This is a genomic window from Rhodococcus sp. USK10 (assembly GCF_019378875.1).
Taxonomy (GTDB): domain Bacteria; phylum Actinomycetota; class Actinomycetes; order Mycobacteriales; family Mycobacteriaceae; genus Rhodococcus_F; species Rhodococcus_F pseudokoreensis.
This window is the reverse complement of record NZ_CP076048.1, coordinates 456,022-512,057: the sequence shown is the minus strand read 5'-3', so window position 1 is coordinate 512,057 and position 56,036 is coordinate 456,022. Positions and strand designations below refer to the sequence as shown.

Annotated in this window: 58 protein-coding genes and 2 pseudogenes (2 of these 60 only partly in view); 37 read left to right on the top strand and 23 right to left on the bottom strand. The window is 67.2% G+C overall.

The annotated features are described in order from the left end of the window. The 6 genes and pseudogenes from I1A62_RS09300 to I1A62_RS09275 all read right to left on the bottom strand — a co-directional run. Nucleotides 1-481, bottom strand: the beginning of a protein-coding gene (locus I1A62_RS09300) for an NADH-ubiquinone oxidoreductase-F iron-sulfur binding region domain-containing protein (protein WP_219458564.1). Its footprint begins 806 nt before the window's first position; only the first 481 of its 1,287 coding nucleotides appear in the window; the start codon lies at nt 479-481; the stop codon falls past the left edge of the window. Further along, on the bottom strand, nt 478-1,050 hold the full coding sequence (locus tag I1A62_RS09295; RefSeq protein WP_124395387.1) for a ferric reductase-like transmembrane domain-containing protein: 573 nt from the start codon (nt 1,048-1,050) through the stop codon (nt 478-480). The genes I1A62_RS09300 and I1A62_RS09295 overlap by 4 nt, the downstream gene beginning before the upstream one ends. Beyond that, on the bottom strand, nt 1,050-1,766 hold the full coding sequence (locus I1A62_RS09290; RefSeq protein ID WP_219461136.1) for an FAD:protein FMN transferase: 717 nt from the start codon (nt 1,764-1,766) through the stop codon (nt 1,050-1,052). The genes I1A62_RS09295 and I1A62_RS09290 overlap by 1 nt, the downstream gene beginning before the upstream one ends. Before the next feature lie 12 nt (nt 1,767-1,778). Further along, nucleotides 1,779-2,963: pseudogene (locus I1A62_RS09285) on the bottom strand (ISAzo13 family transposase); the annotation flags it as partial. 68 nt (nt 2,964-3,031) lie between these two features. After that, a complete protein-coding gene (locus I1A62_RS09280) occupies nt 3,032-3,325 on the bottom strand; it encodes a hypothetical protein (protein WP_219458562.1) in 294 nt (97 codons plus the stop codon). After that, nucleotides 3,325-3,657 carry a hypothetical protein gene (locus I1A62_RS09275; RefSeq protein WP_124395385.1) on the bottom strand — a complete coding sequence of 111 codons (333 nt, stop codon included), beginning with the start codon at nt 3,655-3,657 and terminating at the stop codon, nt 3,325-3,327. Before I1A62_RS09275 ends, I1A62_RS09280 begins: the two co-directional genes overlap by 1 nt. 120 nt (nt 3,658-3,777) lie before the next feature. Here I1A62_RS09275 and I1A62_RS09270 point away from each other — a divergent pair, with 120 nt between their 5' ends. From I1A62_RS09270 to I1A62_RS09250, 5 genes and pseudogenes are all read left to right on the top strand, one after another. Beyond that, nucleotides 3,778-4,458, top strand: a complete 681-nt coding sequence (locus I1A62_RS09270; RefSeq protein ID WP_124395384.1) for a response regulator transcription factor — start codon at nt 3,778-3,780, stop codon at nt 4,456-4,458. Then, a complete protein-coding gene (locus I1A62_RS09265) occupies nt 4,455-5,690 on the top strand; it encodes a cell wall metabolism sensor histidine kinase WalK (protein ID WP_225858433.1) in 1,236 nt (411 codons plus the stop codon). The genes I1A62_RS09270 and I1A62_RS09265 overlap by 4 nt, the downstream gene beginning before the upstream one ends. 107 nt (nt 5,691-5,797) lie before the next feature. Beyond that, nucleotides 5,798-6,319, top strand: coding sequence for a DUF2231 domain-containing protein (locus tag I1A62_RS09260; protein ID WP_124395383.1), 522 nt, complete (start codon nt 5,798-5,800; stop codon nt 6,317-6,319). Nucleotides 6,320-6,928: 609 nt separating this feature from the next. Further along, nucleotides 6,929-7,153 (top strand): DUF3263 domain-containing protein, encoded by a 225-nt coding sequence (locus tag I1A62_RS09255; protein ID WP_124395382.1) that lies wholly within the window; start codon nt 6,929-6,931, stop codon nt 7,151-7,153. A 54-nt stretch (nt 7,154-7,207) separates the two neighbouring features. After that, nucleotides 7,208-8,559: pseudogene (locus tag I1A62_RS09250) on the top strand (phosphoribosyltransferase family protein). 119 nt (nt 8,560-8,678) lie between these two features. Here the strand turns inward: I1A62_RS09250 and I1A62_RS09245 are convergent. From I1A62_RS09245 to I1A62_RS09235, 3 genes are all read right to left on the bottom strand, one after another. Further along, entirely contained in the window at nt 8,679-10,283 is a 1,605-nt protein-coding gene (locus I1A62_RS09245) for an MBL fold metallo-hydrolase RNA specificity domain-containing protein (RefSeq protein WP_124395381.1), read from the bottom strand. A gap of 79 nt (nt 10,284-10,362) precedes the next feature. Beyond that, nucleotides 10,363-10,881: a flavodoxin domain-containing protein gene (locus I1A62_RS09240; RefSeq protein WP_219458561.1), complete on the bottom strand. Its 519-nt coding sequence runs from the start codon at nt 10,879-10,881 to the stop codon at nt 10,363-10,365. Nucleotides 10,882-11,051: 170 nt separating this feature from the next. Then, the gene (locus I1A62_RS09235; RefSeq protein ID WP_219458560.1) at nt 11,052-11,261 is read right to left on the bottom strand and encodes a hypothetical protein; all 210 of its coding nucleotides are present in this window, start codon (nt 11,259-11,261) and stop codon (nt 11,052-11,054) included. A 223-nt stretch (nt 11,262-11,484) separates the two neighbouring features. On the opposite strand from I1A62_RS09235, the gene I1A62_RS09230 reads away from it, so the two are divergent. After that, a complete protein-coding gene (locus I1A62_RS09230; RefSeq protein WP_219458559.1) occupies nt 11,485-11,760 on the top strand; it encodes a DUF1918 domain-containing protein in 276 nt (91 codons plus the stop codon). Between the two features lie 28 nt (nt 11,761-11,788). Next, nucleotides 11,789-12,685 (top strand): universal stress protein, encoded by an 897-nt coding sequence (locus I1A62_RS09225; protein ID WP_219458558.1) that lies wholly within the window; start codon nt 11,789-11,791, stop codon nt 12,683-12,685. A 70-nt stretch (nt 12,686-12,755) separates the two neighbouring features. Here I1A62_RS09225 and I1A62_RS09220 read toward each other — a convergent pair whose 3' ends face one another. Beyond that, nucleotides 12,756-13,907, bottom strand: coding sequence for a serine hydrolase (locus I1A62_RS09220; RefSeq protein ID WP_257890938.1), 1,152 nt, complete (start codon nt 13,905-13,907; stop codon nt 12,756-12,758). Between the two features lie 193 nt (nt 13,908-14,100). Continuing rightward, nucleotides 14,101-14,997, bottom strand: a complete 897-nt coding sequence (locus tag I1A62_RS09215) for a universal stress protein (RefSeq protein ID WP_124395376.1) — start codon at nt 14,995-14,997, stop codon at nt 14,101-14,103. A 236-nt stretch (nt 14,998-15,233) separates the two neighbouring features. On the opposite strand from I1A62_RS09215, the gene I1A62_RS09210 reads away from it, so the two are divergent. Next, complete coding sequence (locus I1A62_RS09210; protein ID WP_219461134.1) at nt 15,234-15,494, top strand: SHOCT domain-containing protein; 261 nt, start codon at nt 15,234-15,236, stop codon at nt 15,492-15,494. A 169-nt stretch (nt 15,495-15,663) separates the two neighbouring features. Here I1A62_RS09210 and I1A62_RS09205 read toward each other — a convergent pair whose 3' ends face one another. Next, complete coding sequence (locus I1A62_RS09205) at nt 15,664-15,921, bottom strand: hypothetical protein (protein WP_124395375.1); 258 nt, start codon at nt 15,919-15,921, stop codon at nt 15,664-15,666. Between the two features lie 193 nt (nt 15,922-16,114). Between I1A62_RS09205 and I1A62_RS09200 the strand changes: the two genes are divergently transcribed. Next, the gene (locus tag I1A62_RS09200; RefSeq protein ID WP_374710834.1) at nt 16,115-17,536 is read left to right on the top strand and encodes a wax ester/triacylglycerol synthase domain-containing protein; all 1,422 of its coding nucleotides are present in this window, start codon (nt 16,115-16,117) and stop codon (nt 17,534-17,536) included. On the opposite strand, the gene I1A62_RS09195 is transcribed toward I1A62_RS09200, so the two are convergent. Then, nucleotides 17,518-18,081 (bottom strand): CBS domain-containing protein, encoded by a 564-nt coding sequence (locus I1A62_RS09195; RefSeq protein WP_124395374.1) that lies wholly within the window; start codon nt 18,079-18,081, stop codon nt 17,518-17,520. The two genes, I1A62_RS09200 and I1A62_RS09195, sit on opposite strands and share 19 nt — an antisense overlap. Before the next feature lie 197 nt (nt 18,082-18,278). On the opposite strand from I1A62_RS09195, the gene I1A62_RS09190 reads away from it, so the two are divergent. Both I1A62_RS09190 and I1A62_RS09185 read left to right on the top strand, forming a co-directional pair. Further along, nucleotides 18,279-19,382 carry a 3-oxoacyl-ACP synthase III family protein gene (locus I1A62_RS09190; RefSeq protein WP_124395373.1) on the top strand — a complete coding sequence of 368 codons (1,104 nt, stop codon included), beginning with the start codon at nt 18,279-18,281 and terminating at the stop codon, nt 19,380-19,382. Beyond that, entirely contained in the window at nt 19,366-20,268 is a 903-nt protein-coding gene (locus I1A62_RS09185) for a 3-oxoacyl-ACP synthase (protein ID WP_219458556.1), read from the top strand. The genes I1A62_RS09190 and I1A62_RS09185 overlap by 17 nt, the downstream gene beginning before the upstream one ends. A gap of 41 nt (nt 20,269-20,309) precedes the next feature. On the opposite strand, the gene I1A62_RS09180 is transcribed toward I1A62_RS09185, so the two are convergent. Continuing rightward, nucleotides 20,310-20,996, bottom strand: coding sequence for a hypothetical protein (locus I1A62_RS09180; RefSeq protein ID WP_219458555.1), 687 nt, complete (start codon nt 20,994-20,996; stop codon nt 20,310-20,312). 139 nt (nt 20,997-21,135) lie between these two features. Here I1A62_RS09180 and ppsA point away from each other — a divergent pair, with 139 nt between their 5' ends. Further along, entirely contained in the window at nt 21,136-23,472 is a 2,337-nt protein-coding gene (gene ppsA / locus I1A62_RS09175; RefSeq protein ID WP_219458554.1) for a phosphoenolpyruvate synthase, read from the top strand. Between the two features lie 194 nt (nt 23,473-23,666). On the opposite strand, the gene I1A62_RS09170 is transcribed toward ppsA, so the two are convergent. Genes I1A62_RS09170 through I1A62_RS09160 form a run of 3 tightly spaced genes read right to left on the bottom strand, consistent with a single transcriptional unit; the run spans nt 23,667 to nt 26,718 of the window. Then, entirely contained in the window at nt 23,667-24,620 is a 954-nt protein-coding gene (locus tag I1A62_RS09170) for a 1-phosphofructokinase family hexose kinase (RefSeq protein WP_219458553.1), read from the bottom strand. Next, the gene (locus I1A62_RS09165; RefSeq protein WP_225858431.1) at nt 24,617-26,152 is read right to left on the bottom strand and encodes an AAA family ATPase; all 1,536 of its coding nucleotides are present in this window, start codon (nt 26,150-26,152) and stop codon (nt 24,617-24,619) included. The genes I1A62_RS09170 and I1A62_RS09165 overlap by 4 nt, the downstream gene beginning before the upstream one ends. 38 nt (nt 26,153-26,190) lie before the next feature. Beyond that, nucleotides 26,191-26,718, bottom strand: a complete 528-nt coding sequence (locus tag I1A62_RS09160; RefSeq protein ID WP_219458552.1) for a GNAT family N-acetyltransferase — start codon at nt 26,716-26,718, stop codon at nt 26,191-26,193. Between the two features lie 170 nt (nt 26,719-26,888). Here I1A62_RS09160 and I1A62_RS09155 point away from each other — a divergent pair, with 170 nt between their 5' ends. From I1A62_RS09155 to I1A62_RS09125, 7 genes are all read left to right on the top strand, one after another. Further along, nucleotides 26,889-27,152, top strand: coding sequence for a three-helix bundle dimerization domain-containing protein (locus I1A62_RS09155; protein ID WP_124395366.1), 264 nt, complete (start codon nt 26,889-26,891; stop codon nt 27,150-27,152). A gap of 282 nt (nt 27,153-27,434) precedes the next feature. Then, entirely contained in the window at nt 27,435-27,722 is a 288-nt protein-coding gene (locus I1A62_RS09150; RefSeq protein ID WP_124395365.1) for a DUF1876 domain-containing protein, read from the top strand. Nucleotides 27,723-27,758: 36 nt separating this feature from the next. After that, the gene (acsA, locus tag I1A62_RS09145; protein WP_219458551.1) at nt 27,759-29,543 is read left to right on the top strand and encodes an acetate--CoA ligase; all 1,785 of its coding nucleotides are present in this window, start codon (nt 27,759-27,761) and stop codon (nt 29,541-29,543) included. Continuing rightward, entirely contained in the window at nt 29,540-30,538 is a 999-nt protein-coding gene (pdhA, locus tag I1A62_RS09140) for a pyruvate dehydrogenase (acetyl-transferring) E1 component subunit alpha (RefSeq protein ID WP_219458550.1), read from the top strand. The genes acsA and pdhA overlap by 4 nt, the downstream gene beginning before the upstream one ends. Next, entirely contained in the window at nt 30,538-31,512 is a 975-nt protein-coding gene (locus I1A62_RS09135; RefSeq protein WP_124395362.1) for an alpha-ketoacid dehydrogenase subunit beta, read from the top strand. The genes pdhA and I1A62_RS09135 overlap by 1 nt, the downstream gene beginning before the upstream one ends. Before the next feature lie 10 nt (nt 31,513-31,522). Next, complete coding sequence (locus I1A62_RS09130) at nt 31,523-32,707, top strand: dihydrolipoamide acetyltransferase family protein (protein WP_219458549.1); 1,185 nt, start codon at nt 31,523-31,525, stop codon at nt 32,705-32,707. Nucleotides 32,708-32,717: 10 nt separating this feature from the next. Continuing rightward, nucleotides 32,718-32,969 (top strand): acyl carrier protein, encoded by a 252-nt coding sequence (locus I1A62_RS09125; RefSeq protein ID WP_124395360.1) that lies wholly within the window; start codon nt 32,718-32,720, stop codon nt 32,967-32,969. A gap of 4 nt (nt 32,970-32,973) precedes the next feature. Here I1A62_RS09125 and I1A62_RS09120 read toward each other — a convergent pair whose 3' ends face one another. Continuing rightward, nucleotides 32,974-33,285, bottom strand: a complete 312-nt coding sequence (locus I1A62_RS09120) for a dsRBD fold-containing protein (RefSeq protein ID WP_219458548.1) — start codon at nt 33,283-33,285, stop codon at nt 32,974-32,976. A gap of 136 nt (nt 33,286-33,421) precedes the next feature. Here I1A62_RS09120 and I1A62_RS09115 point away from each other — a divergent pair, with 136 nt between their 5' ends. From I1A62_RS09115 to I1A62_RS09085, 7 genes are all read left to right on the top strand, one after another. Then, a complete protein-coding gene (locus tag I1A62_RS09115; RefSeq protein ID WP_219461131.1) occupies nt 33,422-35,767 on the top strand; it encodes a heavy metal translocating P-type ATPase in 2,346 nt (781 codons plus the stop codon). Between the two features lie 130 nt (nt 35,768-35,897). Beyond that, nucleotides 35,898-37,043, top strand: coding sequence for a 4Fe-4S dicluster domain-containing protein (locus tag I1A62_RS09110; RefSeq protein ID WP_124395358.1), 1,146 nt, complete (start codon nt 35,898-35,900; stop codon nt 37,041-37,043). Beyond that, entirely contained in the window at nt 37,040-37,501 is a 462-nt protein-coding gene (locus I1A62_RS09105; RefSeq protein ID WP_225858430.1) for a cyclic nucleotide-binding domain-containing protein, read from the top strand. Before I1A62_RS09110 ends, I1A62_RS09105 begins: the two co-directional genes overlap by 4 nt. A gap of 19 nt (nt 37,502-37,520) precedes the next feature. Beyond that, nucleotides 37,521-38,339 carry an FAD/NAD(P)-binding protein gene (locus I1A62_RS09100; protein ID WP_219461129.1) on the top strand — a complete coding sequence of 273 codons (819 nt, stop codon included), beginning with the start codon at nt 37,521-37,523 and terminating at the stop codon, nt 38,337-38,339. Then, nucleotides 38,339-39,118, top strand: coding sequence for an oxidoreductase (locus tag I1A62_RS09095; protein ID WP_124395356.1), 780 nt, complete (start codon nt 38,339-38,341; stop codon nt 39,116-39,118). Before I1A62_RS09100 ends, I1A62_RS09095 begins: the two co-directional genes overlap by 1 nt. Further along, the gene (locus I1A62_RS09090; protein ID WP_219458547.1) at nt 39,115-40,407 is read left to right on the top strand and encodes a Ni/Fe hydrogenase subunit alpha; all 1,293 of its coding nucleotides are present in this window, start codon (nt 39,115-39,117) and stop codon (nt 40,405-40,407) included. The genes I1A62_RS09095 and I1A62_RS09090 overlap by 4 nt, the downstream gene beginning before the upstream one ends. Next, nucleotides 40,404-40,928, top strand: a complete 525-nt coding sequence (locus I1A62_RS09085; RefSeq protein WP_124395354.1) for a hydrogenase maturation protease — start codon at nt 40,404-40,406, stop codon at nt 40,926-40,928. Before I1A62_RS09090 ends, I1A62_RS09085 begins: the two co-directional genes overlap by 4 nt. Here I1A62_RS09085 and I1A62_RS09080 read toward each other — a convergent pair. Further along, a complete protein-coding gene (locus I1A62_RS09080; RefSeq protein WP_219458546.1) occupies nt 40,852-41,727 on the bottom strand; it encodes a universal stress protein in 876 nt (291 codons plus the stop codon). The genes I1A62_RS09085 and I1A62_RS09080 overlap by 77 nt on opposite strands. Here I1A62_RS09080 and I1A62_RS09075 point away from each other — a divergent pair. Next, on the top strand, nt 41,726-41,863 hold the full coding sequence (locus tag I1A62_RS09075; RefSeq protein ID WP_192582080.1) for a hypothetical protein: 138 nt from the start codon (nt 41,726-41,728) through the stop codon (nt 41,861-41,863). The genes I1A62_RS09080 and I1A62_RS09075 overlap by 2 nt on opposite strands. Here the strand turns inward: I1A62_RS09075 and I1A62_RS09070 are convergent. From I1A62_RS09070 to I1A62_RS09060, 3 genes are all read right to left on the bottom strand, one after another. Next, complete coding sequence (locus I1A62_RS09070) at nt 41,839-43,569, bottom strand: GAF domain-containing protein (RefSeq protein WP_219458545.1); 1,731 nt, start codon at nt 43,567-43,569, stop codon at nt 41,839-41,841. The two genes, I1A62_RS09075 and I1A62_RS09070, sit on opposite strands and share 25 nt — an antisense overlap. A gap of 55 nt (nt 43,570-43,624) precedes the next feature. Beyond that, nucleotides 43,625-44,266, bottom strand: coding sequence for a response regulator transcription factor (locus tag I1A62_RS09065; protein ID WP_124395352.1), 642 nt, complete (start codon nt 44,264-44,266; stop codon nt 43,625-43,627). A 98-nt stretch (nt 44,267-44,364) separates the two neighbouring features. After that, nucleotides 44,365-45,405 carry a nitroreductase family protein gene (locus I1A62_RS09060; RefSeq protein WP_124395351.1) on the bottom strand — a complete coding sequence of 347 codons (1,041 nt, stop codon included), beginning with the start codon at nt 45,403-45,405 and terminating at the stop codon, nt 44,365-44,367. 148 nt (nt 45,406-45,553) lie between these two features. On the opposite strand from I1A62_RS09060, the gene I1A62_RS09055 reads away from it, so the two are divergent. The 5 genes from I1A62_RS09055 (at nt 45,554) to I1A62_RS09035 (ending at nt 49,401) form a co-directional block, all read left to right on the top strand. Then, on the top strand, nt 45,554-46,465 hold the full coding sequence (locus tag I1A62_RS09055; protein WP_124395350.1) for an ABC transporter ATP-binding protein: 912 nt from the start codon (nt 45,554-45,556) through the stop codon (nt 46,463-46,465). Between the two features lies 1 nt (nt 46,466). Further along, complete coding sequence (locus I1A62_RS09050; protein ID WP_257890751.1) at nt 46,467-47,255, top strand: ABC transporter permease; 789 nt, start codon at nt 46,467-46,469, stop codon at nt 47,253-47,255. A 3-nt stretch (nt 47,256-47,258) separates the two neighbouring features. Beyond that, on the top strand, nt 47,259-48,197 hold the full coding sequence (locus I1A62_RS09045) for a universal stress protein (RefSeq protein WP_219458543.1): 939 nt from the start codon (nt 47,259-47,261) through the stop codon (nt 48,195-48,197). Continuing rightward, nucleotides 48,194-49,063, top strand: a complete 870-nt coding sequence (locus I1A62_RS09040; protein WP_124395347.1) for a universal stress protein — start codon at nt 48,194-48,196, stop codon at nt 49,061-49,063. The genes I1A62_RS09045 and I1A62_RS09040 overlap by 4 nt, the downstream gene beginning before the upstream one ends. A 92-nt stretch (nt 49,064-49,155) precedes the next feature. Next, nucleotides 49,156-49,401, top strand: coding sequence for a PLD nuclease N-terminal domain-containing protein (locus I1A62_RS09035; protein ID WP_124395346.1), 246 nt, complete (start codon nt 49,156-49,158; stop codon nt 49,399-49,401). A gap of 83 nt (nt 49,402-49,484) precedes the next feature. Here the strand turns inward: I1A62_RS09035 and I1A62_RS09030 are convergent, their stop codons facing one another. Next, nucleotides 49,485-50,369 (bottom strand): universal stress protein, encoded by an 885-nt coding sequence (locus tag I1A62_RS09030; protein WP_124395345.1) that lies wholly within the window; start codon nt 50,367-50,369, stop codon nt 49,485-49,487. 372 nt (nt 50,370-50,741) lie between these two features. Here I1A62_RS09030 and I1A62_RS09025 point away from each other — a divergent pair, with 372 nt between their 5' ends. The 5 genes from I1A62_RS09025 to I1A62_RS09005 all read left to right on the top strand — a co-directional run. Next, complete coding sequence (locus I1A62_RS09025; RefSeq protein WP_257890750.1) at nt 50,742-51,785, top strand: DUF4010 domain-containing protein; 1,044 nt, start codon at nt 50,742-50,744, stop codon at nt 51,783-51,785. A gap of 432 nt (nt 51,786-52,217) precedes the next feature. Next, nucleotides 52,218-52,760: a hypothetical protein gene (locus I1A62_RS09020; protein ID WP_219458542.1), complete on the top strand. Its 543-nt coding sequence runs from the start codon at nt 52,218-52,220 to the stop codon at nt 52,758-52,760. 61 nt (nt 52,761-52,821) lie between these two features. Then, on the top strand, nt 52,822-54,228 hold the full coding sequence (locus tag I1A62_RS09015; RefSeq protein WP_219458541.1) for a wax ester/triacylglycerol synthase family O-acyltransferase: 1,407 nt from the start codon (nt 52,822-52,824) through the stop codon (nt 54,226-54,228). Nucleotides 54,229-54,335: 107 nt separating this feature from the next. Then, complete coding sequence (locus I1A62_RS09010) at nt 54,336-55,328, top strand: nitroreductase family protein (RefSeq protein ID WP_257890749.1); 993 nt, start codon at nt 54,336-54,338, stop codon at nt 55,326-55,328. Between the two features lie 104 nt (nt 55,329-55,432). Continuing rightward, nucleotides 55,433-56,036: the 5' portion of an inorganic phosphate transporter gene (locus I1A62_RS09005; RefSeq protein ID WP_124395342.1), read on the top strand. It continues 401 nt past the right edge of the window; only the first 604 of its 1,005 coding nucleotides appear in the window; its start codon is at nt 55,433-55,435; its stop codon lies off the right edge, out of view.

Sequence of the window (56,036 nt, the reverse complement as noted above, 5' to 3'; positions counted from 1 at the left end):
CGGTGAGCTTCACCGGCAGCCGGTCCCAGCCGGCGGCACGCCGCTCGGCGACGGCTCGGCGCACCGCCGGCATGACGTCGGCCGACGTGTAGAGGTGGGCCTCGCGGGCTCCGACGGCTGCGGCGGCCAACGCGGGACCGTCGAGCACGAGGTGCGGTGCGTGCTCGAGCAGCACAGTGTCCTTGCTGCTGGCAGGTTCACCCTCGGCGCCGTTGGCGATCACCACGGGCCGGCGGCCCGTTACGGCACCCATCTTGCTGCCGGTCGGGAACCCGGCCCCACCGCGGCCGCGCAGGCCGGCCTCGACGAGTTGCCCGATCAGCTCGTGCGGCCGATCGGGGCGGGGCGGTGGCCCGAACCGTGCCGCGTGACAGGGCAGATCGGGGCCGTCGGCGGCCAGCAGCCTCCGGTCACCGGACGGGGCCGGCTCGCCGAGGTGGCCGGTGCTCGAACTTTCGTGAAGGTCAGTCGAGGTGGTCATCGGGTCGTCCTGGCCCGTACCTGGTCGTATTCCACGAAATCCCTGCGCACACGCCAGGCCACGCTGCCGGCGACGGCGCACGTACACAGGGCGGCGACGGCGAGTAGCCACGGCCGCCCGGAGTCGGTGCCATTCCCGAGGCCGTGGATCAACGCGATCGGCCACAGCCCGTAGGCGGCCCAGTGCACGAGCCGGAAGGGCCGGGGTCCGAGCCGGTGGCGCAGCACGCTGGTCACGACCACCGCGGCCAGCAGGTCGACTGCGAGGGTGCCCAACCCCAACCAGAACGGTCGATAGACGCCGAGGAACGGCACCACGAAGTCAACCAGCCGCAACTGGGCGTGCGGATCGGCGAGCAGGGTCAGCAGGTGAATGCCGACGAGTGCGGTACCGAGCAGAGCGGCGGTGCGATGTAGTTCGGAGACCCCGAACCGCGGCCACGGACCGAGCGGGCGCCCGGAACGGGTCACGATGCCGGTGGCCACCGCGACCGTGAGCAACACCAGCGCGGTGATCCCCGCGCCGCGGCCGAGCGCCCACAGCGCCTGATCCAACTCGGCGGGGGTCATCAGGCGGCCCTGCACGGCTCGTCGGGCCAGCCGCCGATCGTGCGCACCCATCCGCCGCTGTCGACCAACCGGGCGGGAAGGCCCAGCTTCTCAAGCCAACCGGCGGCCGCGTGGCCGCGGACGAGCGATGCCGTCGTGAGCGTGTTCGCGGCCAAGCACGAGCTGGCGGCGACGCTGACCGTGCGCCAGATCGGGTCTGCCGGGCGGCCGGACCGTGGATCGAGCACGTGATGGACCTGCCTGCCCGCGTGGATCCACCGCCGTTGCAGGGTGCTCGAGGTCGCCAACGCCGCACCGGCGGGAAGGGACACCCGGCAGGCAGGTTCGCCGGCGCCGTCCTGGACCAGCAACTGCCACCCGTCGGCGGGTGCCGGCCCCGCGGTGGCGATGTCCCCGCCGAGGCTGACCAGTACCCCGCAGCCCAGATCCTTCGCCACCAGCCATGCGCACTGGTCGGCGGCGGCAGCTTTGGCGGTGGCACCGAGATCGAGCTGCACACCATCCGGGACGGTGACCGTCCGGTCCTGCACCGTCACCATCGACCACTCGGCCGGCCGGACGAGCACCGCCCCGACCGGGGTATTCGCGTCGTCGATCAACGTGAGGTCACAGTCGTAGCCGAGACCCACGAGCGCGGCGCCGACCGTGGGATCCACGTCCCCGTCCGTGCGGTCGGCTGCGGTCAATGCTGCCCTTAGGGCTTGTGATGAATTAATCTAGCTCGGTTCGGGCGTGTCGTCGGGTGCGGGGTGGAGTGTGTAGTTCCACTCGCCGTGGAACTCGTGGCGCGTCAGGATACCGTGGGTTTCAAGGGCTTTCATCTCCTTGTCGGGGATCTTGACGCCCTTCGGATACTCGGCCTGGTCGAGTTCGGCGCGGACGGTCAGTCCGGTGCTGGTGGTGGTCGCGGCGATGGTCTCGACGATCACCTCGTGACTGGTCAACGGCCGCCCGCGCCAGTTCATTGAGATATGGGAGAACAACCGGTGTTCGATTTTGTTCCACTTGCTGGTGCCCGGCGGCAGGTGGCACACGGTGATCCTCAGGCCGGTGGCGGCGGCGAACTTGGCGAGTTCGGTCTTCCACAGCCGGGTGCGGTACCCATTGGAACCACCACCGTCAGCACTGATCATGAGACGGGAAGCATTGGGGTACATGGGTTTTCCTACTTCATTCCACCAGGTTGCGATGGTGTTGACCGCGAACGCGGCGGTGTCGTGGTCGGTGCCCACCGACACCCATCCGGTGTTCGCGCCGACGTCGTACACCCCGTACGGGTTCGCCTTGCCCAGAACGGGGTCGACGAAGTCGTGGACCTTGACCTGCTCCGGTTCGCCGGACGGCCGCCACTCCCGGCCAGCGTTCTTGTAGGCTCCCACGAGCTCCTTCTTTTTGGTGTCGACACTGATGACCGGATCGCCGGCATCGAGGTGGTCTGCGGCCTGGTCGTTGAGGTACTGGAACTGGGCGTCGCGGTCGGCGTGTTGGTTGCCCTCGATGGTCTTGGCGCCTGCCTGCAGACTGTATCCACCCTCCCTGAGCAGCCGCCGGGTCACCATATCGCTGACCTGATGGCCCCTGTCCCGTAGAGCCGCGGTCAGGGCGCGAATCGATTTCGAGGTCCACCGCAACGGCGACATCGGATCACCCCTGGTCACCGGGTCGATCAGCGACTCGAACGACTCCACCAGACCCTCGTCATGGGCCTCGGCGCGCTTACGACCGCCCCCCGGTCGCCGGGACCGCCCCGAACCCGGAGCCGTCCCGTTCCCGGCTTCCTTGCGACCCCGACGCACCGTGTCGGCCGCGACCCTGGTCGCCGCGGCCACGATCGCGACCCCGCCAGGCCCCAACTCGGCGGCCTCTGCGCCCAGCCACAACCGCCGCTGAAACTCCGTCAAATGCGGGCGCATCACGGCATACCGCCGCGCCACCGAGTCCGCCACATCCGTCATAGCGCAACGGTAACGCCCGAAACCAGCTAAAGCGACATTATTTTGTCACATGCCCTTAGCAGATCGGCGAGCAGCACGCTGACCTCGGTCGGCTGGCCGCGGCGCCGCGCGAGCAGGGTGAGCTCGGAATCGGCACGGAAGCGGCTGCAGGCGAGTTCGACCGCCGCGAGATGGTCGGCGACCAGCACCCGCGCCTGTGCCAGCCGCCCGGCATCGGTGACCACCAGCCGTGCCTGGGTCCCCCACAGCGGCCACACAGCCGCGGCCACCCTCTCGTCGTCGCACTCGTAACTTCGCTCCAACTCAACGATTCCGTTCATCAGGACCCGCTCGAGGTTGCGTGGTGGTGACCGGACCCGGTCGACAGTCGTGGCGCGGTGCCGAATACCCCACTCTCCGAGCCCCCGGAACCGGGCCCGGAACCGGGGTCGGCGGAGCCAGGAGTCAAGGACGAGGCGTCGGGATGATCGGAGCCGCCGGTACCGGGCGCGATGATCGTCGACCCGGTCGGCGCGGTAATGGCGGCTGCCGTTGAGGTATGGGTGTCGGCGAAGGCCATCGCTGCTCCGCCGATCGTGCCCGCCACGCTCAACGCCACCAGCGCCTTCGTGGCGACGCGGACGTTGCGGCGACCTTGCTGCGGTGATGCCATAGCCGACCCCTTCGACCGTCCCGATCCGTCGTAGCCACATGTCGTCAGGTGGACCCTCGGTGTCCATGGTGCCGAATGTTTCTGGGAGAATTCTCAGAACCACGGTGGCAGGCTCGGTCCATGACGGATATCCACCCGACGGCAGAGGTGCTGCTCGTAGAGGACGATCATCAGCTCGCGGCGATGCTGACGGCACTCCTGGCCGAGGAGGGCTACCGGGTCGAGGTGGCACGTGACGGGCAGATCGGACTGCATCTCGGTCTGACTCGACGCTTCGATGCACTGATCATCGATCGAGGGCTGCCGGTGCTCGAGGGCCTGGACTTGCTGCGGGCATTGCGGTCGAAAGGGGTCGGCACCCCGACGCTGGTGCTGACCGCTCGGGGAGCAGTATCCGACCGGGTGGCCGGTCTCGACGCGGGAGCCGAGGATTATCTGGTCAAACCGTTCGAGATCCCGGAACTCCTCGCCCGGATCAGGGCGCTGCTGCGCCGGCACACCGACATCGCAAGCTCGCTCCCCGTCGGTGGTCGCCGGCTGTTTCTCGCGAGCCGGATCGTCGTCGACGCCGCAGGAGCCGGCGAGGAGGTGGAGCTGTCCGATCGTGAATGCGCGCTGCTCGCGCTGTTGGCCGCCGCCCCGGACCAGGTGTTCACCCGGCCGCAGCTGCTCGAGCGGGTCTTCGACCGCGCCGACACCGTCGGTACCGTCGACACCTACGTGCACTACCTACGCCGCAAACTCGGCCGCGAGGTCATCCGCACGGTCCACGGCGTCGGCTACCGGCTGGGCGCACCGTGAGATTCCGGCGCGGCAGTAGCTCCGCGGCACTGGCCGCCGACCAAGTGCTACTGCGGCGCACCGGCCGCGTCGCCGCGCTGCAGGTCGCACTCGCACTCGGGGTGGTGTTGATGCTGATCGGTGCGGTCACGTTCCTGTTCGACATCCACGTGCAGAACGGAGAAATCAGCGGGCAGCTTTCCGGCGTGGTCGCCAGCGCCGACGACGTCACAGACGCGCCGCCGGGCATGGCGCTGGCGATCCGCACGCTGTCGGGAAACGTCGCTGTCAGCGACCGCGCGCCCGCCGCGACCACCCGCCTGCTCGATGGGCCCCTCGGATACTCCGACGTCCACGACGGAGGGGCCGATTACCGGGCGTTGGTCGCCGACCGCGACGGCACTCGCATCGTCGCGCTGCTCGACCTGTCGCCGTGGCAGAACGGACGTCAGCGGCTGCTGCTTGCGCTGGCCGCGGCCGAGATCGCCGGCGTGATCGGCGCCACCGTAGTAGTGGTGATGCTCTCGAGGCGGGCAATCCGCCCCCTCGCGACGGCGCTGTCGCTGCAACGCCGTTTCGTCGCCGATGCCTCCCACGAGCTACGGGCACCGCTGACGCTGCTCCACACCCGCGCCCAACTCGCGGCCCGGCGGGCCGACCAGCAGGACGTCGACGAAGCGCTGCGTGAGCACCTCCACGGTCTCGTCGCCGACACCCGAGCCCTCGGCGACGTCGTCGAGGACCTGCTGCTGGTGGCGTCACTCGAGTCCGGCGTCCGCGTCCCGGGCCGGGAGCGAGTCGACCCGCTCGCCCTGTGCGAAGAGGTGCGCGGCGGCGCCGCCGCGCACGCCGCGAGCCTCGGGATCCGACTCGACATCGAGGCCCCCGGCCAAGGGGACGCCGCGATCATCGGTTCCCGATCCGCGTTGCGGCGAGCGCTCATCGCGCTGATCGACAACGCGCTCGCGCACGAGAAGCCCGGCGGCCGTGTGCTCCTGCGCGTCCACCGGGACACCAAGTCGGTGTCGGTGTCCGTCACCGACACCGGTGTCGGGCTCGACCCCCACACCACCGAACAGTTGTTCACCCGATTTGCGCACGGCGACGGCCACACCGCCGGGGTGCGCCACTACGGGATCGGGCTGGCCCTGGTCCGGGAGATCGTCACCGCCCACCACGGCCACATCACGGTCGCCGGCGCCCCCGGCCACGGCGCCACCTTCACCCTCACATTCCCCGCCGCACCCCCGTAGCGGTCTCGCCCGATCGGCCCACCCCGGCTCGACCTTCCCAGAATTCTCCCAAAATCCCGACATAGCCTGCGGAGGTCCACAGCAGTCGAGGAGTCGGAGTATTCGCCATGGGCCCCACCACGATCAACGGGCTACCCGCACATCCAATGTTGGTGCATTTCGTTGCTGTGCTCGTCCCGGTTGCCGCGCTCATGCTGCTGCTATCGGTCTTCTGGCCCGCGGCCCGGCGACGTCTGGGCATTATCACGCCGCTGATCGCGCTGGTCACACTCATCCTGGTGCCGCTGACTACCCACGCCGGGGAATGGCTCGAACACCGCACCGAGCGCGACCCGCTGGTCCGTGCCCACGCCCAAATCGGCGACCAACTGCTCTACTGGTCGTTCGGAGTGTTCGTTGTCGCCGCGGTGTGGTGGCTCGTGCATGACGACCGCACCACTGCCTGGCTTGCGGCCAGGGCCCACCGGGTGAACGCTGTAGCCGCGGGCAGGGCGGCGACGATCACCCTGACGGCCATCGCACTGGTCCTCGCTGTGGGCTCGGTCATCCAGGACTACCGAATCGGCGAGAGCGGGGCGAAAGCGGTATGGCACGACCAAGCCCAAGTCCCCACGGCCACGAATCGATAGGCGTACAACGCATGAGTCCGGCCGCCGGTGCTGGGCTCCTACAGTCATCAACCGATCAGATCGCACCCCCGACGAGCAGAAGGAGGTGACGACGAGGGCCCATCGACCGTGACCCAGGCGAGAGCCGCAGCAAGCACGCAAGATCGACGGGAGAATGTCCGTCGGTGAGGCACTTTCGTATTCGGCTACGCATCACCAGCTAGCGATCGAGGCATGGGAGCGGGCGCTCGTGACTGTCGCCGCCAACCTGTGGTCATCGTTCCGTTGGCCATCGACGACGGCGGTCGGGGGAGGGCCACTGCCCCGGTGTCACGCCGACGTACGCGGCGCACAGCACTTTCGCCTGCGTAAATTCAGAAGGCAGCAGCGCCTGAGGGAAATGTCCAGGAGGCTGTGCACCCCGCTCCTGAAACTGACACCGTCGGCGGCAGCTTGTGGTGACCGAGGGTTTTCGCCGGCGAGGACTTCGGACTCTAGAGCGAACCAGATGATCGCCATACGTTGACTACGACCACAGTCCATCCCGGCGCGTTCCCACCGAGCGCCATGCGCTCCGAAGATCCGAGAACCGCCCGGAGGCTGCGGGCTGAACGGTGAAAGGGGAAGTCAATGCTTACTGCCACCCCGATGGAGATGATCGCCTTCGAACGGCGCTGGTATCGCCTCGGCGGTGGACCCGCCGACGCCATCCGAACCGAGTTCGGGCTGCCGCCGGCGATATTCTTTCGACGTCTCGAGGACTTCCTCGAAACCGATCGACCCGACACCATCACCCCGTCGGAAGCCTCGGAGATGCTGCGAGTGTGCCGTCGCCGACTCTGGCTCGACAAATGATCCGAATCGGACTTCGCGGATACGTTCCGCCCGCTGTCGCCCAGGGGAGGCCTTGTGACGGCATTCGCTGATCGCGCTGAGGCGGGACGCCGCCTGGCCCGTCGACTGAACGTGTTTCGAGGCGGGGACGTGGTCGTTCCCGCGTTGCCGCGGGGCGGAGTGCCGGTCGCGTTCGAGGTCGCGAAGGCATTGAATGCCCCACTCGATGTGATCGTGGTCCGCAAACTCGGGATGCCCTACCAACCCGAAGTGGCCTTCGGGGCGCTCGGGGAACACGGAGCCCGGGTAATCGACATCGACACCGTGCGGCGGGTCGGTCTCAGCGCCACGGAAATCGCCGAAGTCGAACAAAAACAGTCAGCCGAACTACGACGGTGCACCGAACTGTTCCACGGCGGCCTCGCCCCCATCCCACTGGCTGGCCGGACCGCGTTGATCGTCGACGACGGCATAGCCACCGGATCGACCGCCCAGGCGGCGTGCCAGGTCGCCCGCGCGCGGGGTGCTGCGCGGGTTGTAGTGGCGGTGCCTATCGGATCGCCAGACATGATCGACGACCTCGCCCGGGAGGCGGACGAGGTCGTCTGCATGGAGTCACCGCACGGTCTTTCCGCGATCGGACAGGGTTACCGCAGCTTTTCCCAGACCACCGACCGTGACGTGACCGAACTGCTGCAGGCTGCACGCGACGGCTTCCGTGAACCAACCACCACCCACCAGGACTGTGGTCATCGACCACTGTGCGACGACGACATCGAGATCGACACGGGCACGGTCCGGCTCGCAGGCCATTTGACCATCCCGGAGGATCCGGTCGGGATGGTCGTGTTCGCGCACGGCAGCGGCAGCAGCCGACACAGCCCCCGCAACCGCTACGTTGCCGACGTCTTGAATCGGGCGGGACTCGCGACGCTCTTGTTCGACCTCCTCGGTGCCGACGAAGAAGGCGACCGAACCCTGGTGTTCGACATCGACCTCCTCTCGGAGCGACTGGTCGACGCTACCTGCTGGCTGAGGACACAATCGTTCGCCGCGGATCTGCCGATCGGCTACTTCGGGGCGAGTACGGGGGCCGCAGCAGCACTGTGCGCGGTCTCCGACCCTCGTGTCGACATCAAGGCTGTCGTCGCCCGCGGCGGCCGTCCCGACCTCGCGGGCGTGTGCCTGAGGAAAGTGCACACCTGCACCCTGTTGATCGTCGGTTCCCGCGACGAAGCCGTCCTCGACCTCAACCGCCGCGCACAGGCCGCGATCCCCGGCAACAGCGGCCTCGAGATCGTGCCGGGAGCCACGCACCTGTTCGACGAGCCGGGACCCTCGAGCAGGCCGCAGCATTGGCGCGCGACTGGTTCACGACCTATCTGCCGGTGCGGGCGGTCGGCAAACCGGGGCCGCATGCCCCATAGTCGGGGCGATCTCGGGCATCACTGTCCGAGCCGGTAGCGGTCGACGGAGTGGGGAGTGGAGAGGGCCGCTCGCTCGGTCCAGCAACAGGCGAATCTCGGTACGGGCAAATCTTGCCCGATCAGGCGCGGACCCGATTCCGGCGAGTGTGGTGGGGTTCGGCGTATTCGTCGAGAACCTTGCGCATGTCCGCGATGGCTTTCCGGCGGTTCCCGGAATCGGAAATCCGCGCGAGTTGGTGCTTGAGACCGACCGCAAAATCGGCGTAGTCGTTCTGCCAGTCACGGCCGATCAATTGCGCTGCATCCGAACGCGCGGTGCCGACCAGCTTCGCCGGGGTGCCGGACTGCAATTGGTAACTTTCTCCGATTGCCGGGATGGTCACGGGAAGTGAAGGATCGTGCTCTGTGACCAGTTCGGCCAGCGCCGCCGCTGCCCCCGGCTCCCCGTGTGTGAGGAACAAGCTGCCCGAGATCGGCTTCCGCTCGGTGATCCACGTCAGAAGTTCGGACTGGTCGGCATGGGCGGAGTAGCTGTCGATCCGCCGGATTTGGGCTCTGACGTTGAGGTCGGTTCCTGAAATGCGCACGCGCTCTGCGCCTTCGAGGAGTATCCGTCCGAGCGATCCTTGTGCCTGGAACCCGACGAACAGGATCGTCGAATCCCGGCGATGCAGATTGTGCTCGAGGTGGTGGCGGATGCGTCCGGCCTCGCACATGCCCGAGGCCGCGATGATGATGACCCCTGACATGTTGTTGATTCGCATGGAAGCGGAAGCGTCGTCTACGTAGTGGATCGAGGGATGGTGGAAGATGTCCTTGCCGCCGAGATCCTCGAGTTCGGATGCATGTCTGGCGAAGACACTGGTCGCACGGTTGGCCAGCGGTGAGTCGACGAAGACCGGCACGTGGGGGATCCGATCCTGATCGGCGAGATACGCGATATCGAGTAAGAGTTCCTGGGTGCGTTCGAGCGCAAACGCGGGAATCACCAGATTGCCGCCGCGGCCGATGGCCGTGTTGATTTCTTCTTCCAACAGGTCGCGTCGCTGGGCGATGGTGAGTTGCGCCCGGGTTCGGCTGCCGTAGGTCGATTCACAGACGACGTAGTCCAACCCTGCAGGCCCCTCGGGATCGGCGTGGAATGCCTTGTTCTGAGGGCCGAGGTCGCCGGAACAGAGCAGGCGCACGTCCCCGGCGGCGACCTCCGCCGATGTCGCACCCAGAATGTGCCCCGCATTCCATAGCCGTGACCGAAAGCCTGCAGTGGGCTCGAACCATTCTTCCAGTGGTACCGGTCGGGTCTGCCGCCATGCGGTGAGGGCATCTTGTTCGGTGTAGAGCGGCTCGAATGTCGCCTCGCCGGCGCGGTCGCGGCGTTGGTTTCGTCGCTGTGCCTCGAACTCCTGGATTCGCCCGGCGTCGGCGAGCATGTATTCCAGGAGGTCGGCGGTTTGGTCGGTGCAAAATATCGGTCCTTCGTAGCCCTGTGCCACAAGTTTGGGTAGCAGGCCACAATGATCGATATGGGCGTGGGTGAGGACGACTGCGTCAACGGTGTCCGGTGCGAAGGCGAAAGCCCCGTAGTTCAGCGTCTCGAGGCTGCGTGATCCCTGGAACAGACCGCAGTCCACCAGAATGCGCCGGTCCTCGAACGTAAATTCCATGCACGAACCGGTTACCGTCTTCGCGGCTCCGTGGAAGGTGAGGTTCACGGGATTTGCCATGGGAGGCTCCTCCGAGGTGGCGTGGCTATGGCTGAAAACGGCGTGCGACCGCGGGCACGCAGCGAAAACGAGGTCGCCATCACTGATGCTGCGCGAGCACTCGCCCCCACTGTTCGGCCCGCGTCGCTTCGTCGTCCTCGAGGTGCGACTCCTTGTCGACGAGGAAACTCTCCGACTCCGCGACGAGATCGAACCCCAGGTGGCGAAGCTTCTTCCCGATACCTTTCGATGCCCTTCCGGTCAACAAGGCGGGTGCATCCGAGCGGGTATCGAACGTGACGGCCCTGCCATGTGAGGGCGGAAGCGACGAGAGCCATTCTCGAATACCTTCGCTGGTGGCATCCGGCTCGAGCGTGACCGTGCTGTCGGGCTTGCGCGCGGTCGCTTCTGCGCCGCGGCGCGTCGACTCGCGGCTCATCCCGTGTACGTGCGTCGGACCGCCGACGATCAACAGGTCGTACGCGGACAGGTCCTCCTCACGTGCCTGCGACACCGGAACAGTTTTTACCGCACCGGTGGTGGCCACTCCGCGTGCGATCGCTTCGGCGACGTGACGGGTGTTTCCGAACATCGACTCATAGACGACCAGTGTGCTCATGATCTCTTCCTCCTGTAACGAGTGCCCCGTCGGGGCGAGTGGACCGATTACATGTGTAGTTCTCCGACGGGTTCATCCACGACCGTTTCATCCGCTGCAACCGCCCGGTCAGGGCACAAGGTCTTGTGACAGCACGCCTTTCGTGCACAAGTTCGCATGACAGGGGACAGTCACGACGCGCGTTGATCGTGATCGGCGTCGAACATGACGCGCGCCCACCAGTTGGCCAACGGACTCGGATCGGGCCACGTCACAACGTCCGGTTCGGGCACCGGAACGCGCTGCTGCCTGCCTCCGGCATTCGACGGCGGGATTCGCCGGGCCGCGGGGGCCGGCGGTGCCGCCGCAGGCAGTCGGCGTTCTCTGGGTGCTGGCTTCATGTCGACTCCAACCGGGGAGATGTTCTACTGCCATCGAACCCGCACGGCCCGGCGCCCGACTAGGGCCGACCGTCACTTTTCGGCCGCCACCGCTCGTCTGCTCCCGGCCGCCTCGGGCGCCGACAGGTGCCGAAAGCCTCTTCCCCGCCGCCACCCCCACCACCGACAATCGAAACCGCTACGCACCAATCGACCATGTGGGTTGTGGCGGACGGAGATCGGAATGCATGCAGAAGCGGGGGATTGGCTGGTGGTGAAGGGCACGATTGTCGATACGCCGGACGAGGTCGGGCAGATTGTCGAGGTCCGTCAGGCCGACGGCGGGCCGCCGTATCGCGTCAGGTGGTTGCGCAACGACCATGAAGCGCTCGTCTTTCCGGGACCCGACGCCCATGTGGTGACGGCCGCCGAAAAGCTGAAGGCGGACAGTCACGAGCGGAGCCGCATCGCCGAACTTCAGCAGGCGATCGCCCGACAGCCCCATGCCCGCCGAGCCTGACACGGGTGATCCGGAGAAGGAGTAGACCATGAGCACTCTCGCGAACCGGCAATCCATCGTCGTCGGTGTCGACGGCTCGGAACGGGCGTTGCGGGCCGCGGTGTGGGCTGCGGCGGTAGCCCAGCGGAAGAATGCGCCTCTGCATCTGGCGCACTCGCTGCCGACCCCCGGATATCACTTCAGTGAGGCGGCACTGTTGTTTCAGGACGAATTCGCTGCGGAGGTAGAACGATCCGCGGAAGAGATCCTTGATCGGGTCGAGCGCCGAGTGCGGCAGGAATTCCCGGATATCCGGTTGTCGCGCAGCACCCATCCCGGGCCCGCAGGGCAGGCCCTCGTCGCAGTGAGCGAACATGCGGAGTTGGTGGTGGCCGGCGCCACCGGTGCCGGCACGGTGAAGTCGCTCGTCACCGGTTCGACTGTCATGCGAGTGGTCAACCACGCGCATTGCCCCGTCACGGTCTTCCGGTCGCAGAGTCGATCTCCGGTGCCGGATCGCAGTCCCGTCATTGTCGGTGTCGACGGCAGTGACCTCAGTGCGCAGGCCGTCGAGTCCGCGGTCGAGTTCGCGACCTTGTTCGAGGTTCCGGTCCTGGCAGTGCACGGCTGGGGTGCCGGTGACATCGTGGGTCGGCGGCCGGCGGAGGAGCAGGTGAATTGGAAAATCGTGGCGGAGGAACAGGCCGTCCTGGTGGCGGAGAGTCTGGCCGGGTGGCGAGAGAAGTATCCCGACCTGCAGCTGACAACGATCATCGAGGAGCAGAATCCCGCAGAGCTTCTTCTCGAATACGCCGATGATGCCCAACTGGTCGTCGTCGGAAGCCACGGCCACAATCGGTTCGCCGGCTCCCTGATGGGATCGACCAGCCAGAATCTCCTGCATCACGCGATGTGCCCGGTGATGATCTGCCGCACCGACACGTGAGCGGCCTGTGCTGCGGTATTCCTCAGGGTGCACACACGCGGATCTGTACAGACGTCGATCGCGTTCCGGCTTACAGTCGGCGCGCGATCGATTCGGCCGTCGCGCCCAGTTTGGCAAGTCGTAGGTCGGCCAGGGGTGTGAGGGTGTTGCCCATCCGATTGGTCACGAATGCCACTGACAGGCCGGTGTCCGGGTCGGCGAATGCACCGGAGCCGCCGAGACCGTAGTGACCGAAGGCGCTGGGCGACTGGTCGCGGCTTGCGACGAACGCGTGGTGGTACCCGAGCCGCCAGTTCATGCGTAGACCCAATACGTAGTCCCGGGCAGTGGTCTGCACTTCGCCGATCTGTGCGACGGTATCTTCGCTCAGGAATCGGATGCCGTCCACCATGCCGCGGTTGGCGATCGCCGCATACATGCGCGCGAGCGCCCGAGCATTGAACACCCCGTTCCAGCCGGGCATCACGTGGTCGTGGATCGCCGGGTTGCGGACGAGTTCGTCGAAGCCGTCCGGCATGCCTGCGGCGGCCAGGTTCTTCAACCCGGGTGTTCGGGACAGGGCGAAGGATGTCACACCCCAGGGGATTCCGAAAGGATTGATGCGCGGAAAGAGTTTCGCGATGCGGCGACGCTCCTGATCGGGGACCTGGAACCAGAACTCGCGGAGGGCGAGTGGCTCGGCGATCTCGGTGCGGACCAGGTCCGTGAACGACATTCCGGTGACCTGAGTGGTGAGTTCGGCAACGAGCGAACCGAAGGTCACCGCGTGGTAGCCGGGCATGACCGTTCGTCGACGGTCCGGAGTTGCGCACGCGAGAGCGGACGCCAATCCGTCGTGATCGAGAAGTGCCAGACGGCCTGGGACCAGGCCACGCACTCGATGGAGCCCGGCCCGGTGACTCAGCAGCTCACGCACCGTGACTGTGTCCTTGCCCGCGCTCGCGAACTCGGGCCAGTACTGGGCGACCGGTGCGTCGTAGTCGATCAGTCCGCGGTCGACCAGCCGGTGGAGAACGGTGCTGGCCACACCCTTACCGGTGGAAAACGACACCGATACGGTGTCGGACTGCCACCGCGTGGTCCGGGTGGCCCAGCCCGACCAGATGTCAACGACCGGCTCACCATGCAGGTAGACCGCCAGCGCACCGCCACCGTCCGAGGTCTGCTCGAAAAGTCGGAAGAACTGGCCTGCCAGCGCGCCGAAGCGCGGGTCGACCACCATCACCGTCGGTACGGGCAACTCCCGGCGGGAGGCGACGTGGTCGGATCCGCTCTGGTTCGGGACTTCGTGGGCGTGGGTCATGGCGTGCTCTTCCGTGCATTCGGAGGTCGCCTCCTGCGGCCTCGTCGAGTTGTCTATACAACGTCGGACGCCCCCGAACCATTCCAAGGCGGCACAGCACACAAGTGAATTGTCAGCTCCGGACGATCATCAGTGGGCGATGCGAGGCGCGAAGCAGAGCCCGGCTGGTGGAACCGAGCAGCAGCGCGGCGAATCCGCCACGTCCTCTGCTCCCGGTCACCACGAGTTGCGCGTGCCGCGACTGTTCGACGAGGTGGTGCACGGGCCGATCCCGAATTACGACCTTCCGCACCGCCACATCCGGGTAGGGATCGGCCCACCCGGCCAGACTCTCGGACAGCACCGCCTCCTCCGCGGTGGCGACCGCGGGCCATCCGAGATTGTGGTCGTCTTGGTCCACTGTGAATACCGAGGCGATGTCGTAGTCGCTCCACGCGTGCACCGCCACCAGGTCGGTGTTACGCAGCCGTGCCTCCTCGAACGCCGCCCCGATCGCCGGTTCGCTCCGCGCGGAGCCATCGACCCCCACGGCAACCGGGCCGTCGAGAACCGCGTCGTCGGAATCGGGCATCCCGCGGACCACCACGACCGGGCACGGCGCGTGGGTGGCTACCGCCGTGCTCACCGAGCCGACAAGCCCACCGGTGAACTCGCCGAGTCCGCGCGAGCCGACCACAACCATCCGCGCGGTCGTCGCCAACTCGAGCAATGCAGCGGCCGCAGAACCCTCCCGCAATGTGCGGTGCACCGTCAGGGACGCTGCTCCCGCCGTCTTCGCCGCCAATTCCGCGGCAGCACCCAGGCGCCGTCGCCCCACGAACTCGAGGTCTGTGTAGGCGCCGGCGGACAAGTTGACCGCGTCGCCGAAGGTGCCGGGTCGGACAACGATCGAGGACGCGAGCAAGAGCGGGACCGACCGGAGCACCGCCTCCTGGGCGGCCCATCGAACAGCGTCGAGAGCGGCGGCAGAGCCGTCGACACCCACTATGACGGGGGCATCTGCGCGCATCAGGATCTCCTTAGTCGCTTCATGGTCGCCGACATCTCCAGAATCCGGCCGCGCCCACAATTCACGTAGGGCCGAACGGCCCTTCGCTGATGGCGGAGGTCTGCAAGGTGACCAGGGCAGGAGCCGAAAGGCCCTGTGCCCGGCTTCGACGGAGCGGGACACTGGAGGCGCGGGAGCCGCCGACCCGCCGACCGAGCGAAAGCGGCCGCCACCGAGGAGTAGGAGGCCTCGCCGTGATGTACGACTACGAACCCGGCTGGGGTTGGGGGTATGTACTGATGTTCCTTGGGATGGCGCTGTTCTGGGGATTGCTCGCACTCGGCATCGGCGTACTCGTCCACTACGTCGGGCGCAACGCGTCGACGCCGCCGGGGCACACACCGTCCGCGCTCCACGGAGCCGAAAAGCTTCTGGCGGAACGCTTCGCGCGAGGAGAAATCGACGACACCGAGTACCGGGAACGCCTCACCACGTTGAGGACGCACGGACCGCAATGACCCCGGACCGCGACGACGCCGGGGACTGCCGCAGTGGAAGGAGGTGACCACGATGGATGCGATGCAGATGATGCACCAGTTCATGATGTGGCTGCACAGCATGGGCATACTGCCGCCCATGAACATGATGCCGATGTGATGATGTGCGAACCGCGGGTATCTCGGGGAGTCAGAACGAGTTGACTCCCCGCAGGACGGCCATGGGTACGGCGGGGATCATCAGGCCGACACCCACCGATGTCGTCCAGGCCGCGATATCTCGCCCATGCTCGGTGCGGAAGGCGGTCAACCCGATCAATACCAGAGCGGACGACACGCCGAGCAGCTCGAACGGCGAGAGCTGGGTGAGCGCGACCACCCCGACCAGCGCCGAGGCAACGACCCACGGCCATCGGAGTCTCGGCACCTCGGAATGGATCTGGTACACGGTTGCTCCTTCCCCTGGATGGGCACATTCGGTCGCCACTCAGCGTCCGTCGCCGGCGGCAGGCGGGAAAGAGTATTTCGGCACTGGAGCAGCCCCAAACTCTCCGAAATACTCGAGCGTGAAGCGAGACCCGAGACGAGAAGTGCCCGACCGCATGTGTTTCCCTCCGAGACATCCGGTCGGCGGCAGCGAGGTGATCAGGATGAGCGCGGTACGCCACCGGTACATGACACAGACGGACTACATGTCGTGGCGGATGGAGCAGGACCCGATCCTGCGCTCGACGATCGTCGCCGTGGCACTCCTCGACCGGAACCCGGACTGGACGCGGTTCGTCGACATGATGAATCGCGGAACCCAACACATTCCGATCTTCCGGCGCAAGGTCGTCACCGACCCGATGAGTCCGGCCCCGCCCTACTGGGTGACCGACCCCGACTTCGACCTCAGCTGGCATATCCGGCGGTTCGCGGTGCCGGCCGCGGGAGGCTGGGACGCCGTCCTCGACTTCGCCCGGACCGCGGGCATGACAGCCTTCGACAAGGATCGCCCACTGTGGGAATTCACGGTACTCAGCGGCCTCGACTCGGGGCAGGCCGCCCTCGTCATGAAAGTGCACCATTCCCTGACCGACGGCGTCGGCGGCATGCAAATCGCCCGGGAAATAGTCGATTTCACCCGCGAGGGCACCACCCGCGCAGAGCCCGCCCCGACAGGGCGTGCTCGGGAGGCCGAGCCCGGGGCCCGGAGCGGTCTCGCCTGGTACCGCGATACCGCAACCAACTTTGCGCGACGGGCGTCGACAGCAGTAGCCCTGCACAGCGCGGAGCTGGCACGGCACCCAGCCGACGCGCTGCGCAACACCACCACCGTCCTGGGATCGATTACGCGCTTCACACGCCCGGTGGTCACCACCCTCTCCCCGGTGATGACCAAGCGCAGCACCCGGCGACGCTTCGCCGTCCTGGACGTCCCGGTGGAAGCTCTGGGCCGGGCCGCCGCCCTCGGCGGGGGCTCGATCAACGATGCATTTCTGGCATCGGTGCTGCGGGGAATGGCACGGTACCACCGTCTCCACGGCGTCGACGTCCCCCAGTTGCGCCTGACACTGCCCATCAGTCTCCGGTCCGCCGACGATTCGCTGGGAGGCAATCACATCACGCTCGCCCGGTTCGGATTACCCACCGACATCGGTGATCCCACCGAGCTCATCCGCAGCGTTCACGCCACCGTCGACGTATGGCGCAACGAACCCGCGGTGGCGCTGTCGCCCACAATTGCCGGTGCCCTGAATCTGCTTCCGGCATCCACCCTGGGCAACATGCTCAAACATGTCGACTTCGTCGCCTCGAACGTGGTGGGCTCGCCGGTACCACTGTTCATCGCCGGATCGGAAGTCCTCCGGTACTACGCGTTCAGCCCCACCCTGGGATCCGCGTTCAACGTGACGCTGATGTCCTACACGTCGCAATGTTGCGTCGGGATCGACGCCGACACCGAGGCCGTCCCCGATCTCGATGCCCTGACAGCATGCCTCGCAGACGGATTCCGGGACGTGCTTGCACTGTGCCCGGACGCTCAGGACGTCGCGGCGACTCACGTCTGGACGAACTGAACCTCGGCAACGCCGGGCACCGTTTCGGCGAGGGCCTCGACAACCCCGCGTTCCGGGTCGTCGCCGCGTATACCGGCGATCGCGACTTCGCCGTCTGTCACCGTGACCGTCCACCGCGGTGATCCGGCGTACACGTCGAGGCGGTGCTGCACTTCGTGCGCGATGTGTGTGTCGTCCATCGTCAGAAGTGCGAGAAGGTCTCGCCGCGTGACGATTCCGATGACGTCACGGTCGTGGACGATCGGGATGCCGCGCAGGCCCGAACGCAGCATCGCGGACGCGAGACTGCTGACGTCGGTGTCCGGAGTCATCGCGATCACCGGACTGGTCATCGTTTCTGTGATATCCGCGCCGGGCCGGGGCAAGGTACGGAACTTCTCGCGGAGGAGGTCGCCTTCGGAGACGATCCCGACCAGATGGTGTTCCTCGTCGACCACGGGTAGGACCGTATATCCGGATTCCTCGACGATCCGGAGGCATTCGTCGACCGGCGTCGTCGCAGTGACGGTGGTGACCGGGCTGCTCATGATGTGTCGCGCATGCATGGCGGGCTCCTTCCCTCGAAATCCAGCCTCATCGTCGGACGTGTTCGAGGAAAGGGCCATTGGGCCTCTCCTGGTCGTCATCGACCCCGATGCGCCCCCACCGAGGGGGTCGGGAGTTGGGCCCGGACAGGGGCCGAAGTGCTCTGGTAGCGGCCCCGCGTCTGCGAGATGGTGGGTGGACGGAGGAGGCACGTTCGATGGTCAAGCACTGGTTGGTCATGGAGACCGAGGACGACGGCGCCCGGGCGCCGTATCGCACGCGGGTGGCGGGAGCGGGCCGGCATCTGCCGTCGACGCGGCTCACCACCGACGAGTTGATGGCGACGACACGTCACACGACGCACATCGACCTGGAACGGTTGACCGGCATCCGCGAGCGCCGGGTCTCGGTGGGCGACGAGGATTCCTACACCCTGGCCACCGCCGCCGCCCAGGACGCGCTCCGCCGGTCCGGGCATACCGCGGCGTCGATCGACGTCGTGATCAGTTGCAGTATCACGAAATTCCGGGGAGGACTGACCCAGTGGCTCGAACCGACGATGAGCGGTGCGGTTGCCCACGCGATCGGTGCCGTCACCGCGATGACCTTCGACCTCGCCAATGCCTGCGCCGGAATGCTTACCGGGGTGACGGTCGCGAACAACTGGATTCGGCAGGGCGTCATCGAACGCGCCCTGATCGTCAGTGGCGAGTACATCTCCCAGCTCGGACAAAATGCCGCGCAGCACATCCACAACATCATGAGCAGGGAGCTGGCGTCGTTGACGCTCGGCGACGCGGGCGCCGCGCTCGTTCTGGAACGGGCCCCGGCCGGATCGGGAGGTATCCGGCTCGCCGGGTTCACGACCGTGGCCGACTACAGCCGACTGTGCACCGCGTATCCGAAGGGCGACGATCCCGGTGCGCGCATGTTCACCGATTCGCGCGCCATCCAGAAGGCCGCGATCGCCGACACGCCCTTGTTGCTGCACGAAGTCCTCGAGACCGTCGGCCTGGCGGTTCACGACATCGACCACGTGATCACGCACCAGACCTCCGCACGTGCGATCCGGAAAGGAATGGCCAAGTTGACGGAGTCCTTCGGCGACGCACCCCGCCATGATGCAGTCATCACGGTGGACCGGTACGGGAACACCGCATCGACAACCCATACCGTGGCGTTGGTCGAGGAGCTCGAGGCCGGTCGTATCCGGCCGGGCGAGACCGTTGCCATGATCTCGTTGGCATCGGGCCTGGAAATCGGCATTGTCCTGGTACAAGTAGACGAACAATTGGTGGCCGGCTATGGGCACGATCATTGAACGGGTCGACGTCGCGCACGGTGGATGGCGCTCCCGGCACAGCGCGCTCCGCCTTGCGGTGAACGCCGCGACAACCTGCCTCGACCGAGCCGGCCGAAGCCCGGACGATCTCGACCTCCTCGTCAACGCGGGCATCTATCGGGACCGCAATCTCGGCGAACCGGCCCTCGCCGCGATGATTCAGGAAGACATCGGCGCGCATCCGGAGGACCCACACACCGACGCCCACGGGACGTTCTCGTTCGACGTCGCAAACGGCACCTGCGGAGTGCTGACCGGATTGCAGATCGTGGACGGCTTCCTCCGCTCGCGCACCATTCGGTACGCGCTCGTCGTCGCCAGCGACGCCGACCCCGGCCACGGGATGAGCGAGGACTTCCCGTTCTCCGCCACGGGCGGGGCCGTGCTGTGCAGCTGGACGGACCGCCGGTACGGCCTGGGCCGCGTTCACTGGACGAACGCCGACGACGACCTCGGCGGTGCCTTCCGCGCGACCGTCGGTCACCTCGACGACCGGAACGTGCTGCGCGTCGATCAGTCCGAATGGATGGACGCGCGCTACGCAGCGGCGGCAGCCGCCGCCGTCACCGCGTGCCTGAAACACGCATCCCTGCAACTGGGGGACATCGATCGCATCGCGGCGGCACCGGCTCGACCACAGTTCCGTGCCGAACTCGCGCAACGACTGGAGTTGCCCGAATCGCGCATCACGATCGCCGCGGATCACCGCGTGCACACCGCTGCCCTGGTGGCCGGACTGGACGGTGGCGACCACCACGCGCCGGCGGGGACGCGGACCTTGATCGTCGCCGCCGGTGCCGGGGTGACGGCCGGTGCCGCACTCTACGAGGAACCCCCGGCACCCGGAACACCCGCCCCGAGCTAGCGCGACAAACACCCGCGAGGTGACCGGGGGAGAACTCCCGGTCAACTGTGTTCGGGTACCGGACCGGCGAGGCGGCGGATCGTCAGCAGCATCTTCCGGCTCATGACGAAGCTGACGGGCTCCATGAGGGTGGGACCGAACGCGAGACGACTGGCGAGGCCGGTCCCGTAGCTGCCGCGCCCTCTCTCCACCAGCCGGGTCTGCCGGTCGCCGACACGGCGGAGGTGGAACGCCCAGATCGCCGCGTCGGTGGTCTGCGGGTCATGTCCGTGCAGGACCAGGTGACGGTTCGCCGTGACCATCGCAACGGTCAGCGGGGGAGCCTTCGGGTGCAGCCACACCTCGTCGCCGACAGCCAGGATCTGGTAATCGGGCAGGACCGTGTCAGTGTTGCGGACCCGACAGCCGATGAGATTCTCGAGTCCGTCGTAGCTGTAGAAGCCGCCCCGCCCCTGCCCGAGTTGGACGATCCAGGGCCACACCCGATCCGGCGGTGCCTCGATGGTGAGGGCGTGGGTGTAGCCCCAGCGCGCCGCCGGGACCAGTTCGTCGCCGGGGAGCGTGGCTGCGGCCTCCGCTGCAGTGGCACCCCAGGTGGTCCGCCACCGACGCAGCGGTTTCGTCAGGGCCACATGGAAGCCGATGAGGGCGGCGCCGGCGATCGCCTGCCCTGTTGTTGCCGCGGCCCGCCGCAGCGCGGGAGCGTGCCCGGTCGGTGTAGTCGTCATAGCTTTCATCCTCGGATCGGTGCCGGGCGCGGCACCAGGGTCTTCGGTCGCGGCACGGCGCCGCCGTCACGGTGACTTTCGACCCTGTGCGGTCGCGACACCCGCGGTGTTGTCTGGAGCGAGACGGTGAGGAGATCCCATGAACACCACCCATGCGGCGGTCGAGCACCGATGGGTGCGACCGATCGATCAGGTCCGCTTGCCCGACGCTCCCTCGGTCGGAGGAAAAGCCGCAAATCTGGGCGAGCTGACCCACGCTCGTTTCCCCGTCCCACCGGGGTTCGTCGTGACCAAGGACGCCTATCTGGACGCGATGGACGGCGCCGGGGTGCGGTCCACCCTGCGCGCCCGGGCACTGCCCCCCGCCGGGGCGGACGAGGCGGCGCTCACGGTCGCCGCGCACGAGCTGCGCGGCGTCGTCCTGGGGGTACCCGCGCCCGATTCCTTGCGCGCCGAGATCGCCGACGCCTATCGCGAACTCGGCCCGACGGTCCGTGTCGCGGTGCGCTCGTCCGCGCCCGCCGAAGACGCCGCTGACACGTCGTTCGCCGGTATCCACGACAGCTTCACCGATGTCGCCGGGCTGGAGGCTCTGGTCGAGGCGGTCCGCAAATGCTGGGCGTCGCTGTGGTCCGAGCGCGCTCTCACCTACCGCAGCGTCCAGGGTGTGACGGAGGAGCCGGCGGTCGCGGTCGTCGTCCAGAGGATGGTCGATTCCGACCGCTCCGGAGTGGCGTTCACCGCCGACCCGCGTACCGGGGCACGTGATCATGTCGTCATCGAGGCCGCGACGGGACTCGGCGAGGTGGTGGTCGGCGGGCAGGTCGAACCGGACACCTACACAGTCTCCAAGAACGGATTCCGCATCCTCGATGTCCATATCGGAGCACAGGATTTCGCGATCACAGTCGACGCAGACGGGGAACACAGAACCGAGATCCCCGTCACCGAGCGCGGTATCCGCGTCCTCACCGACACCCAGGTCGAGCGCCTCGCCCTGCTGGCGGTGTCGGTGGAAGATCACTACCAGGCGCCGCAGGACCTCGAATTCGCATTCGCCGGCGACAAACTCTGGATAGTCCAGACCCGCCCCATCACGACGCTCGGTGACCGTCCGATCGCCGCTGCACCACCGGCATCGGGAACCATGTCCGTCGGCAAGGTGCTCACGCAGGGGCTCGGCGCGAGCCCTGGAACGGTATCGGGGCAGGTGCGTGTGCTCCGGTCGGTCGCCGATGCCCACCGACTTCAGAACGGCGACATCCTGGTTGCCCCGATGACACGACCGGACTGGCTGCCCGTATTACGTCGCGCCGCGGCGATCGTCACCGACGGGGGCGGAATCACCTGCCACGCCGCGATCGTCGGCCGGGAACTGGGCCGACCCGTCGTTGTCGGAACCCGGGATGCCACCACCACGCTCACCGATGGAATGGTCGTCACCGTCGACGGCGACGCGGGCACCGTATCCGAAGGCGGCGTGGCGGTGACCGCGCCCACCGTCGATACCGCGACCGGTCTCGTGACGCCTCCGCGCGGTGGCGGGCACGCCTGGACGGAACCGACGGCGACCGCGGTATATGTCAATCTCGCGACACCCGACGCCGCCGAATCAGTCGCGGCAACCGATGTCGATGGGGTCGGGCTCCTGCGCGCCGAGTTCATGATCATGGACGCGCTGCAAGGGACCCACCCGGCCACCGTGCTGGCCGAGGGCCGGCGGGACGAATACGTGGCGAAAATGGCCGCGGGCGTCGAACGAATCGCCGCGGCCTTCGCGCCGCGGCCGGTGATCTACCGGGCGATAGACCTGCGCACCAACGAATTCGCCAATCTCAGGGGTGGCGACGTCGAGCCCGTGGAAGACAATCCCATGATCGGCTACCGCGGATGTTTCCGGTACGTGCGTGAACCGGAATTGTTCGGGCTGGACCTCGACGTCGTCCACCGCGTGCGGGCACGTCACCCGAACGTGCACCTGATGGTCCCGTTCGTGCGGACCCGCTGGGAGCTCGAGAGCTGCCTGCGCCATCTCGATGCGCATCCGCTCGGCTCCGATCGCCGGATGCATCGGTGGATCATGGCGGAGGTCCCGTCGGTCATCTACTGGATCCCCGAGTACGCGGCCCTGGGTATCGACGGAGTCTCCATCGGAACCAACGACCTTACCCAACTCGTCCTCGGCGTCGATCGTGACTCCGAGATCTGCCGGGACCTGTTCGACACGATGGATCCGGCAGTGCTCGATGCCATCGACTCGATCATCGAACGAGCGACCCGCGCGGGGCTCACCACGTCGTTGTGCGGTCAGGCCGTGTCGACGAACCCGGCCCTCGCCGAACATCTGGTCCGCAAGGGGATCACCTCGGTGTCGGTGGCACCGGATGCGGCGGCGCGCACCAGGCGCATGGTGTCTGCTGCCGAACGCCGGATCCTCCTCGATCGTGCACGGTCCGAGCACCGTGCGGAAGGCTGAATTGGGACCCGGCACAGGCGGAGTCACCTATGCGCGGCGCGCCCGGTGCGCCGAACTCGGTGACCAACATGACCCATTGACGGTGGGAGATAGCTGCGTACTCGTTCCAGTGCGACGGTGATGTGCAGGGCCGTCGTACGCCGAATCGACACCGGCGCAGCGCCGGTCACACCGCCGCACAACGGGCGTGCTGGTCAGACTTCGCCACCACCCACCGTGGCGCGGTCGGTGAGTTGTGCGTAATAGCGTTCGATGTCGGCGCGGCAGCACAGTGCTGTGCCGGGGGTCCCGAGCATGGCCGCTCCCGCGGCAATGCCGAAACGCACCGAGTCCCGCATGTCCCACCCGCGTGCCAGCCCGAAGAGAGTGCCGGCGACCATGCTGTCGCCCGCCCCGACACCGCTGACCACCGGAACCTTCACGGAGGGGCAGTGCTCCGCCTCCTCCGCCGTCACATGGACCGCGCCCGCCGCGCCGAGCGAGAGCACCACAACCTCGCACACCCCGGACGAGATGAGATCTCGTGCAGCAATGACCTGGTCGTCGATGGTCACCAACTCGCGCCCGACGCACTCACGCAGCTCCCGAATGCTGGGTTTGAGGAGGTACACGCCGCGGTGGACCGCCCGCAACGGCGGACCCGACGTGTCGAGCACGAGTTGCGCGCCCCGGTTGGACACGATGTCCGCAACGATCTGATAGAAATCCACCGGAACGCCCGGGGGGAGACTTCCGCTGGCCACCACGAACCGGGCATCCGCAGCGGTGGTGGTCAGCAGGTGGAGGCACGAATCGACCTCCAGAGGTGTCAGTAGTGGGCCGGGCAGGACGAACCGGTACTGCAATGTGGTCTGTTCCTCGTTGACGGTGAAGCTTTCCCGGGTCGATCCGCGGATCGTGACAGTGCGACTGTGCACGCCTTCGGTGGCCACGAGATCCTCGAGTGCCCGGCCGCTGTGTCCCCCGGACGGGAATACCGCGGTCGCCTGTTCGCCGAGCACGTTCAGGACCCGGGCGACGTTGATTCCGCCGCCCCCGGGGTCGCGCCGGGGGGTACCGCAGCGCATCTTGTCCGTGGGGATGACCCGCCCGGTGACCGTGGTGATGTCGAGGGCGGGGTTCATCGTCAGCGTCACGATGTCGTTCATGGTGGGCTCCCCGGTGCGGATACTGCTTCGTCGGCCTGTACCGACGGAGCAGGCTGTGGCCGTTCTCCAGTCTCACCCCACAGCGCCAACGCAGCATCAGTCGCGGCACGAAGATCGGCCGTCGTGTCGATCAGGGTGGCCGACACCCGGTGCCGATAGCGGGCCGCGAGGGCGTCGTACACCTCGGAGGTCGCGTCCGACACGCCACCAGGGGGCCGGTGTCCGATTCGCTCGACCGCGACCGACCGGGGCGCCGCGCATTCGATTTCGATCAGGTCGCTGTGGGTGCGGTCGGCGGCCGCCGCGGCCCACGCGCACAGTCGTGGATCGGTCCACGAGGCGTCGAGGACGACCGACCGTCCTCGGGACAGCAATCGTGTTGCCCGCCGCAGCAGTTCGGCGTAGGTGCCATCGGTCCTGGCCTCGGTGTACAGACCGTGGCCGTAGTCGGCGCTGCAGGACACACCGGGATCGACACCGGCGAGTTCCTTCCGCACGTGATCGCTTGCGATGACGACCGCACCGGTGCGCTCTGCGAGGGCGCGGGACAGCGTGGATTTTCCGGTGCCGGGGAGGCCGCCGACGAGGGCCAATCGAACCGAACCCGCGCGCAGGTGACGCAGCGCCAGACGGACATGCCCGTGTGCCTCGGTCCGCGCGTCTGCCGCACCCTGGGTGTGGCGCAGACAGGAAACCTTGGCCCGCATAAACGCGCGGTAGGCGATGAAATGGTGGATCAACGAGGGCGGCGGATCGTCGCCGGATTCCGCCCGAACCCGGGCGAGGAACGTCTCTGCGAGGTCCGCACGGCCGAGGAAGTCGAGATCCATGGCAAGACAGGCGGCGTCATCGATCACATCGAGATGCCGCAGACGGTCGTCGAAGTCGAGGCAATCCAGGATGCGCGGGCCGTCCGGAAGGCAGAAGATGTCATCCGCCAGAAGGTCGCCGTGGCCGTCGACGATCCGTCCGAGTTCGATCCTCTCATCGAACAGTTCTCGACGGCCCGCAAGATATCGGCACGCTCGGAATCGGACCTCGTCGACCTCCGCGCCCGGCAGCAGCGTGCCGCCGCCGTACCCGGCCACCTCTTCTACGTTCTCCCGCCACCGCGCGGCCACGGCGTCCCGGGTCGCGTCGCGGTCGATGTCCCGACCCCGGTGGCACCGTTGGTGAAAGCCGGTGAGCAGACCGGCGACCGCGTTCAGCGGTTCCGTCGGGTCCTCACCGCGGACGACCATCGAGGCCAAGCGTCGGCTGTCCGGCATCCTGCGCATCTTCACGAGTGCTTCCGCCGGACCGCCCTGCGGATCTGTGAGTTCGGCGACGCCGAGATACACGTCGGGAGACAGCCGCCGGTTCAGGTCCACTTCGCGCAGGCATGCCGCCCTGCGTTTACCGGCGGTGCTGAAATCCAGGAATGCCGTCCGAACCGGCTTCTTTGCCTTGAAGACCACGTCGCCGACCATCACCACATATGCTGTGTGGGTTTCCCGGACCACCGCCGGGACAGTGTCGACCGACTGGTTCACTGACTCCGCCGAGGTCCACCCGTGCACGCCGACCCCGTTCATCCGCCCGCAACCGCAGACGAAGGAACGTCACCCAGGTCGAGATCAAGGTGCATCTCGGCGCGATCGCGGTGCAACGCAGCGGACCAGCCCAGATCGCGAATCACCTGTAGCACCATGGCGTTCTGCGCCAGAATCTCGGCCCTCATGCGCGTGACGCCGCGCTGTCTCGCGGCCGCGGCGAGGCGGGTCAGCAGCATCGTCCCGATCCCGTGCATCCTGTAGTCGTCGTCGACCACAAGGGCGAATTCCACCTCCTCGGATGCGTCGCCGGCGTCGAGGGCCACATAGTTGGCAACACCCACCAACGTGCCATCGACAAACGCGCCGAGCGCGTAATGACGGGGATCGGCCACACAAATCGCCTCCGCCAGCGCAGCCAAGTGCGCGGGACAGACGGTGAAGAACCGCATGTACGTGTCGTACGCGTTCAACCGTTCGTGCAACCGACGGACCGCCTCATGGTCGGCGGTGCGCAGTGGGCGGACCACCAGGCCCGCAGGCGACCGGGAAAACGTGCTCACCATCCGTACTCACCTGATCCGTCGATGCCGTCTCACAGAATTCAACCTCCGCAGTGGGCCCGCGGGTCAGAGCCATAAGTCACCGACTACGGTCCTTCGCCTCTATTGATCCCGGCGTCGCGGCGGCGATGCTGAAGGCACCCCTCCGCCACACAGAGAGGAAATCGACACTCGTGGCCAGCACCGATACGCCCACCGACAGCACCGATGCGGACCCCGGACACGCGGTGGTCGCGCGCCTTGCAGCGGAGTTCGACCAGTCGATCTCCCGAACCACCATCTCCCGGGTCGTCGCGGAGAGCGTTCGAGACCTCGCCGGAGTTCCGGCGGCAGACATTCCGGAACTGGCCGAACGCGTCGCCCGCCAACGCCTCCTCGCCGCCCTGGAGCGGGCCGCCTCGTGGGACCGCGGGGGCCTGGTGCGTACGTCCGGCTGAACCGGCACAGTTCGCTGGGAAGAGTGATCATGCCCGCAGACACCACACTCGCCGCCCGTATCCGCTGGCCAGGCCCGCGCGGGGCGCCCGGGCGCCACTGCCATCCCCCAGGGCTGGGACCGGGCTCGATGCCGCGTCGAGCCGGCACAGGAGTGATCCCACCGTTCGCAGATCGACAGGGCCACCCAAACGCCGCCCCCGGGCGACCAGACGAGTGGGCCCCGCAGACATCGAACACGTCGCACCGCGACGTGCCGCCACCACTAGCAGGAGGAGACAGCCATGAGCGCGCACGAGAAGAAATGGTCAGTGGACATCGTCATCGACGAACACGACTCGGAGGAAGGCGGATCCCGGACCCGGGCAGAGGCACGCCTGCGCACACAGGACACCACGTCGCTGGTCGGCGTCGGAATGGCCCGCCGTAATCCGCACGACACCGAGATTCCGGAGATCGGAGACGAGTTGGCCACCGCCCGCGCGCTCGCCGACCTCGCCCACCAACTGATCGAAACCACGGTCGCGGATCTCGAAGCGGCTACCCGCAAGACCGTCCACCTCGACGCGTAAGGCAGATCGTGCGCCGTCGGAGAAGGTGAGAGCTGGATGACCATCATTTCCCACGCTCCCGTCGGGTTCGGGATCGCACCGAACTTCACCGACTACGAGGGCGAACGCGCCCGATTCACCTGGGCGGACACCGAGCGAGAACTCGGCGACGCACCCGGTGGATGCAACATTGCCTACTATGCCGTCGATCGGCATGCCGACGGCCCGCAGGGGGAGAGGCTTGCGTTTCGATTCGTCGGCGCGAGCGATGACACCGGTGTGCTCGCCGTGGAGAACCTGACATTCTCCGAGTTTGCCCGGCGTGTGCGGTGTTTCACAAATGTGCTGCGGAATCTCGGGGTGGGGAAAGGGGACCGTGTCTTCGTCTATACCGGTCGGATACCGCAGCTGTACGTCGCGATTCTCGGTGCCCTCCGTAACGGGTGTGTCGTCTCTCCGCTGTTCTCCGCGTTCGGACCGGAACCACTGGCCACCCGGATCCGGCTCGGCGGTGCCCAGGTCCTGGTGACCACGGATCTGCTGTACCGGCGTCGGGTCGCGAAGATCCGGGAGGAACTACCCACCCTGCGGCACATCATCGTGGTCGGTGATCGCAACAATGAACACACCGAGACACCGGGCACCGTCGACTTCGAGTCCGCGATATCCGAGGCGGACGATGATGCCGAGATCACCCCGACAAGCCGGGACGACCCCGCACTGCTGCATTTCACGAGTGGGACGACCGGGACGCCGAAAGGAGCGATCCATGTGCACGGAGCGGTGGCAACGCATTTCGCGACCGGCCGCTACGCCCTTGACTTGCACCCCTCGGACATCTTCTGGTGCACCGCCGACCCCGGCTGGGTCACCGGGACCTCATACGGTGTGATCACCCCAATGCTGCACGGTGTCACTTCGATCGTCGACACCGCAGAGTTCGACGCCGAACGGTGGTACCGCATCCTGAGCGAACAAGCGGTGACGGTCTGGTACACCGCACCGACGGCAGTGCGTATGTTGATGAAATCCGGCTCCGAACTCGCCCGAAAATTCTTGTTCCCCCACTTGAGGTTCATCGCCAGCGTCGGCGAACCGCTCAACCCGGACGCGGTGCTCTGGGGCCGAGATGTGTTGGGCCGTCCCATCCACGACAACTGGTGGCAGACCGAGACCGGGGGGATCATGATCGCCAACACCCCCGGCTTCGACATCAAACCGGGTTCGATGGGCCGGCCACTTCCCGGTGTCGACGCGGCCGTCGTCACCCCACCCCGCGGCGGCGAGCAGGCCCGGGAGGTGGCGGTGATCGATACCCCGGACATCGAAGGTGAACTCGCGCTGCGCCGCGGGTGGCCGGCGATGTTCCGCGGATACCTGAACAACGAGGAACGTTACCGCCGTTGTTTCTCCGGGGACTGGTATCTCACAGGGGACCTCGCCAAGCGCGACGCCGACGGCTACTTCTGGTTCGTCGGGCGCGCCGACGACGTCATCAAGTCCGCCGGTCATCTCATCGGACCGTTCGAAGTGGAGAACATTCTCATGGAACATCCCGCGGTCGCGGAGGCGGGAGTGATCGGCGTACCCGACGAACTGGTCGGGGAAGTGGTCAAGGCGTTCGTCTCCGTCAACAGCGGCTGGACCCCCGACGACACACTGCGCCGTGAACTCCTCGGATACGGCCGCACCAAACTCGGGGCCGCCGTCGCCCCGAAGGCGATCGATTTCATGAGTGCCCTGCCGCACACCCGCAGCGGAAAGATCATGCGCAGGTTGCTCAAGGCCCGGGAACTCGGTCTCCCGGAGGGGGACACGTCGACGTTGGAGGCAGGCGGATGAGCACCACCGAGTTTTCGTACGACAAGACCTTCGCGGTCACGCTGCTCACCGATATGCTCCGGATCCGGCGGCTCGAGGAAAAGGCGGCGGAACTCTACGGGGCGGGGAAAATCCGCGGGTTTCTGCACCTGTACATCGGTGAGGAAGCAGTCGCGGTCGGGGCACTGCACGCCCTCGACAAGGGGGACGCGGTGGTTGCCACCTACCGCGAACACGGCCACGCCCTCGTGCACGGGGTCTCGATGAACGCGATCATGGCGGAGATGTACGGCAAACGCGAGGGATGCTCGCGAGGCCGGGGCGGTTCCATGCACCTCTTCGACGCCGCGACACGGTTCTACGGCGGCAACGCCATCGTCGCCGGAGGAATCCCCCTCGCGGTCGGTCTCGCGCTCGCCGACAAGATGCAGAACATCCAGCGCGTGACCGCCTGCTTCTTCGGGGAGGGCGCCATGGCCGAGGGCGCCTTTCACGAATCGATGAATCTGGCGTCCCTGTGGCAACTGCCCGTGCTGTTCTGCTGCGAGAACAACCTGTACGCGATGGGGACGGCCCTGGCCCGGTCCGAGTCTCAGACCGACCTGTGCGTCAAAGCGTCCTCCTTCGACATTCCCACACTCTGCGCCGACGGAATGAACGTGATCGCCACCCACGAGGCGGCCCGCGCCGGCGCCGCCCACGTCCGCACGACCGGTCGCCCGTTCTTCATCGAGTTCCAGACCTACCGGTTCCGTCCCCACTCGATGTTCGATCCCGAACTGTATCGAGACAAAGCGGAAGTGGCGGCATGGAAGGAACGCGGGCCCATCCACACCTTCTCCGCCCGGCTCAAGGAACTCGGGCTGTTCAGCGAGACCGAGTTCCTGCGCATCGACGCGGAGGTGGCAGCCGAGGTCGATGCCGCAGTCGCGTTCGCCGAGGCCGGGTCCTTCGAGGAGGCCAGTGAACTGATGCGGGACGTCAACACCCCCGCCGACGCGGCGCAGGAGGCGTGATGAAGACCAGTTATCGCGAGGCAATGCGGGATGCGATCCGCGAGGCGATGCAGGCCGATCCCCGGGTCTTCCTGATGGGTGAGGACGTGGGCCGCTACGGCGGCACCTACGCCGTGTCGAAGGGGTTGCTCGACGAGTTCGGGCCCGCACGGATCCGGGACACGCCACTGTCCGAATTGGGGTTCGTCGGCGTCGGGATCGGGGCCGCAATCGGTGGGATGCGGCCGATCATCGAGATCATGACCGTCAACTTCAGTCTGCTCGCCCTCGATCAGATCGTGAACACCGCGGCATCTCTGCGGCACATGTCGGGTGGGCAGTTCTCGGTGCCCGTGGTCGTGCGGATGGCGACCGGCGCAGGTCGGCAACTCGCCGCCCAACACTCACACAGTCTCGAGAACTGGTATGCCCACATCCCTGGCATTCGGGTCCTCGCGCCCTCCACGGTGGCCGACGCGCGGGGGATGCTGGCGCCGGCCCTCGCCGATCCCGACCCGGTGATCATTTTCGAACACGTGCAGCTCTACAACACAACCGAGGATCTCGACTGGCCGCAACCCGTGGACATCGACTCCGCCCGGATTCGGCGCACCGGCAGCGACATCAGTCTGATCGCCTACGGCGGGTCCGTGCCGAAAGCGATAGCGGCGGCGGAAACGCTGGCCGGCCAGGGACTCGACGCCGAAGTCGTCGACCTTCGTGTCCTGCGCCCTCTGGACACCGACCTCATCACCCGGTCCGTGTCCAAGACGCATCGCGCCATCGTCGTCGACGAGGGATGGCGCAGCGGAAGTCTCGCCTCCGAAGTGATGGCCCGCATCGTCGAGACGGCGTTCTACGAACTCGACGCACCCCCACGGCGGGTATGCAGCGCCGAAGTTCCCGTGCCCTACGCCAAGCACCTCGAGCAGGCGGCGATACCGCAGGTGAACACGATCGTCTCCACCGCGTGGAACGTCATCGGCGATCGGTGAGGAGGACGAAATGTTCGACTTCGCATTACCTGCTCTCGGTGCCGACATGGACGAGGGCACCCTCACCGACTGGCTCGTCAAAGCCGGCGACGACGTGGCGCGCGGCCAAGCCGTCGCGACCGTCGACACGGTGAAAGCGGCTGTGGACGTCGAAATTTGGCGTGCCGGGACGATTCATCGGCTGCTGGTCGAACCCGGGACCACGGTGTCCGTGGGAACGCCCCTGGCAACGCTGCGCGAACCCGGTGAGCCTGAGCCGACCATGGAGCCGGCGCACGAGCCCGCAACGGCGCACGGGCCCGTCGCACCGGAGCGAGCGCCCGAGCCGGCCACGATCGAGTCGACGGAGCCGGAACCGCACCGGCGACCGCGCATTTCTCCCGTGGCGCGGCGTGAAGCCGACAAACGTGGCATCGACCCGACCACACTCACCGGCACCGGACCGCTGTCGTCGGTCACTCTCGACGACGTCCTCCGCGCCGCCGAAGCCGGCAAGCCTGCCGCCCCGGCGCCCGAGGTGACAGTGGACAAGGCCCGCGAGATGCGGCGGGCGATCGCCGCGTTGATGAGCCGATCCAAGCGGGAGATCCCGCACTACTACCTGGCCGACGACATCCCCCTGCAGGCCGCGGCACGTTGGCTGCAACACGAGAACACCGGCCGCCCGGTCACGGCGCGGATTCTGATGGCCGCCCTCCAACTCAAGGCCGTCGCCCTGGCAGCCCAACGCATTCCGGAGATGAACGGATTCTGGCAGGACGACGCGTTCCATCCCCAGACCCGCGTGCATGTCGGGGTGGCGATTTCCCTACGACAGGGCGGTCTCGTCGCGCCGGCCATTCACGACACTGCAGACAAACCACTCGGACAGCTGATGAGTGAACTCACCGACCTGGTGGCCCGCGCCCGCGCCGGATCGATGCGCAGTTCAGAGATGTCAGATCCGACACTGACAGTGACCAATCTCGGCGAGCGGGGCGTGGGATCGGTCTTCGGAGTGATCTACCCACCGCAGGTCGCGCTGGTCGGCTTCGGTATGCCTGCCGACCGGGCCTGGGCTGTCGACGGCAAGCTGGACGTACTCCCGATCGTCACCACCACGCTGGCCGCCGACCATCGTGTCTCCGACGGGCACCGCGGAGCCCGGTTCCTCACCGAAATCCGAGAACTACTACAACATCCGCAAGACTTGTGAGGAGCTGACCGTGGACCCCACCGAGATCAGTACCGCCGTGGTCACGGCACTACAGGACATCGCACCCGAGGTCGCGCAGGAGGACCTGACCGCCGACTCACCGCTTCGTGAACAGGTCGACCTCGACTCGATGGACTGGCTGAACTTCCTCGTGCGGTTGCACACGAAATTCGGGGTCGACATCCCCGAGGCCGACTACCGCCAACTCGTCACGCTGCGGGACGTGACCGAATACCTGGCCACACGGATGGCGGGGAGATGACGGGCTACCCGATATCGGGTTGCGCCGGTGACCCGATTTCCTCTCCCCCGCGGTTCGCGCGACTGGCGACCGCCTCCTCGTCGGCCGCCGATCGGAGCAGTCGGTGTGACAGGTCCGCCAACGCGCGGGCGACCGCGACTTCCCTGCTGATGGTCACCGCGGTGGAGTGGCGGGCGAACAGCCGTGCCCGGCCAGCGCCCTCGAGCGTCACACCGTCGAGCCCCACCAGCCGTGCCCGCGCGGACACCGACATCTCGGAACCGTCCGCGGTGTGCTCGACGAGATGGAGATCCACCGACCATTGCTGCTCATTCACTGTCCGCTCCCTCGTCCCGTGCGTTCGATCGCTGTGTTCAGCGAACCGCGGGCTGCGAGCGCCGAGGTAGGGCACCCGGTCACTGGGCGCGGTGACCTTCGTCGTCGCGTCGGAGAGGAGCATCGCCGTGGTCGACGTGCCGACCCCCGAGCCCAGCCGGTGGGAACGCTGGCGCCGTGCAGTCGAACCCGCCTTGCTGGGGCTGACCCTCACCGCGTTGGTCGTCGGCGGGCTCGCCTGGCTGAGTGGGGCACCCGGTGTCGCGGACCGCTGTTGGATCGCCGGCACCGTCCTCGCGATCGTGCCGTCGGTGTGGTGGGTGGTCGCAGCGATGCGCCGGGGCCGCATCGGCGTCGATCTGATCGCGGTACTGTCGTTGCTCGGCACACTGCTGGTGGACGAGTATCTCGCCGGTGCCTTGATCGCCGTCATGTTGGCAACCGGTCAGACCCTCGACGCTGCGGCGACGAGGCGAGCAGCCAAGGATTTGCGCACCCTGCTCGACCGAGCCCCACGGTCCTCGCGGCGCCGTGTCGGGGACGGCATCGAGGTCGTGGCGATCGACGAGATCTGTGCGGGAGACGTCCTCGTCGTCGGGTCCGGCGAAACCGTCCCCGCCGACGGCTGGGTCACCAGCGGACTCGCCGTTCTCGACGAGGCAGCGCTGACGGGGGAGCCCATGCACGTTCAGCGCGGCATAGGGGAGGCCGTGCGCTCGGGTGTCGTCAACGCCGGCGCCGTCTTCGAGATGGAGGCACACGCGAGTGCCGAGGACAGCACCTACGCCGGTGTCGTGCGGCTCGCACGAGAAGCCGCCGCGGAGTCCGCCCCGGTAGTCCGACTCGCCGATCGGATCGCGGCCTGGTTCCTCCCGCTCGCCCTCCTCCTCGCCGCCGCGGCGTGGGCGCTCAGCGGCTCGGCGACCAGAGCGGTCGCCGTCCTCGTCGTCGCGACCCCGTGCCCGCTGCTCCTCGCCGCACCGGTCGCGATCGTGTCCGGACTTTCGCGTGCCTCCCGGGTGGGTGTGGTGATTCGCAGCGGCGGCGCCCTCGAGAACCTCGGCCACGCGACCACCCTCGTGATGGACAAGACCGGCACCCTCACCAGCGGCCGACCCTCGAGTACCGACATCGTCGTGGCCCCCGGACACGACAGCGTCGAGGTGCTGCGCCTGGCGGCGTCCGCCGACCAGGTCTCACCCCACGTCCTCGCCGCCGCCCTGGTGCAGGAAGCGAAGGTGCGGCGACTGGCGCTGTCGTATCCCACCGACGTTGTCGAGGAAGCCGGCGCGGGCGTGACGGCCACCGTCGACGGGCACCGGGTGACGGTCGGCGCACTGACGCTGCCGCCGCAGGCACCGCAGTGGGCGCGCACCGTGCTCACCCGCAGCGCTCTCGACGGCGCTGTCGTCGCATGGGTCACCGTCGACGGCCAGCTCACCGGTGCCATCCTGCTGGTCGACCCACTGCGCCGAGACGCGCCTCGAACACTGCGACGACTGCGGTCCGCCGGCCTGACCCGGCTGGTGATGCTCACCGGGGACCGGCGTGAGCCCGCCGAGGAGATCGGGACGGTTCTCGGTCTCGATCGTGTCTACGCCGAGCAGACCCCCTCGGACAAGGTGGCGGGAGTTCGCCGCGAAAGACAGTCGGCCGTGACCGTCATGGTGGGCGACGGCGTCAACGACGCCCCGGCGCTCGCCGCCGCGACGGTGGGAGTTGCCATGGGCGCTCGCGGGTCGACGGCGAGTTCGGAGGCCGCGGACATCGTCTTGACCACCGATCGACTCGACCGCCTCGCCGATGCGATGGAAATTGCACGCCGGTCGCGCCACATTGCCGTCGAAAGCGCTGCGGTCGGCATGGGACTGTCGCTGGTGGCCATGGGATCTGCCGCGCTCGGCTGGCTGACCCCGGCGCTGGGCGCGCTGCTGCAGGAAGCGATCGACGTCGCCGTCATCCTCAACGCACTCCGGGCACTGCGCGGGGACCGCGCCCACAATACCGTCGTGCCCGCCCGAACCGAGGACATGCTGCACCGCTTCTCCGCCGAACACGACGTGATGCGCGACAAGCTGACCATGTTTCGCGACACCGCCCAACTCGTCGCCACCGGCGACCATCGCCGGGCCGAGGTGTCGCTGCGCCGCGTCGACGACTTCCTCACCGGCACACTACTGCCGCACGAGCACGCCGAGGAGAACGAACTCTACCCCGCCCTGGCCGGACCGCTCGGCAGCGGAGAGGCCACTGCCACGATGAGCCGGATGCACGCCGAGATCGATCGACTCGGTCGCCGCCTACACATCCATCGACACCAGATCGACACGCGTGGCGAGTTGGACCCCGACCAACTCGAGGACCTCCTCGCCTGCTTGTACGGTCTGTATGCCTTGCTGCGACTGCACTTCGTCCAGGAAGAGGAAAACTACTTCACCCTCGCCCGATCAGACGATCACACCGGCAACATGCCACGAACGTGAGCGCGGCCGTGCCCGGCTCCGAATATGCCGCAGGAAAGGCCGAACGGCCCTTATCACCGCCGGGCGTGCGCTGGCTCAATGGGAAGAGAGGAGGGGACAACGGCAGTTCCGCCGGCAGAGGAGTCAACGTATGGACAGCACACGTGTCCCGCACTCGGGTGAACGAATCCTCGACCGCACGGGACTCGACCTTCTGATCGAGGTGCTGCGTGGCCACGGATATCGGGTGGTCGGCCCGACCGTTCGTGACAGCGCCATCGTTCTGGGAGAACTGGCTTCGGGCACCGATCTGCCGGCGGGGTGGGGCGTGGAAACCGGCCCCGGAAAATACCGGCTGCACCGCCGCGACGACGACGCAGTGTTCGCGCACTCATCGGGTCCGCAGTCGTGGAAACAATTCCTGCACCCGCCGCGGCGGCAACTGTGGGCCACCGAACGCGACGGCTCATGGGAGGCCCCCGTCGTCGACGAAACACCGTATGCGTTCCTCGGAGTGCACGGTTGCGACTTGGCGGCGATCGCGGTCCTGCGTCGAGTCCTGTGTCCGGACCCGGATGCAGACACTCCCACCGCACGCCGGTTCCGGAACCTGTTCGTCGTCGCAGCGCAGTGCACCGAGCCCGGCGGGGTGTGCTTCTGCGCCTCCATGGGGACCGGCCCCGCCGCCGGTCCCGGGTTCGATCTGGCGCTCACCGAAACGCTCGACGACCGCGGCCACCGTTTCCTGGTCGATGTCGGCACCGAATCCGGCGCCACGATCCTCGACGACGTCGAAAGCCGCGCTGCCGAACCCCGCGACGTCGACGCCGCACGCACCGCGGTCGCCGCCGCCACCGAGCGCATGGGCCGGCGCATGCCGGAGACGGACCTGCGTGAACTGCTGCAGCGGGCGCGGGACGCCGACGTCTGGGAGGACGTCGCCGACCGGTGCCTCACCTGCGGAAACTGCACCATGGTGTGCCCCACCTGCTTCTGCACCACCACCGAGGACATGACCGACCTGACCGGCGAGCACGCCGAGCGGTGGCAGCACTGGTCTTCCTGCTTCGAACTCGACTTCAGCCACCTGCACGGCGGCGATGTGCGTACCTCGGCGCAGAGCCGCTACCGACAGTGGATGTCCCACAAACTCGGCACCTGGTTCGACCAGTTCGGCAGCTCCGGCTGCGTGGGATGCGGACGGTGCATCGACTGGTGTCCGGTCGGCATCGACATCACCGAGGAGGCGGCACGGCTGGCGCAACTCCTGCCGGCGTGGGGGCAGGAGAACCAGTGAACGCCGCCGAACCGGTCCTTCCGGCCGCGCTCGCAGCGCTCGCCGAGAAACAGCGTGTCCGGCTCGCGGAATTCATGACGGCGACCCGATTCGCTGCCGGCGCCCTCGTCTTCCGGGAGAACGACCCGGCGACCCGCTGCTGGCTGTTGCAGACCGGCAGTGTGGTCCTGACGACAGTGGTGCCCGGGCACGGCACCGTCAGCCTCGAGACCCTGCACGGCGGGGACATCCTGGGCTGGTCCTGGCTGGGCACGAATCCACGCTGGCAATTCACCGCGCACGCTGTGACCGCGACCGACGCCACCGAACTGGATGTGATCGCCCTGCAGGCGAGCGCCGCCGACGATCCGGCCTTCACCTACGCGGTGACCCGGGCCCTGTCGGGGGTGCTCATCGCCCGCCTCCACTCCACCCGGGCGCGGCTGCTCGACCTCTACGCCGGCCGCCGCCAGGAGTGACACCGTGTCACAGGACTGCATGCTTCCGCTCGGGTACCGCGTCGGCTCCCGCACGGTCGAAACGCACGACACCGTCACCCTGACGCTGCATCCGATCGGTGGCCTACCCGAAAATCATTTCACGCCAGGCCAGTTCATGATGCTGTACGCACACGGCGTCGGGGAGGTGGCCATCTCGATCAGCGGCGACCCGTCGCGCGACGGCGACACCTTGGTCCACACGATCCGGAACGTGGGTGCCATGAGCCGGGCCCTCCACGACGCCCCCGTCGGCACCGTGCTCGGTGTCCGCGGTCCCTTCGGACGCGGGTGGGACCTGCGCACCGAGTCCGGCGGGGACCTCGTCATCGTCGCGGGCGGGGTGGGACTGGCACCGCTTCGTCCGGTGATCCTCGCCGCCCTCGCCGCCCGCGACCGATTCCGGCGGATCACCCTCGTCGTCGGCGCGCGGACCCCGTCGAACATCCTCTTTCGATCCGAGCTCTCCGCCTGGCAATCCCGCGACGACCTTGCCGTCGAGCTGACGATCGACCAACCGGTCTCCGGCTGGACGGGTGCGGTCGGATTCGTCACCGAAGCCTTACACCGGGTGCCGGTCGACCCGGCCCGGACCACCGCGTTGCTGTGCGGCCCCGAACCGATGATGCGGTTCTGCGCCCGCGCCCTGACCGATCGGGGTGTGCGCCCCGGCGACATCCAGGTGTCCCTCGAACGGAACATGCAGTGCGGTACCGGAGTCTGCGGTCACTGCCAGCTCGGTGAGCTTCTGCTGTGCAGGGACGGCCCGGTCGTCGACTACACCGTCGCCGAACCCCTCCTACGAACACCGGAGCTGTGATGAGTGCACCCCCGAAGACCACTCCGACACTCGCTGTCTGGAAGTTCGCCTCGTGCGACGGCTGCCAGCTCACCCTCCTCGACTGCGAAGACGAATTACTGGCACTGTCCGAGGCGGTGTCGATCGCGCACTTCCTCGAGCTGTCCGACACCGTCACGGGTGGACCGTACGACGTGTCCCTCGTCGAGGGCTCGATCACCACGGCCGCCGACCGGGACCGCATCCGCACGATCCGCGAGCAGTCGCGGGTCCTCGTCACGATCGGGGCCTGCGCCACCGCCGGCGGAATTCAGGCGTTGCGCAACTTCGCCGACATCGATGAGTTCCTGGCGGTCGTCTACGCCAGCCCCGACTACATCGACACCCTCGCGACCTCGACCCCGATCTCGGCGCACGTTCCGGTCGACTTCGAACTGCGCGGCTGCCCGATCGACCGGCGCCAGCTCCTGGAAGTGATCACGGCGTACCTGGCGGGGCGGCGGCCGAACATTCCGAACACCAGCGTGTGCACCGAATGCAAACGCCGTGGCCTGACCTGCGTGATGGTCGCCGACGGCACCCCCTGTCTGGGTCCGGTGACCCACTCCGGCTGCGGTGCACTGTGTCCGGCGGTCTCGCGGGGGTGCTATGGATGTTTCGGACCGACGACCGACCCGAATCTCACGTCGATGACGGGCTGGCTGCGCACCTGCGGAATGACCGATTCCGCCATCGCCCGCGTCTTCGCGACCTTCAACGTCGCGGCGTACGGCCCCGGCAGCGGAGAAAATCCGCAATGACATCCGCCCGTAGGGAGCTGATCGTCCGCGCCCTCGCCCGGGTCGAAGGGGAAGGCCGACTCGATGTCACCATCCGCGACGGCTACGCGGACCGGGTGGCCCTCGCCATCTACGAGCCACCCCGGTTCTTCGAGTCGTTCCTGCGTGGGCGGCACTATGTGGAACCACCGGACATCACCTCCAGGATCTGCGGCATCTGCCCGGTCGCCTATCAGGTGAGCGCCTGCAATGCGCTCGAACAGGCCTGTGCGCTCACGATCGACGACGCCGTTCTCGATCTGCGGCGCCTGCTCTACTGCGGGGAGTGGATCGCGAGCCACGTGCTGCACATCTACTTCCTGCACGCCCCCGACTTCCTGGGTCTGCCGGACTCGATCGCGCTCTCCCGCACCGATCGCGCCGCACTCGAGCGGGGACTCGCCCTGAAGAAGGCGGGCAACGCCATCCTCGATACCGTCGGCGGCCGTCCCATCCACCCGGTCAACGTCCGCGTCGGCGGCTTCCATCGCGCACCGACCCGCGCCGAACTGGCTCCGCTCGCCGAACAACTCCGCACTGCGCTCGAGTACGCGGTGGCCACAGTCGACTGGGTGTCGTCGTTCACCTACCCCGACCTCGAACTCGACCACGATCTCCTGGCGCTCCGGCACGAATCCCGATACGCCATCGAAGACGGCGACATCGTCTCGTCCACCGGCCTGCGTTGCCCGGCCGACGAATTCCCCCGGCACGTCGTCGAACACCAGGTGCCGCACTCCACCGCTCTGCACGCCGAACTCGACGGTCGGCGTTACCTCACGGGCCCGCTCGCCCGGTACTCCCTCAACTCGTCCCAGTTGACGGGGCAAGCCGCATCGAGTGCCACCGCAGCGGGACTCGGCGCGCAATGCCGCAATCCGTATCGCAGCATCGTCGTGCGCGCCGTCGAAGTCGTATACGCGGTCGAGGAGGCCCTGCGGATCATCGACCGCTACCAGCAGCCCGTACCATCTTTCGCCTCCGCCGCACCGAAATACGCCGTCGGACACGGCGTCAGCGAAGCGCCCCGAGGGCTGCTGTATCACCGCTACGAACTCGATACCGACGGCCTCCTCACGGCGGCCACCATCATTCCACCTACCTCACAGAATCAGGCGGCCATCGAACACGACCTCCGCACCGTCGTCAACTCCCATCTGACGCTCGCGGACGACGACCTGACGGCGGTGTGCGAGCGGATCATCCGCAACTACGATCCGTGTATCTCCTGTTCCACCCACTTCCTCACCCTCACCATCGACCGCCGATGATCACCGTGGTGCTCGGCCTGGGCAACGACTGCCGCCGCGACGACGGCCTCGGACCCGCCGTCGCACGGGAAGTCGCTGCCCGCGTGGCCGCGGACGTTCGGGTCTCGGCCTCGGACGGTGACCCCACCCGCATGCTGGATGCCTGGGCCGGAGCGGATCTGGCCGTCTTGGTCGATGCCGTCGTGTCCGCACCACCGCGACCCGGGACCGTTCATCGATTCGACTCGAATACCGTTGCCGCGCTACCGACCCCGGCCGTCAGCACACACGGCCTCGGACTGGTCACGGCACTCGAATTGGGGAGCGTGCTCGACCGACTACCTTGCCGGTGGGTGCTCTACGTCGTCGAGGTGCTCGACGTCGGCTACGGCCGCGGGCTCTCACCCGCGGCCGCAGGTGCGGTCGAGTCGGTGGTAGAGGCGGTGCTCTCCGAACTCGCAGGACTTACCGGACAACCAGCAGTGGGCAGGTCACCGAATGCGCCAGCGCTCGACTGGTCGAACCCAACAGCATGCTCGTGAACCCGCCCCGCCCGCGGCTCCCGACCACGATCAGCTGTGCATGCTCGGACTGCTCCCGCAGATTCCGCGCGGGCTGATCCATGACCACCACCGGTCGCACCGTCACATCCGGAAATTCCTCGGCGCGTCCGGCCATACTCTCGGACAGCAGTGCCCGCTCGCGGGTCTCGACCTGCGCCCAGTCGACATCGCTGGGGAACGGCGCATACAGATCGATATCCGACCAGGCGTGCACCGCCACCATATCGACGCCGCGCAGCGCCGCCTCCTCGAACGCCAACGTGATCGCGGACTCGCTGTGCGCGGAGCCGTCGACCCCGACGACGACCGGACCGGAAATGGCGTTGACCTCGGTGTGCGGGAGCCCGCGCACGACGGCGACCGGTGCGTGGGCGTGGGCCACGACCGCGGCACTGACCGACCCCAGGACCGCACGGTCGAAGAACCCGTGCCGGTGCGCGCCGACCACGACCATCCGCGCGGACTTCGACCGCTCGATCAGCTCACCCGAGGGCACCCCGGTGCAGAACGCGGTATCGACGTCGAGGGTATGCCCCGCCGCGGCCTGGGCGGCCACCTCTTCCGCCTGCGCGAGTCGCCGCTTGCCGTCGAGCTCCTCTTCTTCGAAGAGGCTGGCGGGAACCCCGATCGGCACACCGTAGGTACCGGGCACGAACATGGTGGTGACCAATGTCAATGGGGCGCTGCGCAACGCAGCCTCCTGCGCAGCCCACGACACAGCCTGCAGGGACGACTGTGACCCGTCTACCCCGACGACGATCGGATGCTGGGCGGTCATGATGGTCTCCTCGAATTCGCTGGATGATCCCGTCCCTACCATCGTCACCGTCGCCCAGGTCGGCGCCGTAGGGGAGAAGGTCATCACCTTCCCGGCACTGGTCGAACGACGTCAGGGCAGCGGCGCGGACCAGTGAATCGTGGTGCCGCCGCCGGCGGTCGTGTCGATGCTGAACCGCCCGTTGGCCTGGCGTGCCCTGGCGGCGAGATTGTCGAGTCCCCGGATGACGGCGTCGTCCGGAATGCCCACGCCGTTGTCTGCCACCTCGATCACCAAATCGTCGTACACGGACACCTTGACCGTGACCGTGTCGGCGGCGGCGTGCCGCACGACGTTGCTCAGTGCCTCGCGCAGAACCGCTTCCGCATTTTCGGCGAGCAGTGAGTCGATGACCGACAGTGGGCCTGACATGTGCACGGTGGTCTGCAATCCGGAGTCCGAGGTGATCTCGGCGATCACCTCGTGCAACCGCTGCCGCAGCTGAGTGGTCTCACCCGCGCCGCCGTGCAGATCGAAGATCGCGGTCCGGATATCGCGCACGATGTCGTGGAGTTCGTCCACGGTGTGCCCGAGCCTGCTCTTGATCTCCGGTGACTTGGCCCGTTGCACGGTGCTCTGCAGCGACAGGCCGACGGCGAACAGCCGCTGGATCACATGATCGTGCAGGTCGCGGGCGATCCGGTCCCGGTCGGACAACACATTCAGCTCCCGCATCCGACGTTGGGTGTTCGCCAATTGCAGGGCCACAGCCGCCTGGTCCGCGAAACCCGACATCAGGACCAACTGTTCCTCGGTGAACGGCACCGCGCCCTGGGTGCGCAGGGCCACGAGGACACCGGTCACCGATTGGGCGGCACGAAGCGGGAGAACCAGGGCGGGGCCGAACGGCGTGGTCGCGTCGAACCCGGGGTCGAACGCCAGCCGGTCCACGCGCAGCGGCATCCGGCTGCGGAACGCTTCTCCCGACGAGGATCCCTCGAGCGGGATCGCGCCGCCGATGACGCGGTCCGGTACGTTGCCGGCCGACACCGTGACAACCAGTTCCGTCACGTCGTCCGACGGGGTCTGTGGGTCGTCCGGCACCGCGAGGAAGGTGCTGTCGGCTCGGGTGAGCTCCAGTGCGTCGTCGGCGATGACCTGCAGCACGTCGACCGTTTCGCTGCCCGCTAGCAGTTCGGTGGCGATCTCTCGGGTCGCTTCCAGCCAGGCCTGCCGGATGCGTGACTGCTCGTACAACCGGGCGTTCTCGATGGCTATCCCCGCGGCTGCCGCCAGCGCCCGCAAGATCGCTTCATCATCTTCGGTGAACGGCAGTCCGTTTGCCTTCTCCGTGAGGTAGAGATTGCCGAACACCTCGTCGCGGATCTGGACCGGAACCCCGAGGAACGTTCGCATCGGCGGATGATGCGGCGGAAACCCCACCGATGCGGGGTGGTGCGACATGTCCTTGAGGCGGATCGGCTTCGGATTGATGATGAGGAATCCGAGTACCCCTCGCCCCTTCGGCAGATCGCCGATCTCCGCGCGGGTCTCGTCATCGATACCTTCGAACACGAACTCGGCCAGGTCCTCACCCGGTCCGAGCACCCCCAGCGCCCCGTAGCGCGCGTCGACCAAGTTGATCGCCGCGTGCACGATCGTGCGGAGCGTGTCGTCGAGATCCAGCCCCGACGTCACTGCGAGCATGGCCTCGAGGAGACCATCGACGTGGTCCCGGGCCTCGATGATCTGTTCGATGCGCTCTTGGACTTCGGTGAGCAACTCCCGCAGCCGCAACTCGGACAGGGGTCCGAGGAGAGATCGGGGATCCCGCTCATCCTCAGGTGGAATCACCCTTGGCATTGTTCCACGGCCACCGTCTGTCAGGGCGGGAAAGCGGGGCACACCCCGGGCGCGGTCAAGGCGGGGGCGGGGTCAACTTCGTGGCGATGACGGCGGCCTGGGTCCGTCGCTCCACCCCCAGCTTCGTCAGCAGCCGGGACACGTAATTCTTGACCGTCTTCTCCGCCAGGAACATCCGCTCCGCGATCTGCCGGTTCGTCAAGCCCTCACCCAGCAGGGCCAGGAGGGTTCGTTCTTGGCTGGTCAGGCGAGAGATGGCGCCGTGCTCGGTGCTCGCGTCCGACCGCAATTTCGCCATCAACGCTGCCGCCGCGCGACTGTCGAGCAGCGACTTGCCTGCGCCCACGTCGTGGACCGCTTCGGTGAGCTCCATGCCGCGGATGTCCTTGACGACGTACCCACTGGCGCCGGCGAGGATGGCATCGAGCATCGCCTGATCATCGGTGTACGAGGTGAGCATCAGGCAGCGGATACCGGGCAACTTCGACATCAGTTCGCGACACAACTCGATGCCGTTTCCATCCGGAAGACGGACGTCGAGCACGGCGACATCGGGTTGGAGCGCGGGTATCCGGGCCAGCGCCTGAGAGTACGACGCTGCCTCTCCCACAACGGTAAGTTCCGGGTCCTCGGTGAGAAGTTCCGCGATCCCACGGCGGACGACTTCATGATCGTCGACGAGAAAGACGCTGATCATTCGGCAACCTCCACTCTGCAGGTTGGTGCCGCCACTTCCCCCAGGTTACGGCAGCAGGCGAATGGACGACGAGATCTCGGCGGGAATGCTGTCGCCGATTACCGCGGATGCGACACGACCGAAAGAACCGAGTCCGTGGGGCGCCGCGGTGTCTGCCGCGGAGTGAGTTTCTTGTCCGTCACACCCAGCCGGATCAGGGCCTGAGGAAATCCGCGATCAGGGAGCAGTACACGGATCAACTCACGGCTCTGCCGAAGTTCGGTCATATGCGTCAGCGGACACGTCGCGAGGCCCTCCACCGTCGCCTCCAAAAGCACCGCCGACAACGCCTCACCGGCGCGGAGCCAGTCCGGCCGCCTATCTGCATCGGTGCTCACCACCAGGACCGTGGACCGGTCGATCTCCTCGGCGGAATCATTGTCGAGACCCGCGGGAAAACCGCGCCCGATGTCCACCCGGGAGAGGTTCTCCGCCGTTGCCAGGGCATTCGGGGGAATCCCCCCGGATGGAATGGAATGACCTGCCCACCAGTGCAATTCGGTGTGGTATGCGGTGTCGTAGCGGCGTGCTGCGGCCGTGATCTGGGTGGCTTCGGCCAGGGTCGCGCGCGCCTCGGGCGGCAGGACGGTCAGATGGGCCCCACGGGCGCGGACCATATCCGGCAAAGTGCGCGGAAGCGGCGCCTTCACACTCAACGGACCGAACGGACGCCGATCGGAATATCGGTGGCGGATCGCGGAGAGGAGATCGAAGTCGTGCGAGCGGGGGTGCGCGTCATGGTGGAATCTGATCGTCGCCAGATGCCCGGAATGCAGCCCGTCGGGAAGGCGCTCGATGTCTGTCGTCCATCGCAGCGCGGTCAGCGCAGTCTCCAGGTGATGCAGTGCAGCGCCACAGCTGACCACCAGTTGCCGACCCTTCGGATCGGTCGACGCCAGGAGCCGGCCGCGGTCGGTGTGCAAGTCCAGGCGACCGTCCGAATAGGTCCACTGCCACGGCTGGCTGTTGTGCACCGAGGGTGCACGACACGCAAGGTCCACCGCGATTCGAACCACGTTCACATCGGGAATTGTGGTGTCCACGATCGTCTCCACTTCAATCCACCCAACGTCACGACCCGTGCCGGAGATCTGGTGCATGACACCAGTGTCCATCGCACGGGGTCCCTAGGTTAGGGCCGATTGTCACCGCCAGGCAGGGCACACCGTCTGCAGGACCCACCCAGCGACCGTCATTCGGGGACCGAAGACCCTACTGGCAGCGTCCCCACCCTGCGAGCCTGGGCACATGGCCACTCCGCTCGCCGTCCGCACCGAAGGGCTCACGAAATCGTACGGTTCCGTCCTCGCCCTCGACGGCGTCAACCTCAGAGTCCACCCCGGAGAGGTCTTCGGCTACCTCGGCCCCAACGGATCCGGCAAGTCGACCACCCTGCGCCTGCTGATGGGATTGCTCCGGCCGTCCTCCGGCACCGCCGAGGTCCTGGGACTGGACGCCTGGTCATCCGCAGCAGACGTCCACCGCGGCGTCGGCTACGTTCCCGGCGAACTGTCCCTCTACGACCGGCTGACCGGCCATCAGCACGTCACCTACATCGGGCACCTGCGCGGCAACACCGACGACAAGGCGGCCGTGATGATCGCCGACCGGCTGGATCTGGACCTGGACAAGACGGCGCGAACCCTGTCGAAGGGAAACCGGCAAAAACTGGCGTTGGTTCTCGCGCTGATGTCCGGACCCGAACTGTTGATCCTCGACGAACCCACCGGAGGACTCGACCCCCTAGTGCAACGAGAATTCCACGCAATTCTGCGGGAGCACACTACATCCGGCGGCACTGTCCTGCTGTCATCGCACGTGCTGAGCGAAGTCCAGCAGGTTGCCGACCGGGTGGGGGTGCTGCGGGAAGGCACACTCATCGCGGTCGAGAGCCTGCATGAACTCCGCCAGAAGTCACTCCACCATGTGACCGCCGAATTCGCCGACCCGGTGCAGGAATCCGACTTCCGCAGGATCGACGGAATCCGGGATCTCGCGATCGACGACCGCAGCCTCACGTGCAGCGCCCCGCAGTCCGCACTGGACTCATTGATCCGGGCCGCCGCCCGATACACCGTCGTCGACTTCGCGTGCGCCGAAGCCGACCTCGAGGAAACCTTCATGGCGTTCTACGGAATCGGGGCGGGCGATGCTGCGTAGCGTGCTCACCAAGACCTTGTACGACCAACGCCGCGCGCTGCCCGGGTGGGCTTTGGGTCTGGTCTTGCTCGTCGCGATGTACGTGGCCATCTGGCCCAGCGTGCGCGATCAGCCGTCGATGAACCAGTTCCTCGATCAGATGCCCGAAGCATTCCGGGCGCTGTTCGCAATGTCGGGGGCCGACATGTCGACCCCGGTCGGTTACATCCAGATCGAATTGCTCTCCTTCATGGCGCCGTTGCTGTTCCTCGTCTATACCACCGGTAGCGGTGCCGGCGCGGTGGCCGGTGAGGAGGACCGCGGAACCCTCGCCCTGCTGCTCGCCACCCCCTTGACTCGCCGGCGCATCCTGCTCGAGAAGGTCGGCGCTCTCGTCCTCGGCACGGTGCTGCTCGCCGCCGCGACGGGAATCGCTCTCCTCGCCGAAGGGATGTTGGCGGACATGAACCTGCCGACAGCAAAAGTGTTCGCGGCGATGACCCACCTGGCCTTGCTCGCGTTGGTGTTCGGCGCCCTCGCTCTGGCACTGGGGGCGGTCACCGGACGCCCGGCGCTGAGTCGTTCGGTCCCGGCAGTGGCCGCGGTACTCGCGTACGTGCTGAACGGTCTCGGCCCCGTGGTGTCCTGGCTCGCCCCCTGGCAACGGTATTCCCCGTTCTATCAGTACGCCGGTCACGACCCCCTTCGGCACGGCTTCTCCATCACCGCGGCAGTGGTCTCCCTGGCCACGATATCGGTGCTGATCGCCGTTGCGGTGGTGGGCTTCAGCCGGCGGGACGTAGTGAGGTAACGGGTGACCGGGCACGCCACGGGCGGCCGGCAGATCGTCGCCGGGATCGACGGCTCGGCCGTGGCAGAGGCGGCGGCACGCTGGGCCGCCGCTGTCGCCGCGCACGGGAATCTGCCGCTCCGACTGGTTCACGTCCTACCACCGGCACCTGTCTCCTACGGGGTGCCGGCACCGGTCCCGGACATCGAGGCGGTCCGTGCGGTCGGCGACGCCGCGCTCTCGCATGCCGCCGAGATCATCCGCGGCGAACAACCCGCCGTCGCGATCGAATGCACAACCAGGACGGGGCCGACTCCCGCCGATGTCCTGCTGGATGTGGCACCATCGGCCTCGATGGTGGTGATCGGGTCGGCGTGTGCCGGGCCCGTCGAGGGATTCCTGAACGCCACGGCCCTACGGCTGGCGCACCACGCCGCCTGCCCGGTCACCGTGTGGCGGTTGGCCTCGGGTCCTGTCCTGCCCGACCGCCGGCCGGTGATCGTCGGCGTCGACGGAAGCGAGATCAGCATCGCGGCCGTGCGGTGGGCGTGTTCGTTCGCGGCCTCCTTCGAGGCGCCCGTCGTAGCTGTCCACATCTGGACCGGCACAGCACCCCAAAGGGGTACGCACTGCCACGAGTATCCGGTCGACGCGACAGAGAAGGTACTACTGGCGGAAAGCGTCGCCGGTTGCCGGACCGAGTACCCCGACCTGACGATCGAACAGGTCACCGAACGCGGCACCCCGGCGGATGTCCTGCTCGCGCGGTGTCGTCAGGCGCAGCTCCTGGTCGTCGGAAGCCACGGCCGAGGGGCACTGGGACGAGCGCTGCTCGGATCGACCAGTCAAGACATGCTGCACCGCGCTCCCTGCCCCGTCACGATCTGCCATCCGGACACGACTCCGGCACCGCCTCACGCCGAGACATCATCCGTCCCAACGGAGTCGAGGAGAGCACCATGACGAACGCACCAATAGTCGTGGGCGTCGACGGATCCCCGTCGTCGTCGGACGCCGTGCGATGGGCGACGCGCGAGGCCGAAATTCGCCACGCTCCACTTCTGCTCCTGTCGTGCATCAGCTATCGCGGCGCCGAAGCCGCGGTTCCGTGCATCGGAACCGAACTGCGCGCCCGCGCCGAACGAGACCTGGCGGCCGCGGTCGGGATCGCACAAACCCAGAACCGCGAGGGCGAAGTCGACATCCGCACCGAGGTACATGCGCAGTACGCGCCTGCGGCGCTCGTCGATTGCTCGGACTCTGCGGGGATGATCGTCGTCGGTCGGCGCGGCCTCGGCGAATTCACGGGCGGGTTGCTCGGTTCCGTCAGTTCGATCGTCGCCCGCCACGCACGCTGCCCGGTCGCCGTGATCGAGGGGTGGTCTCGGGTCGAGGACGGCTCGGGACCGGTCGTCGTCGGAGCCGACGGCTCCGCCGCCAGCTCCGCCGCCATCGACGTCGCCTTCGAAGAATGTGCACTGCGCGGTGCTGAACTGGTTGCGCTGCACGCCTGGTCCGATCAGAACCTGTCACAGATCCACATCGATCCGCACCAGTGGGAGGCCGCCGAACAGTCAGAGCGGGTCCTGCTGGCCGAATGCCTCGCGGGACGCACGGAGCGGTATCCCGACGTCGTCGTGCGGGTCGTCGTGGTCAGAGACCGTCCGGTGCGACACCTGCTGGCCGAGGCGGAACAAGCTCAGCTGATCGTGGTCGGAAGCCACGGCCGCGGCGGATTCGCCGGCATGACGCTCGGTTCGACCAGCGAGGCGCTACTGCATATCACCACCTGCCCGCTGCTGATCGTGCGCCCGCGATCGGAGGACTGACGCATCTCCCCCGAACAGCAGTGGGCCGACAATCCGCCCCTGTCCTCTCCGCAAACACCCGCAGATCTCGTCGTGAGAGAAGGAGACAAATAATGCGCAACAGACGACGCTACAAGTGGTCCGATCTGACGCACCGGCAGCGCACCGCCGTCGCCATGTCAGCGACGGTGCAGGTGGCACTCGCGGTCGCCGCGTGGACCGATCTCGCACGCCGCGATCCGCGGCAGATCAACGGCAGCAAAAGGACGTGGGCTGCAATTATCGCAGTCAACTTCATCGGCCCTATCGCCTACTTCGCACGCGGTCGCCGCGACGAGACCGCACCGCACACCGCGTAAGTCCACCGCACCGCGGCTGCAACACTCGACGATAGGGACGCCCCCGGTCATCGGTGCGTGAGCGTGCCCAAGCGCGGGTCGGCTCAGCGGGCGACGATCAGCGGGCAGGTGACGGTATGCAGCAGGGCCCGACTGGTCGATCCCAGCAACATGCTCGCGAATCCACCACGACCTCGGCTGCCCACAACCAGAAGTTGTGCGCGTTCGGCTTGTGCGCGCAAATTGTGGACAGGACGGTCGATCACCACCACCGCCTGGACCTTGACGTCCGGGTACTCCTCGGCGCGACCGGACAGGCTTTCGGCCAGCAGTGCCATTTCGCGGGTGTGCTGCTTCTCCCATTCGAATCCGCTACCGCGCCAGCCCGCGAGATCGAGGTCGATATCGGACCAGGCGTGCACTGCCACCAGTCCGACTTGCCGTTGCGCAGCCTCCTCGAACGCTACGGAGATCGCGGGTTCGCTGTTCGCGGTGCCGTCCACTCCGACAACGACCGGTCCGACTATCTCGGTCACCTCGGTATGGGGGAGCTCGCGGACCACGGCAACGGGACACCGGGCGTGGGTGACGACTGCGGTACTGACCGAACCGAGCAGTGCCCGCTCCACCGGCCCGTACCGGTTGCTGCCGACCACCACCATGCGTGCCGTCTCCGACCGCTCGAGCAATTCGCGAGTCGGTGAGCCTGTGCCGCGCGCGATCTCGATCTCGATATCGATGTCGTGGCCGTGGGCGGCCGCCCGAGCGAATTCCTCAGCCTTTTCCAGTCGCTTCCTCGCGGCGAGTCCTTGGTCGTCGAAGAACCCGGCGGGTATGCCGGTCGGGACACCCGAGTCCCCGGGCATCGAGGTAACGGTGACCAGAACCAACGGGGCGTCGTGATAGACGGCCTCCCGTGCGGCCCAGGTCACGGCGGCCAGCGCCGACTGCCCGTCAACTCCGACGACGATCGGCTGGTGGGCGGTCATGATGATGGTCTCCTCGCGTGAGTAGGCGTTCGTCCCGTGCACCAATCGTCTTCGCCGCTACGAAGGGCTCATAGAGCCGAAGGTCCCGCCTTCCGCCGCCGTGCACCAAGAGCCCACCCGGGGGCTGAGGGGCCTGCCCCTCGGCGAGGGTCGGGTCCGAAGACCCTACTGGCGAGAGGATCGCACTGACAGTCTGACCCTATGGCCTACGAGTGCGTCCTCGGCACGGCCCGGATCAGCCCACGATGCTGGTCGATCGGTGCCCCTGAGCCCCTGAGCCCCTGAGCCCGTGGACCCGGGCACCGGTAGGGAGAGGGCTCCGGTCACCCCGGAACCCGTCCAAAGCGCTGACCGTCACGCGGCCCGCCCATCATGGATCTCGCACAGTTCCACGTATACGGGTACGTAGCCGCCCTGCTGATCGGACTCGGGCTGGGGATCGAGCGCGAACACGCGGCACGTTCTGCAGCAGATGGCGCGGACGCGGTCGCTCCCGAGTTACCCGGCGCCCGAACGTTCCCTCTGATCACCCTCGCCGGTGCGGTGGCGGCCCACCTCGGTGACGTGGTCGTGCCCGCCGCATTTGTTGCGGTGGCGGCACTCATCGTGTGCCGGTACTGGGTCCGAGCGCATGCGCCGGACCGACCGGACATGGGAACCACCACCTCGTTCGCCGCACTGGTCGCCTTCCTGCTGGGTGTGCTCGCCTTGCGCTATCCGTCGCTCGCGGTCGCGCTCGGCGTCATCGTGCTGGTTCTCCTCGCGGTCAAGTCCCCGATACACGAATTCGCCGAGCACATGATCGACGAACGCGACATCATCGACTTCTGCGTACTGTTGGCGATCGCCTTCCTGGTCCTGCCCGTGCTCCCGGACCGTGATGTCGGGCCCTACGGCGCATTGAACCCCGCGACTATCGGTCGACTGGTACTGGCGCTGAGCTTGATCGGATGGGCGGGCTACGTTGCCACCCGGATCCTCGGGCCGCGGTGGGGGCTGCTCATCGTCGGCATCGGCGGTGGATTCGTCTCCGGCGCCGCGACCACCGCGGTCATGGCACGCGCAGCCCGCCAGACCCATACCAAGGACGCCTCACCCGCGGCCCTGGTCGTCAACGTATCCACCATCGTTCTCGCTATCGGCATCACCCGGGTCGTCAACTCGGCAGTGTCCGCGCAACTGGCAGTGGTGTTCGGCTCGGAAGTGGTGGTGTCATCGCAGCATCGACTGTCGGCAGCCTGGCTGATGCCCATTCCTCGTCGCCACCGGCTGCGGTCGCAGCCGGTGGCACAATATCTGTCGATACCGCGACCATCGCCGCAGCCGTGGCGGTCGGTACGAATCTCGTCACCAAGCTCGTCCTGGCGGTGGTGGCGGGAACGTGGGCGTTCGCAACCAGACTCGGCGCCTGTCTGATCGGGCCGGTTGCGCTCTCGGCCATTACCTTGTGGACCTCGTGTATTGACGACCGATGCCGTCGGCGAAGCAACAACCGATGCATTCAGATTGACCCACTCGCCGGCCGAAGACTGCCCGTCCGAACCTCCCGAGTGACGCGGGACGAACGCCTGATCGCTGGTGTTCGTATCCCGTGGCCGAGGCGGCGGAGAAAATCCCGCCAGATATGACGAGCGGGGAGCTTCCGCGCACCCGAACCGGTCCGCTCCTGACGGTTTCGGGGCTGACCCGAAGTCTCCACGAGACGGACGCGAGATGACCTTGGGCTCTATAGACCCGTGACACGAGCCGCAAGACTGAGAGTGCGGAACGCAGGAGGTCGTGATGGCTGGGGAACTGACTACACCAGTGCGAATCTGGCGGTTGGTGCCATGGAGCCGCAACGCGCTGATGCGTCCGAGCGACCGCCTCGAATCCGTCATCTTCATCGTTGTCGTCGCGGTGGTCCTGCTCCTGCTCCCGGTCGCCGCGGCGTTCGGAGCAGCCACCTACACCAGACTGAGAGACCAAGCACGAGTCGAAGGAGCGACCCGTAGCGAGGTGAGCGCTGTGCTCGTCGAGGATGCGGTCCGCGTATACAACGAGGATGCGGTGCGCGGAAGCGGCGGCCCCGATGTCGGTCAGGCACGGGTGCACTGGTCCATCCGCGGCATCGGGCACACGCACATGATCGACGCCGATTCCGAGGCGAAAGCCGGTGACGCTGTCAGCATCTGGGTCGACACGAACGGGAATCTCAGTGCCGCGCCGATGACCGGCGGGGAGAGCGCGGTCGCCGCCGTCATCGGCGCCATCGCAGTGTGGGCAACGAGCATCATCGCGGGAGTGCTGTTCCTTCTCGGTGTTCACTGGATCGCATCGAAACACTGCCTCGCGCAATGGAACCGGGAATGGTCCGGTATCGGAAAGGCACCCGGATGGCCCGTGAGCTGAAGTCGACACATCTGTGAATCCGGACCCAGAAACACCACACTGAAAGGCGATGAGGGCGACCATGGGCACTGACACGCTGAGTTTCCTCGACGCCGGCTTCCTGGAAACCGAAGACTCCGACCGGCATGCGAGCCTGACCATCGGAGCGCTGGCAGTCATCGAAGGACCCCCGCCCAGCCAGAGGGAGTTCCGCGACGCCGTCGCGGCGCGTCTGCTCGACCTTCCCCACGCGCGCGACAAACTTCGCACTGCTCCACTCGACGTCAGTGCCCCGTCGTGGACGGAAGATGCGAACTTCGACCTCGACCGACACCTGCGACGGGTCGCCATCCCCAACCCGGGCGAGGAGGAGGCACTGTTCGGATTCCTTGCCCGCGTCATGGGGCACCGGCTCGACCGGGACCACCCGCTGTGGGAATGCTGGGTGGTGGAAGGACTCAGCGGCGACCGCTGGGCGATGCTCGCCAAACTCCACCACTGCATGGCCGACGGGATCACCGGAACACGACTGTTCGAGGCGATGTGCGACGAGGTAGAGCCGACAATGGACCCCGCCGCCGACTCGTCAGGCCCGGAGCGCCCCGCGCATCAACCACCGCCGTCGCCGTCGATCTCCACGCTGCTCTCCCCGCGCCACCAGTACGCACTACTCGAGACGATCCTGCGCGCTCCTCTGACGATCGCTCAGGCGGGACTGGGTGCGTGCCGGGGACTTGCCCGCCTCCTGGCCGAGATGCTGACGTCGTCGTCCGACACGTCACTGATCGGTCCGATCGGAAAGCAACGACGCTACCGCGGTGCCCGCACCCGGATGACGGATGTCCGGGAGATCTGCGGGGCATACGGTGTCACGGTCAACGACGTCGCTCTCGCGGCCATCACCGGCGGATTACGCACCCTGCTCCTCCGTCGGGGTGAGCAACCCGACGCACACACGGTGCGCACACTGATTCCGGTCTCGGTGCGGTCCGCGAACGACGACGCCGACTCTCCTCACAACCAGGTATCGCTCATGCTGCCGTTTCTGCCGGTCGACATCGAGGATCACGTCGAACAGCTCACCGCAGTGCATCAGAGGCTGTCCACGCACAAGGCAGGCAAGGAAGCCCAGGGCGGAAAGGTGTTCACCACGTTGGCACAGTACGGGCCGTTCATGCCCTTGGCCTGGGCGTTGCGGCTGGCCACCCGATTCCCCCAGCACAGCGTGGTGGCAGTGGCCACCAACATCCCCGGACCCCGGCAACATCGTCACGTCCTGGGCCGAAGAATCCTCGACATCTTCCCGTACGTACCCATCGCACTGCGGTTGCGCATCGGCATCGCAATCCTCAGCTACGCCGACACTCTGACGTTCGGTCTGACCGGTGACTACGACAGCACCCCGGACCTCGCCGACTTGGCTACGTCGATCGAACAGGGCGTGTCCTCACTGCTGACGGCCGCCCGCTTGGAGACCGCAGGCAGCTAATGGCAATGACCTCCGGCCCTACCGGCGTGGGGCCCGACAGGCGAGACTCGATATCACTACGACGGCACCAACCGGCGCACCCGGTCCTACGAATGATGAGGTGGGTGATGGGCACACCTGCGGAGACGATGCCGAGTTGGCGCACGATCGAGTCGGTGGTCGCATTGGCCTGCCGGGCACCATCGCTTCACAACAGTCAACCGTGGCGGTGGGTCCTCGAGCATGAGGGCCTGACACTGTTCAGTGACCCCGACCGCATCCTGCCCGCCACCGATTCGTTCGGACGTCAAATGGTGGTGTCCTGCGGTGCGGCGCTCAACCATCTGAAATACGCTCTACTCGAGCATCATTGGGATGCGGTGATAGAACGCATGCCGCATTCGGCGAGCCGCCAGTGTCTGGCTACCGTTGCATTCACCCCCGCGGCGGAGGTGTCCGGATCCGAGATCGCCCTGGCAACGGCGATCGCACGCCGGCACACCGAGCGCCTACCGATGGCCGCTCCCAACTCGTGGGACGACGCCCTCGCACAGGTGACCGAACTCGCCGAGCGCGCAGGAATACACGTGGAAGACATCGGGGACCGCGCCCGCCCCACACTCGAGGCAATGTCACGTCGCCTCAGCGGTCTGCGCCGCGGAAACCCCGTATACCAAGCCGAGCTGCAGTGGTGGGCCGGTCACGCTCTGTATCCCGACGGGATTCCCTCGGCCGCACTACCCGCATCGTCACCCGGAACGGTTCCGGTCGGACGTGAGTTCCCCACCGGCACTGCCACGTGTGACCCCGGCGACATGGAGGACCGTGCCGCGATACTCGTACTCACAACCGACTCGGACTCGCGGCTGGACTGGTTGAGATGCGGCGAGGCGCTCTCGGCGCTCCTGCTGGCCTGCACCGCTCGTGGCCTTGGTACGTGCCCGGTGACGCACATGACCGAGTTGGGGGAGACGAGAACCCGGGTAGGTGAGTTGCTCGACGGCGATGGCCTGCCTCAAGTTCTCATCAGGGTCGGCCTCCGGCCACAGAGCGCATCGCCCTCGACAACGCCGAGACGACCGCTCTCCGAGGTTCTCTTCCGCGACCGATCGGAGTCCTGAGGATGAAGGGGTCTGATCGCGCCGCCAGCGCACTGCAGATGGTCGTCATGGCCTGTTCGACACCGGCCGCAGAGGGCCCGCAGACCGATCGCGTGTGCTGAGCCGTGGAGGTTGCTGTCCTCCTGGCGATCGCGACAGCGCTCGTGTTCGACCTCACCAACGGCTTCCACGACTCCGCGAACTCGATCGCCGCGCTCGTCGCCACCCGGGCCGCGCGCCCCGAACATGCGCTCATCCTGGCTGCTGCCGGGAACTTCATCGGTCCATTGGTCGTGGGAACGGCCGTCGCCGACACCGTCGGAGGAGTCGTCACACTCCCTGCGAGCGCGACGGTCACAGCGGTCGGCGCCGCACTGACTGCGGCGATCGCGTGGAACCTTGTCACCTGGTGGTTCGGGCTGCCATCGAGTTCATCGCACGCCCTGGTCGGCGGACTGGTCGGTGCGTCCCTGGTCGCTGCGGGTCCGAGTGGGGTGCACTGGGGTGGATTCACCGACGGCCGACCTTCCGGCGTCGTGGGGATCCTGGTCGGCCTGGCAATCTCCCCACTTCTCGGCGCAGTCGCGTGTGCGCTGCTCGCGACCATCGCCTGGCGACTGATGCGACGTGCCCGACGCCGAGCACTCGGCCCGGTGCGCCGCGCCGAATGGGTCACCGCCGCCACACTCGCATTGAGCCACGGCGGCAACGATGCGCAGAAATCCATGG

Coding starts and splice junctions, on each gene's coding strand:
- I1A62_RS09295 (WP_124395387.1), bottom strand. CDS start 1,050: ATGACCCCCGCCGAGTTGGATCAGGCGCTGTGGGCGCTCGGCCGCGGC.
- I1A62_RS09280 (WP_219458562.1), bottom strand. CDS start 3,325: ATGAACGGAATCGTTGAGTTGGAGCGAAGTTACGAGTGCGACGACGAG.
- I1A62_RS09275 (WP_124395385.1), bottom strand. CDS start 3,657: ATGGCATCACCGCAGCAAGGTCGCCGCAACGTCCGCGTCGCCACGAAG.
- I1A62_RS09270 (WP_124395384.1), top strand. CDS start 3,778: ATGACGGATATCCACCCGACGGCAGAGGTGCTGCTCGTAGAGGACGAT.
- I1A62_RS09260 (WP_124395383.1), top strand. CDS start 5,798: ATGGGCCCCACCACGATCAACGGGCTACCCGCACATCCAATGTTGGTG.
- I1A62_RS09255 (WP_124395382.1), top strand. CDS start 6,929: ATGCTTACTGCCACCCCGATGGAGATGATCGCCTTCGAACGGCGCTGG.
- I1A62_RS09245 (WP_124395381.1), bottom strand. CDS start 10,283: ATGGCAAATCCCGTGAACCTCACCTTCCACGGAGCCGCGAAGACGGTA.
- I1A62_RS09240 (WP_219458561.1), bottom strand. CDS start 10,881: ATGAGCACACTGGTCGTCTATGAGTCGATGTTCGGAAACACCCGTCAC.
- I1A62_RS09235 (WP_219458560.1), bottom strand. CDS start 11,261: ATGAAGCCAGCACCCAGAGAACGCCGACTGCCTGCGGCGGCACCGCCG.
- I1A62_RS09230 (WP_219458559.1), top strand. CDS start 11,485: ATGCATGCAGAAGCGGGGGATTGGCTGGTGGTGAAGGGCACGATTGTC.
- I1A62_RS09225 (WP_219458558.1), top strand. CDS start 11,789: ATGAGCACTCTCGCGAACCGGCAATCCATCGTCGTCGGTGTCGACGGC.
- I1A62_RS09220 (WP_257890938.1), bottom strand. CDS start 13,907: ATGGTGGTCGACCCGCGCTTCGGCGCGCTGGCAGGCCAGTTCTTCCGA.
- I1A62_RS09215 (WP_124395376.1), bottom strand. CDS start 14,997: ATGCGCGCAGATGCCCCCGTCATAGTGGGTGTCGACGGCTCTGCCGCC.
- I1A62_RS09210 (WP_219461134.1), top strand. CDS start 15,234: ATGTACGACTACGAACCCGGCTGGGGTTGGGGGTATGTACTGATGTTC.
- I1A62_RS09195 (WP_124395374.1), bottom strand. CDS start 18,081: ATGCATGCGCGACACATCATGAGCAGCCCGGTCACCACCGTCACTGCG.
- I1A62_RS09190 (WP_124395373.1), top strand. CDS start 18,279: ATGGTCAAGCACTGGTTGGTCATGGAGACCGAGGACGACGGCGCCCGG.
- I1A62_RS09185 (WP_219458556.1), top strand. CDS start 19,366: ATGGGCACGATCATTGAACGGGTCGACGTCGCGCACGGTGGATGGCGC.
- I1A62_RS09180 (WP_219458555.1), bottom strand. CDS start 20,996: ATGACGACTACACCGACCGGGCACGCTCCCGCGCTGCGGCGGGCCGCG.
- ppsA (WP_219458554.1), top strand. CDS start 21,136: ATGAACACCACCCATGCGGCGGTCGAGCACCGATGGGTGCGACCGATC.
- I1A62_RS09170 (WP_219458553.1), bottom strand. CDS start 24,620: ATGAACGACATCGTGACGCTGACGATGAACCCCGCCCTCGACATCACC.
- I1A62_RS09160 (WP_219458552.1), bottom strand. CDS start 26,718: ATGGTGAGCACGTTTTCCCGGTCGCCTGCGGGCCTGGTGGTCCGCCCA.
- I1A62_RS09150 (WP_124395365.1), top strand. CDS start 27,435: ATGAGCGCGCACGAGAAGAAATGGTCAGTGGACATCGTCATCGACGAA.
- acsA (WP_219458551.1), top strand. CDS start 27,759: ATGACCATCATTTCCCACGCTCCCGTCGGGTTCGGGATCGCACCGAAC.
- pdhA (WP_219458550.1), top strand. CDS start 29,540: ATGAGCACCACCGAGTTTTCGTACGACAAGACCTTCGCGGTCACGCTG.
- I1A62_RS09135 (WP_124395362.1), top strand. CDS start 30,538: ATGAAGACCAGTTATCGCGAGGCAATGCGGGATGCGATCCGCGAGGCG.
- I1A62_RS09130 (WP_219458549.1), top strand. CDS start 31,523: ATGTTCGACTTCGCATTACCTGCTCTCGGTGCCGACATGGACGAGGGC.
- I1A62_RS09110 (WP_124395358.1), top strand. CDS start 35,898: ATGGACAGCACACGTGTCCCGCACTCGGGTGAACGAATCCTCGACCGC.
- I1A62_RS09100 (WP_219461129.1), top strand. CDS start 37,521: ATGCTTCCGCTCGGGTACCGCGTCGGCTCCCGCACGGTCGAAACGCAC.
- I1A62_RS09095 (WP_124395356.1), top strand. CDS start 38,339: ATGAGTGCACCCCCGAAGACCACTCCGACACTCGCTGTCTGGAAGTTC.
- I1A62_RS09090 (WP_219458547.1), top strand. CDS start 39,115: ATGACATCCGCCCGTAGGGAGCTGATCGTCCGCGCCCTCGCCCGGGTC.
- I1A62_RS09085 (WP_124395354.1), top strand. CDS start 40,404: ATGATCACCGTGGTGCTCGGCCTGGGCAACGACTGCCGCCGCGACGAC.
- I1A62_RS09075 (WP_192582080.1), top strand. CDS start 41,726: ATGATGGTCTCCTCGAATTCGCTGGATGATCCCGTCCCTACCATCGTC.
- I1A62_RS09080 (WP_219458546.1), bottom strand. CDS start 41,727: ATGACCGCCCAGCATCCGATCGTCGTCGGGGTAGACGGGTCACAGTCG.
- I1A62_RS09070 (WP_219458545.1), bottom strand. CDS start 43,569: ATGCCAAGGGTGATTCCACCTGAGGATGAGCGGGATCCCCGATCTCTC.
- I1A62_RS09065 (WP_124395352.1), bottom strand. CDS start 44,266: ATGATCAGCGTCTTTCTCGTCGACGATCATGAAGTCGTCCGCCGTGGG.
- I1A62_RS09060 (WP_124395351.1), bottom strand. CDS start 45,405: ATGCACCAGATCTCCGGCACGGGTCGTGACGTTGGGTGGATTGAAGTG.
- I1A62_RS09055 (WP_124395350.1), top strand. CDS start 45,554: ATGGCCACTCCGCTCGCCGTCCGCACCGAAGGGCTCACGAAATCGTAC.
- I1A62_RS09040 (WP_124395347.1), top strand. CDS start 48,194: ATGACGAACGCACCAATAGTCGTGGGCGTCGACGGATCCCCGTCGTCG.
- I1A62_RS09035 (WP_124395346.1), top strand. CDS start 49,156: ATGCGCAACAGACGACGCTACAAGTGGTCCGATCTGACGCACCGGCAG.
- I1A62_RS09030 (WP_124395345.1), bottom strand. CDS start 50,369: ATGACCGCCCACCAGCCGATCGTCGTCGGAGTTGACGGGCAGTCGGCG.
- I1A62_RS09025 (WP_257890750.1), top strand. CDS start 50,742: ATGGATCTCGCACAGTTCCACGTATACGGGTACGTAGCCGCCCTGCTG.
- I1A62_RS09020 (WP_219458542.1), top strand. CDS start 52,218: ATGCGTCCGAGCGACCGCCTCGAATCCGTCATCTTCATCGTTGTCGTC.
- I1A62_RS09015 (WP_219458541.1), top strand. CDS start 52,822: ATGGGCACTGACACGCTGAGTTTCCTCGACGCCGGCTTCCTGGAAACC.
- I1A62_RS09010 (WP_257890749.1), top strand. CDS start 54,336: ATGGGCACACCTGCGGAGACGATGCCGAGTTGGCGCACGATCGAGTCG.